We start from the raw sequence: 57,671 nt of genomic DNA on the forward strand, positions 1-57,671 counted from the left end.
AAGTGGTATCCCATAGGGGATTCGAACCCCTGTTACCGCCGTGAAAGGGCGGTGTCCTAGGCCTCTAGACGAATGGGACACAATAGGACTAATAATTTTATTTCTACTCAAAATTACTAAAAGAGCTTATTTACTATCTAATAAAAGATAGTGGTATCTGTTTCCAGATTCCCCTCTTATAATCTTACGATTATAAGAAGTGGTATCCCATAGGGGATTCGAACCCCTGTTACCGCCGTGAAAGGGCGGTGTCCTAGGCCTCTAGACGAATGGGACACAATAGGACTAATAATTTTATTTCTACTCAAAATTACTAAAAGAGCTTACTTACTATCAGATGAAAGATAGTGGTATCTGTTTCCAGATTCCCCTCTTATAATCTTACTATTATAAGAAGTGGTATCCCATAGGGGATTCGAACCCCTGTTACCGCCGTGAAAGGGCGGTGTCCTAGGCCTCTAGACGAATGGGACACAATAGGACTTATCGTTTATGCCGAAGCACTACCACCTGATAAGGGCGGTATCCTAGGCTCCACTCTCAAAAGACGCGAATGGGACACATAGGACTTACTATTTATCTTTCATGCTAGGCATTAAGACAAACATTTAAGAATTTGGTGGAGCTAGACGGGATCGAACCGTCGACCTCTTGCATGCCATGCAAGCGCTCTCCCAGCTGAGCTATAGCCCCGAAATTCTTAATTACATTTGAGTACACTGCGACTTAGGTCACCCTGTGTCTCAACTGCGAGGCGCATTCTATGCAGCGTACCCAAATGTGTCAACACGTTTTTTAGGAATTAAGCCTGTTTGCTATAAATTCAACCGCTTTCTCGATTCTTTGAATACAACGCTCTTTACCAATCAGATATATAGTCGTGTCTAAAGAAGGCGACTGCCCTGCCCCAGTCACGGCTACACGCAGTGGCATGCCTACTTTGCCCATACCTACTTCGAGTTCAGCAGCGGTATCTTGAATTGCTTGATGAATAGCTTCTGGCGTCCACTCTGCTAGAGCAGCTACTTTTTCTTGAACAAGTTTCAATGGCTCCATTGCAACACCACGAAGATGTTTTTTAGCTGCTGCTTCATCAAATGTTTCGTAGTCTTCATAAAAATAACGACTAGATGCAGCCAGTTCTTTTAGTGTCTTAGCTCGTTCTGATAAGGCAGTAACCACTTGCGACAATTCAGGGCCATTAGACATATCGATGCCTTGATCCATCATGTGCCACATCAAGTGTTCAGCCACATATTCAGCCGGCAACGATTTAATGTAGTGTTGGTTCAACCATATTAACTTTTCAGTGTTAAAGGCAGAAGCGGCTTTATTTATGGCATCTAAAGAAAATAACTCTTTCATTTCATCCATAGAAAACACTTCCTGATCGCCATGAGACCAGCCCAAGCGCACAAGGTAGTTCAACAGAGCTTCAGGTAAATAACCATCATCACGGTATTGCATCACACTCACCGCACCGTGACGTTTAGAAAGCTTGGCACCATCATCGCCTAAAATCATGGCAACATGAGCGTATTCAGGAATTGGAGCATTTAACGCTTTCAATACATTAATTTGCTTAGGCGTATTGTTGATATGATCTTCACCACGAACAACGCAAGTAATGCCCATGTCCCAATCATCTACAACAACGCAGAAGTTATAAGTTGGAGTACCGTCACTACGAGCAATAATAAAATCATCTAGCTCTTCGTTTGAGATTTCAATACGACCACGAACATGATCATCAAAGACTACGCTCCCAGTTAAAGGGGTTTTAAAACGTATAACGTATTCTTCATCGGTATCACGTGGGGCATGATCACGACAATGACCATCATAACCTTGACGTTCACCTTTCTCTGCTTGCTCTTCTCTTAACTTCTCAACACGTGCGCGAGAGCAATAACATTTATAAGCAGTGCCCTCTTCTAACATTTGTGCAATCACTTCGTTATAACGGTCAAAGCGCTTAGTTTGGTAGTGTGGTCCTTCGTCCCAGTTCAAGCCTAACCAATCCATTCCTAACAAAATGGCATCACAAGCTTCTTGGGTTGAACGCTCAATATCGGTATCTTCGATACGAAGCACAAATTCACCATTGTTCGCTTTGGCATATAACCAAGAATATAATGCAGTACGAGCACCACCTACATGAAGAAAACCAGTAGGACTTGGCGCAAAACGTGTCTTAACTGTCATAATGGACACTTACCTTGAAATCTATATTGAATAAAGTGGCGTTATTCTATACCTGAGAGAATTGAGGTGCAATTTTCATGGGGATATCAAATAGAAAAGAATCTTGGTTCTAATCCGCCCCAAACAAATCTCTGGTATAGACTTTATCTGCAACATCTCGAATATCATCAACCATACGATTAGCCACGATTACATCACATTCTTGCTTAAAAACACTTAGCTCTTTTACCACTTCTGAATTAAAAAATGATGATGTTTCCAAAACAGGTTCATATACAACAACTTCGATACCCTTGGCTTTTAATCGTTTCATAATGCCCTGAATTGAAGATGCTCGGAAGTTGTCAGAACCGCTTTTCATGATCAACCTATAAATACCTACTTTTCGAGGTTTTCTCTTGATGATGGAGTCTGAAATAAAGTCTTTACGAGTGTTGTTCGCTTCTACAATCGCTCCGATAATATTATTCGGAACATCTTTATAGTTGGCGAGTAATTGCTTGGTATCCTTTGGTAAACAGTAACCACCATAACCAAAAGAAGGGTTATTGTAATGTGAGCCTATACGAGGATCTAACCCAACACCTTCTATTATCTGCTTACTATCCAAGCCATGAGCTTCAGCATACGAATCTAACTCATTAAAATAGGCCACACGCATCGCAAGATAAGTATTCGAAAATAGCTTAACCGCCTCAGCCTCGGTTGAATTAGTAAAAAGTATCGGGATATCTTTTTTTTCAGCTCCCTCAATCAACAATTGTGCATAGCCCTTTGCCCGCTCAGAGTTCTCACCAATAATGATCCTCGATGGGTATAAATTATCATATAACGCCCTACCTTCACGCAGAAACTCAGGTGAAAAAAGAATGTTATCTGTCTCAAACTCAAGTTTGAGTCGCTGGGTATATCCAACGGGTACCGTGGACTTTATCACTATCAGAGCATTGGGATTTATTGATAATAACGACTTAATAACAGCCTCTACTGAAGCCGTATTAAAATAATTAGTCTCTGGGTCATAATCTGTAGGGGTAGCAATAATAACGATGTCAGCATCAGTATAGGCTTCTTGCTCATATACCGTTGCCTGTAGACTCAAGGGCTTGGTCGCCAAAAATGATACAATCTCAGCATCGATAATGGGTGACTCTTTCTGATTAACCTTTTCGACTTTAGCTAAATCAATATCTAAAGCAATGACTTCATTGTGCTGGGCCAATAAAACTGCATTTGAAAGCCCGACATAGCCGATACCCACAACGCAAATTTTCATAGATTCCCTTCATGTATATTGGTATAGCTTCAATTATTAACCAATTTTAAGACAAAGCTATTTCAGTTTTATATCAATTTGATTAGATTTTTTCCAATAATGTAGAAAGGCAAAAAATATCATCAATGCTTTTCATCTAAGTACCTGTCGATAAGTTCTTTGAGAATGATTACCGACATACAAAACAGTTATACTCGTGATACTTGAAGATGCAACTTTCAGGGCTTATTCAGCGTTGCATTATTCGAGGCGTGAAAGTGCAGAACTAGCGGGTTAATTCAAGCTTTCACAACAAAGAAGAATCAATGCTGAAAAGCCCACGTAGTGCGAGTTTAATTTCCATTTATACTGCGTTACTTTCCTTTGTAATAGAATAACTATTACTACAGGTAAGTGCCTTGCCTAAATGACAATTAATTCTCGCTGAAATCCTGCATCTTCAGGTATCACGAGTATATTACATTTGTGTTCATGTTTAGTACAATACAAGGCGCATAGTAAACCAAGGTGAGCGGACATCCGTTATTTGATTTAAAGAGGATTTACGGCTTAACATGCTTCCGCCATCTCTTTGCAACGACAACCATGAAATTCCTACCCGCTCAGTACTTGGTTTAATGGTCATTAAATCAAGATGAATTGCCGCAACGCAGTTAACCTTATCAATTGTTCTTCTTAATGTTTTTCCATCATATCTTCATTGAGTTCACTTCATTGAGTTCACAAAGATGCTTTACCCACTCAGTAAAGGCAGCATGGAAAGCTTTCGGGGATAAACGATTGAGAAGATCATTGAAGGTATCGTGACTGGGAATACCATTAGGCATATCTAAAAATGTTTTAACCCATTGCTTTTTCAAAAAAACCCTATTCTTCAATCGCATTAAAGTTATAGCAACCGCAAATGACAGCGCATAAAGTAATGGTAAGGATTATTTACTAAAGGATGGTGTTGAGTGCGTTTTATTCGTGGGTCTGGAAGATTCGCAAAGTGCTGGCTAATAATGATAGTTTTCATGGTGTTGAACAGGTGAAGACTATTATAAACCACGAGTAATTCTGGTTGGCAAACGAGCAAATTTAACTGCTTAATTTTGACTCGATTGCCCTACATCAAGTTACCTATAGATTTCCACGAAATTCAGCAAGTCTGCTATATTTATGGCTTTAACTAGAGTGCATATATTGTCACCTCCAATATTGCAACATTAAAAATAGCTTTTGACATTCAGCGGCTAAACAAAGATAACAACTCATCTGCATTTCCACTCCAAGCACTTTGTTTTTTACCGGATAAGACACTATCTGCGATATCTTGCTTATGCTTTTGCAGTTCTTGAATTTTCTCTTCAATGGTACCTTCTGCAATCAATTTATAAACAAAGACGGCTTTATCTTGACCTATTCTATGTGAACGGTCAGTAGCCTGTTTTTCAACGGCAGGGTTCCACCAAGGATCATAATGTATAACGGTATCGGCTGCAGTGAGGTTTAGTCCAGTCCCTCCCGCTTTTAGACTGATGAGAAAGACGGTATTTTCTCCCTCTTGAAAATTATCAATTTGAACTTGGCGTTTTCGAGTCTGCCCTGTCAATTTGCTGTATTTGATCCCAAGGCAATAAAGCTCCTCTTCGATGAGAGTGAGCATAGTAGTAAATTGACTAAAAATTAGGATCTTACGTCCTTCCTTAACCATCTCAGGAACATTTTTTTTGAGCCAATCTAATTTGCCATTATTCTTCACGTTTTGTGCTTGTTTAAGCTTTACTAAACGAGCATCACAGCAGGCTTGACGCAATTTTAATAATGCATCTAAAAATTCTATATGGCTATTGGCTACACCTTTTTGAGCAAACAATTCCCTGATCCGCTGCTCCATCGCAACTCGAATTGATTCATAAAGGTTGCGTTGATCTTTTTCTAAGATGATATCCTGCTCAATAACGGTTTTAGCAGGCAAATCAGCCATGACTTGATCTTTGGTTCGACGCAATAAAAACGGTGATACTCTTTGAACCAGCTCTTGCGCTCTTGCTACATTCCCTTCTTTCTCAATCGGTTGCCTGAAATATTTTTTAAACTGCAGATGATTTCCAAGCAAGCCAACCAAGGAAAAATCCATAAGAGATTTAAGCTCTCCCAAATGGTTTTCCAGTGGCGTCCCCGATAGGCACAATTTGAAACTCGCTTTTAACTCTTTTATTTGTTGAGTTGACTTAGCTTTTACGTTTTTTATCTGCTGAGCTTCGTCTAATACTATGTGATCAAAGGTCTCATTTTCGAAATGCTCAATGTCACGATTAATCAATGGATAGGTCGTGATCACAACATCATACTCACTTAACCGATTGAGTATGGGCTTGCGTTTAACACCATGACTCACTGCAACATTAAGTTTTGGCGTAAACTTTTGTAATTCTTTATGCCAATTACCAACCAAACTCGTTGGGCAGATGATCAAGCTCCCTTTTTGGTTTAGCCCTAATTCTTGCTGTTTGGCGATGAATGCCAAAGTTTGTAACGTTTTACCTAAGCCCATATCATCAGCAAGGATCCCGCCAAAGCCGTATTCTTTAAGGAAGCACAGCCAGTTCAAGCCTTCGTGTTGATACTCTCTGAGCGTGGCATTCATCGACTCGGGGATCGACACAGCTTCAATTCCTTTAAAATTCGCCAGCTTTTCAGCCAAAGCTTTAACCCGTTGCCCATTGATCAGACTAATTTCATGTGCCGACAGCTCATTAAGTAACATGGCGCGATTATCTGGAATTTTGAGCTTATCACCTCGGCCTGAAAACAACTCTTCGATAATATTGATGATCGGTCTAATGGATGACACCTTTATTTTGATAAATCCTCCATGTGGAGAGGGCAATAGCAATTCCTCTTCATCACTTGGCTCATGATTTTGCCCTAACCAAGCGGCAATTAATGGTAAGAGCTCGATTTGTTGACCATTAATATCAGCGGTGAGTGACATACTGAACCAGCCACTCTCTTCCTCGTCATCAATATCGACTATAACTTCAGGCTCAACAATATTTAAATCAAAATCATCCGCAAATTCAATAACAAAGCCAGCCTTCTGGCATTCATTGATACCTGTGTTAACAAATTCTACCCACTCAACAATTGCGTCAGGAAGAGATCCTTGTGTCCATAAACTCATTGCTTGCTGAGTATCTGCGATACCACTACCATTAACTTGCCATGCTGTTATCTCAGGTGAAATATCACTTAACCCTAACTCAAACAACAAACTGATAGCGTTTACCTCTGACTCATTATCCCGGTTAATTTTAATTGTTGTTCCTGAGTGCTTGATAACGCTAAATTCATCCCTAATGCCAGCTGCCGCAATGGAGTAATCTCCATAAGTAAATTCGGCTTTAACAATGGGTTGCAAACTTTGACTGATTTCGTCTTGCCACATCGTCAACGTCAGCTTTGTAACCAATGGTTCAACAATATCTTGAAAATCTAATAAGAGCGTTTTTGGAAGAGCGTTTGCCGGAAAGTGCTTGAAAAAGTAAGTACTGAATTTTTCTAACTCAGCCTCTGACATTACCGGCGCTTGCTTAAAAAGTTGGAGTTTTTCGGCAGATACGTTTGTGTCAATAATCCCTATTTGTAATGTCTTTTCATCCAAGTAATAAGCTGGTTTTGTTGGCAAGACATGCCACTGTTTTTTTCCTTCAAGTAGCAACTCAAGCTGTTGCCCCTTTTTTCCATGATCTATCCAGTGGTACTCCAGTTCTTGCTTGCTATCTAATTTGAACGGCCATCGATCATCTCCAAGGAAACAACGTCCTGTTTCCACCATTTTTTTTAACGCAAAAGCACCGGCTTCACCTTTGATTTTATATTCATAGTCATACTCTTCCTCATGAGCCAATAATTGAAACAGGCGGATTTCATCTTGACTAAACTCCCATGTCGAGACAAAACGAGGCTCATCAACCTGTTTGAACCTACCTTTACCAAACTGACCGAATTTATTTAATTTTCCTTTTCGAAATTCAACGAGCCATTCACCGTTTCGAGGGCGCAAAATATACAGTAACTCTTCTTTATTATTTGGTTTCCCAATCTCTTCAATAGAACTGTCTTGCTCTTCAAGTTGATCAAACCAACCTTGAATTGGAGTGAGGGCTTCTGTTCCATTATGCACAATATGGAGAAGCGACGCCGCTACATGCTTACAACTCTGACCAACAGGGCAGCTACAATCGCTAAAAAGAAATTTTTTTGCGTGCTTTTCAAAAAGACCAAATACCAATTTATAGGTCTGCCCCATAGAGCCTTTCACTCTTGCATTGGCTGTCAACAGATCATCACTTATCTCGATGTCGATCACTCTGCCTTCTTTGAAATATTGCAGCCCTCGGATAAAGGTCAACTGATTGAATAAGGGTTTTATTTCTGAATTGGAAATTTGATTGAGATATATGGCACGGTTAGACATTAATGTCAGCCTTTGAATGCAACTAAAATGGATTTGAAATATTGGAGTTAATTTACCTTATTGAGAAAATATAGCCAATCATCTTTGAGTTATACGATTTACAGTAATTCATCATTCATTCAGCCAAAGCCTATGCTTGTCATAAAAATCATTTTTGATAAGTTATACTCGTGATACTTGAAGATGCAACTTTCAGGGCTTATTCAAGTATCACGAGTATAGATATCGACCCGAGTAACGAAAATGTATCTCAGGTCATCCGTGGACTAGGAGAACTAGGTGTCATTGATGCTGCTAATCGATATATTGAAAAAGAAAGATGAAATTACTGGCAGCCGATTCCCATTTCATTGAGCTTATTTTTAAAGCTTACTGCTTTATTTTTGGGAATAACCAACTGTAAATCATCGAGTGGCTGACAATATTTGGCCAGTACTTTATTGTTTAAGATAAGTGCTAACACGTCCTTATCCTTACAACGGTACACCATCGCCTCAAATTCTGCAGTAGCACCATCTAGGCGTTGGTTGATTTGCTTAAAGAGCGTTTCCCAATCTTGAGGCAAAAAAGGTTGAGGATCACGTTGAAGTAAGAAGTCTTGTAGCTCATCAGTACTGCCACCAGATTGCAGGGCTTCCACTATAAGCTTTCGATCCAATACCCAACACAAATCGTCTTTCTGCTTACAATATAGACCGATAAACTGGGTTTCCCATGGCAATGGTGTACTTTCAAAGCTCAATCGTCCTTTCGGCATTAACGTCACAGGAGTGACATCAAGGTTTACCGTTTCAGATTCATAATAGTCACTTTCTCCTAAAACATAAGCACCAAGGTTAGTTAAACGGATATGCGTCAGCCCTTCATATCGATGAAAACACTCAAGATCCATCAAGCCCCAATACTGCTCATTTGAGCTATTGGTTTTATCGAGATCTTGCAACACAATATCAACTAAGCCTAAGGTGGCCGCATACTCTAATAGCAAACACTGTAAATAAGGCTCGGCAAGCACATCCCAATCCGCATTGTAAAAGCGACCATAATGTGAGTCACAAGCATACAAGTAATCCGGTGCGGTCGTCACAACAACACCTGCACCTGTGGCTTTTAGGTATCGTGAAAAATCACTAAAACTGACCCATTCCCCAACAGGACAAATCTTTAGACCTTCGACCATAGCAACACGGCGCTCTGACACGTCAGTCATATAACGACTGCCTTTGCCTGTCTGTCCTTTTACAGCATTAATTCGATTGAACTCATCTTGGATGCTCTTAAACACCCAATCATGCCAAATAGAGCGGATTGTCTCAGCATTAGATTTAGCTGGCGTGGATGACATGGTCAACATTGTGCTGCTGTTCTTGATAAAACGGCTATTGGCCAATAACCTTATCCAGCCATACGCCAAGATATGCTCTTCTCCTGATACCTCATAAAAATCAAAGCTAGAGTAATACTCCTCTAAAGATTTTGAGCAATATTTCAGCGTTGCCGCAGTTGGGCTCACCGTTTTATCGCTCACTTTGATTTTTTGGTTTTGAATGGCGGTTAATAACAAGTTGAGTTCAGTGAACACTCGTGGTTCACGATCATGAATGCGACAAGAAGCATCAAGGGGTTCGCTCAAGACGACTGATGTTATCGACTCTTTTTCAGGTGGCAATGCCCATTTTTTCAACTGTTCTTGTAAAGATAAAGGGATTGAGTGTTCTGATCGATTATTCGATTTATAAAAAAATACTGAATAACCTAACAACTTTTCAACCTGCCAGTGATTGCGCCTTTTCGATGCAGGAAAATAGCCATATTTAGCCGTAAATCGATTCCTATCAATCACACCTTGATAATTATAGATAGACTCACGTACAAGGTGCTGCTCAATTTCAGGCAGTGCCTCCCAATATGCCTTAAGCAAAACAAGATCAGATAAGCCCTTTTCTAACGCATCGACAATATCGGCTTTTCTAGTTACAGAAGGCTTTTTTCCGAAATAGGTAAAATAATGAGATTTTAATTCGTCGACAGTAAACAGCATCATGGCTTGAACAAGCGTCATAGGCCCCCCCAAAATGTTTTTAATACTTAGTTAATGGCCAAATATCTCTTCAAACAATCTTTCATCAAAGTCATCATGTTGCCATCGCCTAGGTTGCAATCGTTGCCCTAAAACCTTATTCATCACTTTGACAGTGGTATAACTCTGTGTTTGTTTTTCTAGCTCATTGATTCTTTTAACAAGATCACTAGCATGTAGCTTAAGATTAGCAATCCCTTTTTTGGTGTTGCTTTCGGAAAACCTAAACCACACCATAGTTTGTGGTGTCGAAGGGCGATCGAGATCGTGATATTCTTCCTCTAACCACTCAACTTTTTGTTTTAACGACTCAATCATGGCATCCAAAGCAGGTTTAGATAAATTCAATTCGAAATTGGGCAGCCATTGCTGCGCCATCATCAATAACTGATGGATGTCATTTTCTTTTTTCGCTTTAGAGAGTTGCTGCATTAACTCATGCTTTTGCAATTTTTGGGTGCCGTCTTTTTCTTTATCAGGATGCAACAAGGTCGCCAACTTCTTGTAGAGCTTATTTAAATCTGAATGTTTGAGTACATGATCCGCATCGACAGGACGTTTGATAGTTTCAGCTTCTTGGGTAAATTCATCATCAAAAAACATCGTTTCAACATTATCATCGATATCTGCATGCTCCTCAGAAATACCCTCTTCTTCCATTTTTTCGTCAGATGCGAGCTTTTCTTGTAACAATGCGTTCATAAAATCACTTACTAACTCTGGCTGCATCAGCACGGCTTTTAGCTCGTTATCATCATGCTCGATATCCATTTCGAATACCGATGACAACATCTGTCTAAACTCATCAATAAGTTCATCATCCACCTCTTTTAAGGCTTTAAGCTCTGTATATTGTGCTGCCATCCATGCTTGCCTTAAAGCTTGTGTGCTGGTTTTGTTAAATGGATTCGCTTCGATATTTTCAATCTCATCTTCAATCCAATTTAACAAGGCTTCTCTTTTTTGACCCTTAATGCTTTTTCGAGATGTAAAACTGAGTAATTTTTCAGTTTGCTGATAAACTGCACGACACATCGACTCTTCAGCAGATTCAATAATCGCTTTCGCTTCAAGGTAAAATTTTTCAATTTTAACGAGCTTGGATTTATTGCGTTGTTCAAGACGTTCAATTTTTTTCTGAAGTTCAATAAGTTTTGATAACCGACTATTATTTTTTTTATTTTTTGATGCAGGAGAAATGTCGCTAACGCAAAGTTGAGTCATAAGAAAGTACGTCATTGAAATTTTAAGAGAACGAAGTATAAGCTTGGTAATCATGACTTTCAATAAGTTATAGCAATTGACATCATTACTATTCAGGTTTAATAATGATTCTGTCAATTCATTATGTTTGGCACCTCACATGCCAATTCAATATCCACATTACTCAGTACTTCCAACAAGCGTTCTTTCAACTTCAATTGCGATTTAGGCTCACCATGAATGAGACGCACTTTCTTCAACCCATCAATTTTACTTACAAAATCAGTCAACTCATTTGCGTCCGCATGAGCAGAATAACCATTCAACTTGTGAATTTGAGCTTTCACCTCAACAGACTCATCATTAAACTCGACTATCGGTCGTCCCTTAAACAAGTCTCTACCTGGCGTACCTTTGGCTTGATAACCGACTAATAACACATCAGTACGTTCATCAGCTAACAACGCTTTCATATAATCGACTATTCGACCACCTGTTAGCATTCCACTTGCAGCAATTACAATCACAGGTTCTGCCGAATGTTTAATACGATTAACCAAAGCGAGATGCTTTTTATGTGAGTTAATAGTTACCAACTGTTCAAAATCTAATGGATGACGGCCATTGATAATTTTCTCTTTAGCCTCTTTACTCCAAAGCGACCTAAACTCTCGATAACTTTCAGTAAATTTATTCGCTAATGGTGAATCCAGCACCACAGGAATACGAGCAACTTCACTTTTGGGCAGCTCATATATCAATTGCTCTAAATCAAATAATAATTCTTGGGTTCGACCGATGCTAAAAGCGGGAATTAAAATAGCACCACCATCTTGCAATGACTTTTCTAAGACCTGCTTTAAGCGCACACGACGAGAAGCAATATCTTCATGCACTTTACTACCATAAGTGCTTTCAATCACTAACCAGTCAGCAAATTTGGGAGGTATAGGATCTGGAAGTAACGGTGTATTCGAAGGACCTAAATCACCACTAAACACGCCCACTTCACCATTAGGAAGAAAGCATTCAACATAAGCAGAACCTAGAATATGCCCAGCTTGTTGAAAGCGAATAGAAAAAGGAAGATCTGAATTTAAAGGAACGACTTGTTTAACATTATAATTAACAGGTACGATTTGCTTGCTAAGAAGAGGCTTAATCGCATCAAACATGCGACGAGAAGAGAAATGAACTTTTAACGCATCTTCAAGCACAATCGGCAACAATGCCGCACTAGCTTGAGTGCAATAAATAGGGCCACGAAATCCCGCAGCCAATAACCAAGGTATGCGACCAATATGATCCACATGACAATGAGTCACTACCAAGGCTTTAATATTAGAAACATCAAACTCAATCGTTAAATCACGGCTTTCATTCCCTTGAAATAAACCGCAATCAATTAACACTGAGCATGAAAAGTCGAGAACTAACTCATGACATGAGCCAGTAACGCCATCCTTAGCACCATGATGAATCACATCCATAATTCACCTCGTTTACTTAAAATGTTTAAATTCGTAAAATGATTTCACGCACATAAGCAACATATTCTACACTAAGTTCATTACCACTTAGGTTAGCTAAATAAACCGTCGCTCCTGTGAAAGCAGGAGTCTAGTGACTTTGATTCTGCATAATACAAAATCCAATGCCTTTCATGCAAAATAAAGTACTCTACTCCCAAAAAAAGCAGAGTAGCTTTTACCCCTCATACCCATTCGGATTCATTGACTGCCAACGCCAAGTATCTTCAACCATCTCATCTAAAGTATGTTTAGCTTTCCAGCCTAGAACTTCTTCAGCATGACTTGGGTCAGCCCAACACTCAGCAATATCACCAGCTCGTCTTGCCATTACTTCATAAGGCACTGGCTTGTTAGATGCTTTTTCAAACGCCGCTACCATTTCAAGTACGCTTTGCCCTTGCCCTGTACCTAAATTGAAAATGTGTAACCCTGACTTTTTGCCCACTTTATTTACCGCAGCAATATGGCCATCAGCCAGATCGACAACATGAATATAATCTCGCACCCCAGTTCCATCAGGCGTTGGGTAATCATTACCGAACACACCCAATTTCTCACGACGTCCTACAGCAACTTGGGCAACAAAAGGTAAAAGGTTATTCGGAATACCTTGCGGGTCTTCGCCCAACATTCCTGATTTATGCGCACCAACGGGATTAAAATAACGAAGTAAAGTAATACTCCATTCAGAGTTCGCCTTTTTAAAATCCGTTAAACATTCTTCCACCATCAGCTTGCTGCGCCCATAAGGGTTGGTAGCCGAAGTAGGAAAGTTCTCTCGAATCGGAACAGAATCAGGATCGCCATAAACCGTTGCAGAGGAGCTAAAGACTAACTGCTTAACACCAGCCTTATCCATCGCTTGCACGAGGTTTAACGTGCCAGATACATTGTTGTCATAATACATCAAGGGTTTTGCGACAGACTCACCCACCGCCTTGAAACCAGCAAAATGAATCACACCTTCAATATCATGTTCAGCAAAAATTTTTTCTAATATGTGGCTATCACGAATATCACCCTCATAAAATTCAGGTTTACTACCCGTCACTGCTTTTATTCTATCAAGAACTAGCTCTTTGCTGTTATATAAGTTATCCAAAATAATCGGCGTAATGCCCGCCTCGATCATTTGGATACAAGTGTGGCTACCAATATAACCAGTGCCACCTGTTACTAAAATTTTCAAGATAACCTCAGATTTCAAAAAACGCTTCATGTAATATGGCACTAACCAAAAATCAATTTAGCGAAGAAACGCCTTCTATGCGTTAGTGAATGATAAAAATTTGTAATACTACCCTCAAGGTAAATACTGTAATCATCTGATTTCGATAATAAAGTCTTCAAAATCAGACAGGTCATTTTCTATGACATTAATGACAATATCTAAATTTAATGACTGATATTCATGCACCGCAATATTTCTTAATCCGACCATACGCTGCATTTTTTCAGACAATTCAGGAGAAAGGTGTGATGACTTTTCTAAAATGGAGAAACTATCTCTACTTGACTGAGGCACTGATAACTTATGCGTTTTTATAACCACATTAGCCATATCAATTGAAGCTTCACAAGCTCGTTGTAAGTTCAAAATAACACTATCTTGGCGAGTAAAATCCAATCTAAAATTGTCGGATTCTCGGTAGACTTCATTAATCCTGCTAATGCAACGCCTAATTATTGAAGCTTTATCCATTAGTATATCATTCATTCAATTCATCCTAAATAAAAGCTATCTACAATCAATTTCCTCTCTTCTTGTAAGCGCTGATACATTGACATTGTCTTGAGATTGAACCTAAAATCATCCGGTTCAGACCCATAAAGCAACTCACCAGTTTGAGTAACTTGCATAGCAAGAACCGTAGAGCAAGATGTTAAATCGATGAGATCGACATCTCGACCAAACTGAATGGCTAAATCCTGAGCGCAATTCCACAGCATCAATTTATCAACAGGTTCATTGCACAACACAGCAATGTCTATATCGCTCGAATATCTGTCTGAGCCGTTGGACATTGAACCAAATAAATAAATTAACTTCACGTTATCTAACGTAGAAGTAAGGTGCTTCACGATGATTGGTTTGAAGTTCCGATTCATTTTAAATAATACAATTCATGTAATGAATAAAGCATACATTGATACCTTAAGCTGTGCCAGCAATCACTAAAATCTTCAATTTGATAAAACCTTAACTCCCTCATTCTCTATTTGAGCAAGAAGTTTTTCATTAGTAATTTTTTCTTTAATCACAATATCGACACGATAAGGAAACGTGCTAAGCTCAAAAATTTCCTTTAGATCAGAAACATCTTTTTCAGATAAACCTGAACCTGTAAGGGCAATATCAAGATCTGAACCGTCTTTAAATGAATTTGTAGCACGAGACCCAAAAAACCATGCAGATTCAATCCTTGAATTATCAGATAAAGAAGAAATAACAAAACTCAATTGAGAATGTGTAAGACCGAAGTCGTTCATAATGTTCTTCTAGACAAGGTTTCAACCACACTTTCAAGCACCGAAAAATACTCTTTTTTTATTATCTTCAAAGATTTTTCGGCTAGTTGCTTATCATAAGTATGGGTAAGTAAGTTTCGATTATTTAACGCACTGAGCAAGCATTCACAATCTGAAGATGTAATAAGGCCTGCTTGAAGAGCTGTACGGATGACGCTTCTTGGGCTTGCTTCAGTGTAGCCTTCATATTCCAACAAGTCTTTTAGCGTCTTCCATGTTAATTCGAACGTCATTTCAAAAGTTTTAATAACACCAGTCAACTCTAAAGCGGAATACTGCTTCATTTGACAGGCATCACTTAAATTATCAAAAGATAGCTTAAGATTACTAAATCGCAGTTTAAACCTTTCAAATTTATCAACCATGTCATTACTCTTTGAATAACCGAATTTTAATAAAGTGTATTACATTGATAAAAAACGAACAACAAGCCATAGACCACAGAAAAACTCGAATTTAAATTCAGAGATTACCGATAACTACATTCGGGAATGGCAGGTTGATGCGCATCACTCACCTTATGTCGTCATGCCCGAGTAGTCGGGCATCCAGAGTCTTTGCCCTTAACTTATCTAAACACGAGAATCTAATAACTTCTTAAGTTCTTCTTTAAACTGCTCACTCAATTTATCATCATTCAAAGCATATTCAGCAAATGCCAAAGCGTATCCTAGCTTATCACCACAATCGTGTGACTTGCCTGACATATGGAAAGCTTCAACGGTTTCTTGCTCGATTAGCATGTCAATAGCATCTGTAAGTTGAATCTCATCACCCGCACCTACAGGAGTTTTTTCGAGTAACGGCCAAATATTAGCAGACAACACATAGCGGCCAACAACTGCAAGGTTAGATGGTGCATCTTCAACAGCTGGTTTTTCAACCATGCTATTAATTTTTGCAGATTCACCATCACATAGTCCTACACCATTACAATCTGCAATGCCGTATTTATTGACTTCACTTTCAGGCACGGGAGCAACCATTATTTGACTTGCTTGAGTTTCTTTAAAGCGAGCCTTCATTGCCGCTAAGTTCATTGTGCTTTGATTAGCGGTATGTTCGTCAAGGATCACATCAGGTAAAACAACCATAAACGGGTTATCACCGATACATGGTTTTGCACACAATACTGCATGTCCAAGCCCTTTAGCTTCCCCTTGCCTAACATGCATAATAGTTACATCTCTAGGGCAAATTGAGCGAACTTCTTCTAGAAGCTGACGCTTTACGCGCTTCTCAAGCGTAGATTCAAGCTCATAAGAAGTATCAAAATGGTTTTCGATGGCATTTTTACTTGAGTGGGTTACTAAAACAATTTCTTTTATGCCGGCTGCAATACATTCATTTACAATATATTGAATTAATGGCTTATCCACCAAAGGTAACATTTCCTTTGGGATTGCTTTAGTTGCAGGCAACATTCTTGTGCCTAAACCTGCAACAGGAATAACTGCTTTCATTCTCTATCCTTTTTACTTGTAAAACCCTTTATACCATTTAACAAACTCCGCCACTCCCTCTTTAACAGAGACCTGCGGTTTATAACCTGTTGCCTCAAATAAGTCTTGTGTATCAGCATACGTTTGATATACATCCCCAGGTTGCATTTCCCTGAAGTTCTTTTTTGCCTCGATACCAAGTTCTGATTCAACCGCTTTTACAAAATCCATCAAATTAATTGGTGAACCATGGCCAATATTATACACAGCATAAGGTGCCGAGCTGCTTGCTGGTGTGCCACTTTCTACTGTCCAGTTATCATTCCGCTTTGGAATAACGTCAGCGATACGTACCACCCCTTCAACAATGTCATTTACGTGAGTGAAATCACGCCACATATCACCATTATTATTAATATCTATCACTTCACCGTTAAGGATTTTCTTTGTGAAGATAAATGGCGCCATATCTGGACGTCCCCATGAACCATAAACAGTAAAAAATCGAAGCCCTGTAGTCGGAATATCATACAAATGAGAATAACTATGTGACATCAGTTCATTTGCTTTTTTCGTCGCTGCGTACAGTGAAACGGGATGATCAACAGAATCTGTTGTAGCAAAAGGTACTTTACTGTTTAACCCATACACAGAACTTGATGACGCATAAACTAAATGCTTAACATTATTATGACGGCACCCTTCTAAAATATTAAGATGACCTGTTAAGTTGGAATCTGCATAAGCATGGGGGTTTTGAAGCGAGTAACGAACACCTGCTTGAGCCGCCAAATGAATAACAACATCAAAATTCTCCGATTTAAATAAACTCTCTACATCATTCCGATCAGAAATATCTAATTTCAAAAAGCGAAAATTTGTGTGTTCAATTCTTTCCAAACGAGCATGCTTCAAACTGACTTCATAATAGTCATTAAGGTTATCTATACCTACTACTTGATGGCCTTTTGAAATTAATCTTTCTACAACGGCACTACCGATAAAACCCGCTGCTCCTGTCACTAAATATTTCATAATCAATCTGCTCCGAACAAATCCCTTGTATAAACCTTAAATTCAACATCACTTATTTCATCGACCATACGATTGGCAACAATCACATCACAGCTAGATTTAAATTCATTGAGATCTTTGATCACTTTAGAATTAAAAAACTCAGCATCATCAAGAACTGGCTCATACACAACAACTTCAATACCTTTCGCTTTTATACGCTTCATGATCCCCTGAATTGACGACGCTCTGAAATTATCAGATCCTGATTTCATAATTAACCGATAAACACCTACTCTTTTCGGTGATTTTTTGATCACAGAATCGGCGATAAAATCTTTACGAGTAGTATTAGCATCAACGATGGCATTAATGATATTATTTGGAACATCACGATAATTAGCACGAAGCTGTTTCGTGTCTTTAGGTAAACAGTATCCACCGTAGCCAAACGAAGGATTATTGTAATGATTACCAATTCTCGGATCTAACCCAACACCTTCAATAATCTGCCTCGCATCAAGCCCATGAGATTCCGCATATGAATCCAGCTCATTAAAGTAAGCAACACGCATAGCAAGATAAGTGTTAGAAAAAAGCTTAACGGCCTCAGCTTCAGTTGAATCGGTAAATAAAACAGGAATATCTTCTTTAATAGCACCATCAGTCAGCATCGAGGCAAAAGTTTGTGCACGGTCACTTTTTTCACCAACAATAATACGAGAAGGATACAAATTATCATGCAGCGCCTTACCTTCACGTAGAAACTCAGGTGAAAAAATAATACTATCGCAGCTAAACTTTTCTTTAACTTCCTTTGTAAACCCAACAGGAACAGTAGACTTAATGACCATTACAGCGGTTGGGTTTATATCTAGAACATCTTTAATTACTGCTTCTACAGAGCTGGTATTAAAAAAGTTCGTCTCAGGATCATAATCTGTTGGTGTCGCTATGATGACGAAGTCTGCATCCTGATAGGCAAGTTGTTTATTCGTAGTTGCTTTGAAATTTAAAGTATCATTACTAAGAAATTGTTCAATTTCAGTGTCAACAATAGGAGAAACTCTGTTATTTAATAAATCGACTTTCTCTTGAATAATATCGAGTGCTACTACTTCGCTGTTTTGCGCTAATAAAAGCGCATTCGATAACCCAACGTAACCAGTGCCAGCAACTGCAATTTTCATTTTTATACCTAAATATTTAATCTGTAATTAACTGAATCAATTTTTTGTTAACTTTATGGACATCGTAATTTGCTTGAGCAAACTCAAAACTTTTTTGCCCCATTTTTGAAATAAGTTGAGGATTTTCAATAAATTGGATCATTTTTTGTGCCAAAGCATCCACATCCCAAGCAGGAACGATAAAACCGTTAGAGCCATCTAAGACGGTATCTCTACATCCTGGTACATCGGTAGTCACCACAGGCTTTCCCATTGCCATTGCTTCTTGAGTACTCCTAGGAATACCTTCTCTGTACGAAGGAAGCACAAAGACATCTGAAGTACGAACAAAATCAAGTACATTTGAAACATGTCCCGGATACGAAACAATACCTTTCTCAATGTATTCATTTAAAACTTCAGGTTTAATGCCCGAAGGGTTTTCTAGATCGAATGCACCCAATACTGTAAATTTGGAACTTGGAATAGCTGTTTTTATTTTTCTAGCCGCTTCAAGAAACTCAAATATTCCTTTCTCTTTGAGCAATCGGCCAACAAATAAAAAAGAGACTGGTGAATCTTCATTTCTAATTTTAGATGCAGCATTATATTCAATATCAACACCAATTCCACCGAGAATAAAAGCTTTATTTTTACTCAACAAAGATGATTTAGCCAAATCCCTAGGATCATCATGGTTCAAAAAAATGACTTTTTTGGTCAACGGCAAACTGATCGTATAAAGACAACCTAATGCTATTTGCAAAAAACGTTTTTTAAAGCTAAATCCATTTTTGTCTTTTGTGTGTGCATAACCAAGACCTTCAATCATAGCAAAACGTTTAGGAACGCCAGCTAGAAATGCTGCTATAGTCCCATAAATCGAAGGTTTCACAAAAAAGCTTAATACAGTATCTAACCCTAAATCACAAAATTGCTTGTACAACAAGAACGTGTCTTTAATGTCTTTTATTGGGTTCATCCCGGCACGAGATAGAGAGTATTTTACAGGTATTGCACCTAATGCTGAAATCCGTTTTAAAGAAACGTCATCATAATCAAGAGCGAAAGCATAAACCGTATGTCCCTGCTTTACTAAAGACTGAATTAGGTCTTTTCTAAAAATCAACAAACCGGGTGAAACACACTGTGAAACAAGAGCAATCTTCAATTTAAAATCCAAACGTTGAAAAAACGGAAAAACTAATTCTTATTTTGAAAATTCAAATTTCTATATAAATCAATCCACTTATCAGCTACCGCATCCAAAGAAAAATGATTAACAATATAGTTTCTGGCATTGTTTCCTAAAACTTTTCTTTCTTGCTCAGGCATATCAAGAACGGACTGAATTCCTGCAGCTAGAGCATCAGCATTTTGAATAGGTACAACAAAACCATTATCGTTAACAAACTCTCGACTACCGCCTGCATTAGTCACCACCACAGGAAGTTCACATGCCATAGCCTCTCCAATCACTAAGGGCAACCCTTCCCACTCTGACGATAAAACAAAGCAATCGGCAGCTGACATAAGACAATTAATGTCATGTCTAACGCCTAGAAAAGTGACATTTTCTGTTAAATTAAGCTCCTCAACCAGTGTATTCAGGCTATCACTGAGCTCACCTTGACCTGCGATAAAAAGCTTTAATTTGTTATTCTTCTCAATCAGAAGCTTGATAGCTCGAAGCATATTTGGATAATCTTTAGCTTCAGTTAGTCGGCCAACAGCCAGAAGCATCTGATCATCCTGAGATATCCTCAATTCATTGCGAAGAGAAGATCTGCTTTCTTTGCAGTAGTGAAATAAATCAGTATTGATACCATTGTAAAAGACTTTAATCTGATCTTTCGGAACTGCTTTTTTTTCAATAAAACTAAGGGCAGCTTGCTCACTTACATTCGTGGTCAAATCGCTAAGATTATTTGTAACTCTGTATGCTAACATCCTTAGCTTACCACCTTCATTTTGGTTGTGAGCTGACGATATTAAAACAGGAGTTTTTGTAAAAAGACGCACGATCCTTGAAAAAATGTTTGCGTGAACCATATGACTATGGACAGCGTCTGGCATAAATTGTCTAATAATTGTAGACAGCTTGAATAATGCGTTTAACAAGCTGATTGGAGACTTGTTGGCATTTAAATAACAAAGAGATTTCTGAACTTCATTACTCAAGGGGTAAGCACAATCACCTGTTATACAAGCAACTTTTACAGAATGACCTTTCTTAATTAATGCCTCAGCTAGGTCTAAAATTTGTTTTTCAGCACCACCGATGCCTAAACCGGTAGCTACAAAAAGGACTCTCATTTAATTGACTTTTCACTCCGATGAAACAATGAAATTGATAGAACCAGCCATATTCCAGGGATATAGTAGTGGTCCATCGCAAAATATAAGAAAAAAATAGATAAAATTGATGTTCTAACTAAAACAAAATTTTTATCCAATCTGAAAAAATGATAAAAAACAAATAATAAAAATGTAGTCAATCCTAACAAGCCAGATTCAATATACAACTGAAGGTATAAATTAAACAAGCCAAAATCAAAATAATTATAATAAAACGAAGGACCGTGACCAAAAAAAACAGAGTCACTTATATAATCTAAAGATTTTATAATCGCATCGTATCTTGTACTATCATGCTGCGAAACATTCACAATCTTTTGAATTAATTGTGTGTCTGACATAAAGTACAAACCGACCAAGCCAAATAGAATGATAAAAAAAGAGCTAAAAACAGCTTTCAGCTTCTTAAATTCAATGGGTTTCAATAAATTTAAAACTAAAAAAGAACTTGCAATGCCAAAAAAAGCAGCACTAGATAGAGTGCTCATAAGTACAAAAACATAGCACAATTTATGCTTAAACTTATTATAAAGAATTGGAAGTATACTTAACAAGTAAATAGCTAAATGACTAGGTTCATTGAAAGTAGAGCGCATTCTAGGAAGATGCATTGTTGTTCCAACATTTTGATCATGATTAAGAAAATTTGCATAAGCAGAATAACCATAGATAAAATAAAATGAAAGTTCGACCACACCAATCATTGCAATCAAATAAAAACCATAAACAATATATCTACAAAAATCTTTCCAGCCAATTAATAAAACTGACAAATAAATAGCAACATAATAGGTAAAAAAAGAAATAATATAATAGAGTATATGATTCAGAGACTTTTCTGGAAATTCAACGACCGTAAAATTCAACACCCCAGAAAACGAATACAAACAAAGAAATATAAGAAACAACAATATAGAAAATAAAAAATCACGTTTGACTGGAACTTTTTTAAAAAGAGAAATAACTAAAATAAACAATGCAAGATAAAAAGATAGTGCGATACCCTTAATTCCAATTCTCGGAACATCAAAAAAAGGTATGCTTAATACATACAAAGCAACGATTAGTCGAGACATTACTTATGACTCTCAATAATAGATATCCATGAATCTAGATTTTGAGAGTTTCGATACATTAGTGATGAAGATGAAACAGAGCTGTAATTCCATGAATAGTTTAAAGACTCTTGAATGAACTCTGTTAAAGAATCTTTGGAGGATACCAAAAAACCATTCTCAATGTGAATGATTTCTGAAGGCCCACTGGAACAATCAACCGAAACAACCGGAGTCCCCAATGTAATAGATTCTATTAACGCATTAGGAAATCCTTCATATAAACTGGTTAAAAGCGTCATTCTTGCTTTTAAATAATAAGGAATAATATCTGACTGAAAACCCTCAAAGTCAACACTATCAGACACTTTTAACTCAGTAGCCAACTGTTTCAATTGAGGCTCTAACGAACCTTCACCTACGATTTTTAAACGCAGATCAGGATATTTTTTAATAACTAAAGAAAACGCATCAATCGCACGATGAAACGCTTTTTGTTCTTCAAGTCTACCGACACAAAGGATATAGTTATCCTTACTAATTGAGCTAAAATCAGTGTTCTCAGCAAAGTCTTCTATTTGCTTGTTTACAGGATTGTAAATTACTGATGTTTTCCCCTCTAATGCTGGAATGTGCATTATAAGATCTTCTTGCATTGCTTTACACTGATTAACAACATGATCAGCTTTGCAATAAAACCAAGCAATCATTTTTTTCTTCCACCAACTAAAATCACGACTCTTTGTATTCTGTGAGATTGTATTGATATTCCGAGCAATAATTTTGCAATGGCCTTTCAAAGTAGCTCTTACTAAAACCGATATAACTGTTAACTCATAATTGAAAACTAATAAAAACTTCACATTATTTTCAGCTAAATACTGTCTGAGTTTAAAGAAAACGTTTCGAGCCCGATCTACACCTAATGAAACAACGTTTACACTTTCTATAACTTTATGTTTCAATTGGGCATTCTCAAGGTTCAATACCAACAGGGTAACATCGTACCCTCTATCAGAAAGCCCATTCGCTAGATTTACACATACACCTTCGGCTCCACCACCTGATAGTGAAGAGACAAATAAAGTGACTTTATTGTCTATCATTGATATCTAAACCTTTTAATAAATTTTCAATAAACCGCTATTAGAAATATCTGTTTAAAATTTGCTCATATTGATTAAAAACACTATGGCTATAGAAGCGTTCAGAAGAAGCAACGACTTGCTCTAAACTCCACTCCTTTAAAAGCGCTTTGATTAATGATTTTTCGAGCTCTTCCATATTTCGATTTTCAACAAGGAAGCCATTGATATCATCAGAAATAATTTCTGATGGCCCACTAGGACAATCATACGAAACAACTGGCGTACCTAGTGCTATAGACTCAAGCAATACATTAGGAAAGCCTTCAAATTTAGACGTTAAGAGTGTCAACTTTGCGTTCTCATAGTATGGAATGATGTCAGATTGAAAACCGTCAAAATCAATCTTATCCGATACCCCTAAAGAAAGTGCACACGCCTTTAAATCATTTTCAAGTTCACCTTCCCCAATAATTTTCAAACGCAGATTCGAAAACTGCAAAGAAATTTTTGCAAACACCTCTATAGCTACATGAAAAGCTTTTTGATCGTCCAAACGGCCTACACATAGAATATAGTCTTGTGTTCGACTCTCTATTTCTAGAGTGATTTTACTTTTAGATTCTATCGCTATACGTAAAGGGTTATATATGTAATCAGTTTTAGATTTCACCTTAGGAAACAAGCGAATAAGGTCTAACTTCATTGCTTCACATTGGTTAATGATTAAATCGCAGTTTTGATAGAAACGTTTCACCGTTTTCATTTTCCAACCTGGAAAATTAATCAAAACTTGAGAAAACGTATTCATATTACGGTTAATGACCGTGATTTTTTTAAAGAAATAATCTCGGGCAATCACCAATAACATTGCACTGATATAGTCAAAAGAAAAATAAATTTTGTTATCAGTGGATGAAATAATACGCAACAGTTTAGGTACAGCTCGAACAGTGCTATCTACATTCAAGTTGATAACATTGATTTTTGGCGAAACAAGAGACAAGTATTTTTCGTTTTTCAAACTAAAAACAACAAGATCAACTTGCCATTCCCTTTCAACTAAGTAGTTCGCGAGGCTGACACAAACAGCCTCAGCTCCACCGCCACTTAACGAGCAGATAGTTAACGTAATGCTTTTTTTACTTAACTTACTCACTAAAAACCTTAATATCTTAATGCAAAAGAAAAATTATAAATTAGACAAAGATCTTAAAGATTAATCTTTAGCTTATTACCGTAGAATTCATCAAATTTCTCAGGAATAATCATGTCAAAGCCACTACTATGCTGCATCGTGAACTCTCCAAAGAAGATTTCATCATCACATAAATATAAATCTACTCGTATATATTCAAAATCTTCTGATAGCTTCTCTGCAATAGCGATCATATCGTCAAGTCTATTTGGTTTTTCTACCTCAGGGCCTTCAAAAACTTTTTCATTTCCTAATTTAGTCCATGTAAAAGGGGCTAACGTCCAGTCTGGATAATAGATTTTTCGATAATTTAAATTTTCTCTATCTGCAGAAACATAAATAAATTCAACCTTTCCTTTAAAACAATGAAATTTTAAATCATTAGGGATATTGCCATTTCTATCTTGCAACAATTTCTCTGCTAATGATTTTTTTACAATATTCTTATATTGCCATTCTTTAGTTAGAAGATAATGGTTACATTTGAATCTTTCGCGAAGAAACAAGTTGATGTATTTATTGTTGTACTCGACTACTGAATCGAAATCATTTAATGATATCTTAGGCTCGCTGATCCCCTTTACATTACTAAGAGCCTGATGTTTATTTTTAATAATTAGGCCACCTGAGCTATCATGATTAGATTTAACAATTAAAGGGAAATCGCTATCATCAATTAATTTAATGTCAACAACATCATGACTCCCAAGAGTAAACACACTTGGTATAACAATATTAGTAAGTCCTTTATTAGCAATATACTCTTTTACAAGAGCCTTATCAGTGATCATCGTATAGACAGGGTTTCTATCGTAGAGCTTAATATATTGAAGTTTTTCATTTAATGTTTTAGGTGACCTTAAATTTAGTTTTTTCTTAGTCAATTTATAATACATAAACTTAAGGTACACTGAGTCTAAAGCCCTAATACCAGAAGTCGCTTCCAATATAGAATAAACTACTTTTTTTAAAACACGTTTAATCACAACAATCCTTTAAATCCAAAAATATAAAATTATTTAATAACATGCCTGTTATAGTTCAACAAGAAATAAACAGAATGAAATGCCAACATTAATACCCAAGACCATGCAAGCCCATAAGCTCCAAACAAATGAATCAAGGGTATCGCAAGCAAAAAGTTGACTATTACTGTCACTTTCAGTATGTGTGTGACAATCTCACTTTTTCCTGCAGCGATGAGCACATAAGTATAAAGAGGTCCCACTTGAAAAAATACTAATGAAATTGAAAGTATTTTCAGAATATTCACGACTTCCGGATTCATATCTCCTGAAAATAAGAAAATAATCTGTTTACTCAAAAAATAGAAACCAAGAGAAGATGCAACTGAAAGTAATCCGACGCCTATATTGATTTTACGTAAAAAAATAAAAAACTCTGATTTTTTTTGAGTGAAAAGTCTAGATAAGTAAGGGAATGATGCTTGATAGATAGGTGAAAATAAGGCTGAAAGCGTTTGGACAATACGATCTGCAATAGAGTAATACCCAACAATCGTATTATTTGTCATAAACCCTAACAATAAAACATTCCCATTAACATATATATTGGTGTAAATACGACTTAAAAAAATATTCCACCCTGTAACAAATTGCTCTTCTATAGTTTTATATCCTTGTAGTTTATAGCTTATTCCAAATTTAGAATGGGCAATATATAATGAGATCACAGAAGAAAGAGTCACCCCAATGGATGTTATAATCGGCACATAATGAAAATCTTCAGGCTTATTTACAAAAATAAAAATACATATAGTACTGAGCGCTCTAGATAGTACATTCAGATTTGTAACATACTTCATTTCTTCTAAGCCCTGAAACAGCCATACAGGAAATAAAACTTGAGCCAAAACTGTTCCAAAAGTAAAGAAATATATGAGACTATTTTCAGAATATTTGGGTATAAAAGCAGTAAGCAAGGAAAGTATTAAAAAGCAGATTACTAACAGTAACAATTTAACCGTCAAGACTGAACTAAATATTTCTTCTATCTTTATTTTATCGTTTCTATTTAATGAGATTTCTTTGGTTGCAGACAGGTTAAATCCATAATCAGTGATTAATAAAAAATATGAAACCGTTGCAGTAGCAAAAGCTAATAAACCAAAATCATCTACATCTAAAATACGAATTAGATAAGGTAAGGTAATTAAAGGAAACACATATCCAGCCCCTTGTAATAGGGTTAAATACAACGTATTTTTTAATACAACTTTTTTATCTTTATCCACTTTATTTAAATTACCTAAAAGGGATCAAAAAAGCTAGAGAAAACATTGCACTTTCTCTAGCTACAATAGTTACGAGAATTGCTTTATCCACGCATAGTCATAATATTCAATATCTGAATTACTGTTAGCAAAGTTTATGACTTCTTGATAATACTTTATCTCACCATTTTCATGATTATAACTAAGGTCATCAAAATATTTTATTGAGTATCCTTCTGAGAGATATCTTTTAAGATAATCGACTTTATCATTCGCCCTATCAACTAAAATTGTTTGATAATTCAATTTAAATCCAAGTACAAATCTCAACCAAAACCTGGTAACAGGCTTATAATAATATGTTCTTGCAGAAAGAAAAAGCACTTCAACACTAGAGTCCTCTTGTTTAATCAGATCATATATTTTACTTACAACATTTCTTTTAGGCTTAAGCTTTAAATAATTTAAAACAAGTGGAATTTTTCTATCAACTAATGTCGGCCAAGTTTCTGCTATTGTGTTGTCGATATCTATAATAAAAATTGATTTTTGCATAGTTAATCAAGCAATTTTTTAAAATCTGATAATGTATCTGAAATAGCCTTAACGACAAGCTTATTTTCATCTGGTCTTCGTGTGGCGACACGAATATAATTACCATCAAGACCTACTTTATCATTAGCGCCTCTGACTAAAACATTATATCTTATCAGCATAACGTAACAGAATACTTGAGGATCTATATTATCTGGTAGCTCAATTAAATAAAAGTTCGTATTTGTAGGGAGTACTTTAACATCATCAATATTATTTAGTAATATACCAAGCTCTTTTATGTCATCTATATGCTGCTTGCGACAAGCTTCATATTGCATCATATAATCATTTGCAGATAATAAATCTACAAAGTGCTCAGCAAAGCCACTCACATTCCATAACTTACCATGAGCCAAAGTACGATTGATAGTAGATTCATCTGCAAGCATATAGCCTAAACGCAAACCAGCTATGCCAAAGTCTTTGGAAAGGCTCTTGACAATAATAACATTATCGTAGTTTTCAAAGAAATAATTATGTGAAGCATCTTGATAAGAATTAAATCCATCTTTGAGATGTATAAAGCTTTCATCAATGATCACTTTAACATCCTTTCTTTTACAGGCCTGAATAATTTCTTCAAGTTTATCAAACTGAGTATATTGAGCATCGGGATTATTAGGATTAATTACAACAAGAGCTTCAGCTTCATCTAACATACCTTCTATGTCACTGAGCTCAAGCTGATAGTTATTCGACTTTTTTAAATAATTGAGTAATAATCTTTCCTTTTCCTCACAAAACTCATAGTAACTGGAAAAAGTAGGCAAATTAACAATAATTTTACCTTGAATAACCTCTTTTAGTAGTAGCTCAATGATTTCAATTGCACCATTACCAACAAATACATTTTTTTCATTAACAGAGAGAACGTTTGATAACTTTTTTGAAATGCTATGATTTTGTGATGGGTAATTTTCAATATACCCTCTACAAGCATCTGAACTCATTAACTTGTTAAGCTCACGTAAATATAAATCTGTTCCATAAGGATTAGATAAAAAGCACGCATCAACCAAAATATTTTTAGGCGATAGTATCTGGTCAATTTCTGATGGGCTTGGTGAATGTGTTCCAGATTCTTTTTTTAACTCTAATAATTTTTCTAAAGTTATTCTTTCTTGTTCATTTAAACTTTCAAAAAGTTTACTCATATCAAAATTCCAATTTTGCTAAGCTTGATAGTAAAATAATTGGTTGAGGTTCGCTAGAGACATCCACAATATGATGAAATGTAGATTTAGGCTCTAATAAATTTTTATTTACCGCATGCTGAATTACTACTTCTTTTTTTATTGGTTGTTCATTCAAGTCAGTAATAATTCTATGATTTGAATAGTTCAGTTTTATTGTTGGAATCTTTTCAAACCCTAACTTTTTTAGCGCAAAATATCGATGATGCCCATCAATGATTACATTTGTTTTATCACAAACTAATATAGATGGCACAATTACATATGGCTTTAGCGATTCTAAATAGTTAATTAATGAAGCACAGCGCTCCTCTACAACTTTTTCGTGAGTTAAAATCAGATCTGGATGTTCCCAAGAAAATCCTTTTACAAGTGGTTCATTAAAATCAAGTGAATACATACAAACTCCTTATTCTATTTAATTAAAATACCATCTACCTTCCCATACCAAATAAAACAACTTTAATTGTTTTAAATAAAATTTTAATATCTAAAAGTGTACTGTGATGTTTTATGTAATATATATCAAATTTGTGCTTCCATATTGCATCCTCAAGCGATGCACCATAAGGATAACTCACTTGTGCTAGCCCCGTAACTCCTGGTTTGACAGCATGCCTAAAGCGATAGTATGGAATTTGCTCTTCAAGGTCTTTAATGAAAACTTCACGTTCAGGGCGAGGGCCAACAATTGACATCTCGCCTTTTAGGATATTGATAATTTGAGGTAATTCATCAATCCTAGTTTTTCTTATGAAGTTTCCAACCCTCGTTACTCTTGCATCATTTTTGGTGGCCCATCGTGCGCCTGATATTTCAGCATCATTTCGCATTGAGCGAAACTTAATGACTTCGAACTCGTCATTATATTGGCCGGTTCTTTTTTGTTTATAAAAAATTGGCCCTGGACTTTCCAACTTTATGAATAAAGCTGTAATAAGGCCAATAGGTAACGCAATTAGAGCTAAAAGAGCCGCAGACAATACATCAACACAACGTTTGGCGATTTGCGTACGTTTAGTTGATAAGATTGAAAATGCTTTTTGATGTAAAAAATAACCACTATGGAGTAATTTTACCTCAGTGTACGCGAGCCTAGAGTCTAGATAACTGATTAATGGTTCAACCCAAGCCCCCTGCTCAGTTGCTCGAACAAGAAAATCACGCTGTTCCTCACTTAAAGAGCTGCTCTCATAATGGCAAATTACCTTACAACTTAAATCACTTAACTCGTAATGGTTTACCTTTATTTTAAAATTATAGTCTTCTGAAATTGTATTTATTTCAGCTTCTTTTTCTAAAGGACAAAAAACATATATTTCATTTTGTGAAAGAGCTTTTTCAGGATTTTTAAATCTTTTTAGAGGCATTATAGAATTTTAAACAAACCTTATTTTTATAAATCATTAAAAAATGTTTAATCTTTTTTATTAAAAGCATATCTAACTAACACAATAGCAACTCCAAGCATTCCACCTAGAAGTGTACCTAAAATGCAAATTAGTGCTCTTTTAGGCTTTGCTTTTTCTTCTGGTACTAGTGCAGGGTCTACTGTAGCAAATACATACTCATCTCTCACGTCCGCAAACATGATGGTTTTGGTTTGCTCTTCGATAAGTTTGAATAAAGTGCTTCTTAAGTCTGCCACTTTTGTTTGATTGATTTGTTTTTCTAAAAAGTTAATGCTTTTGGTGGCTTCTTTAACATCACGCTTTTTCATTTCTAAGTTGATGTCTGCCACTAACCACTTTACCCATTGCTGGGCGATATATGGAGATTTGTGTTCAATAGAAATAGTAACCAAATTGCTCTTTTTGTCTTGATTAACTGAAAATATTTTTTGCCACTCTTTATAAGCTTCTTGCATTGATGGTTTTGATTTAAATGGGGCACTGACTTTTCTCAGCCATTTTTTCTCGGGTTCATTATAAACTTCAGGGTCATAAGCAAGACCATTTGTTGCTCTATCCCACTTATCTACGGCCATGAGTTCAGGCAAGATTTGATGTTTTTGTATAAATTTACTGGTGAATTCACGGGATTTTAGAATTTCAATTGCAAGTTGGCTTTTGTCCCCTTTACTACCACCTAAGTTAATGCCTGCTAAGCTCGCTAGGCCACCGAATTGACCAGCTAAGGCAGATAAACCACCGCCTTTTTGATCACTTACCGGTGATAGCAAAGCTTCTGATTTATAAATATTTGGAAGCATTAAAGCAATGATTACTGCACCAATTGCAAACACTGTTGTGATGCTAGTGATCAGCCACTTCCCTTGCCAGATAACACTAAAAAGTTCTTTTAAATCAATTTCATCGTCGGATATATAATTAGTTGGCAGCTGTGGTGTTGGCGTATTTTGATTCATATGGTTTCTGTTTGTTTTAACTAAATTAGGCTGTTCGTACTAAAGTCTCTGGATACCGGCTTCGCGGGTATGACAATATAGCGATATAGCCACTGGGCACCGACATACGAAACTGTCGTTACTTCGCTTCTTGCCTTAGCAGAAGCGACTCATAAAGATTAATTATTGATTCGAGCGATAGATGCGATAGCTACAGCACTGTTGTACACCACGCTTGTTACTTGCTGCCATAATGTAAGCGTATCTTTGTACTCGGTATCTAGCGGTACGATAATTGTGTCACCAGGCATCATTCTAGTGCCAGCACTAAGGAAGCCAGTATCTGGAATAACCACTGAACCATTCGCTCTTAGGATATAGCTTCTACCCTCATCCGCACGTTTACGCGCACCGCCTGCCATACTTAGGTATTGTTCAAAGGTTTCACCTTTAATAAACCTATGCGTACTTGGGTACTGTACTTGTCCCATCACTGACACAGTTTGGTTCTTAGATGGAATGTAGAGTTCATCGTTTGCTTCTAGTTCAATATCCGCTGATTTGATATCACCTAAAATAGCTGATAAATCGATACTTAAGCGCCCAACAACTTCGATATTTTGTAATTGGTCAAGCATTTGCTGTGAGTCTTTATAGCTTATCGTTGTCCCATCTTTGGTTAACGCTTTTGCTGCGATTTCTCTTCTCAACTCATCTGCTAGGTTTCTTACCTGCTCCTGCTCTTTTTCTTTGATTGATTCACGAAGGAAAATCGAGCCATAGGTGAAGGCATTAGGTGTTAAACCGCCTGCTCTAGTGATTACGTTTTTAAGCGTTTCTCCACGTTGAATACTGTATGTACCAGGAAAACGTACTTCACCTTTAATGCTTACCCAACGTGTTTGCTGCCAATCAGGTAGTTTGCGTACTGAAATAACATCACGAGATTGAAGTTTTAGAGAGTTATGGTTTACGTGCAATACATCATTAAGATTCAATTCTTTATGTATGATCTTCGCACCTTTAATTGGATCAATTTGTTGGCGAGTAAGCTCAGCAGACAGAGTATAACTGCCTTCTTCTAAACCTCCAGCTGCTGTTAATAAATCTCTTACAGAACCATTCTCTACAAGAGGATAAACACCTGGATATCGAACCGAACCATTAACCTCAACTAGCTTAGCCATTTCACCCAAATGGGTTTGTTTTTTCAATTGCTGGATGATTGGTAGCAGTGCAATTTGACGTTCATCGTCTTTAAAGACAACAATTTTATCTCTAGGTTCTAACAGTAAGTTATCTTTTGAATCATTAAACTTGATTGCATTGTTTAACGAAAATTGAAGAACCTCAACTTCATCTTGCTCATTGATGGCTCTAAGCACTACAGCATAAGTTAAATCAGCCCCTTTGCTCAAATCCGAACGAACAGAATGGAAGATATCTGAAACTCGCATCCCTTTCGTCCACTGGTATTGACCAGGACGAGTTGCAGCACCAGCAACTTCAACTGAATTCTCAAGGCGATCCGAAGAAGAACTTACTGTGATGTAGTCCCCATCTTTCACATTTTGACGTCGGCCTTGAGTGGTTGTGTAATCTACTGAAATAACGGTTTTGAGATGATTTTTATTAAATCTTTCTACTGATATTGCTTTTGCAAATGCTTTTGCTTTAAGTCCACTTGCCATGTTAATGACATCGGCAAAGTTTTCATCTTTTTTTAGCTCATAAATCGCAGGGCGACGAACATCACCATCGACACTTACATAAGCTTTAGCTGCAGGAATAAAAACAACATCGCCAGATTGCAAACGTAGGTCAGAAGATGAATCACCACGCATCAATAAGTCGTATAAATCAAGCTTTCCAACGAGTTTACCCGCTCTTTTTAACTCGATATTACGCAAGGAACCGATATTGCTAATACCACCAGATACATAAAGCGCCTGTGTGATTGTAGATAGACTCGATACTGTATAACTGCCTGGCTTATAGGCTTCGCCAGCAATAAAAATACGAATAGAACGCAGTTGACCTAGTGTAACACTCGACTCTACGCCAATCGTTGAAGACTTAATTTTATCTTTGATGAGCTTTTTAGCTTCTGCAAAGCTTAGGCCTACGATTGAGATCGGCCCTACCTGCGGTAATTGAACCGTACCATTGCGCTGTACAACAAGCTCAAAGTTATCGCTTTCTTTACCATAAGTTTGAACATTGATGGTATCTCCTGGGCCAACCATATATTCAGATGGAACGGGTACATCTGAAATAGGAGCAAAAGTGGTTGGCTCACCTGCAAACATATCTAGACCGAAGATTTGAAGCGGTTTCTTTGTTTTTTGTTGCTTATCGTTAACTTTGGCTAGAGTTAATGTCCCAAAGTTATTTAAAGTGTATTTCTTACCAAGATTATCAATAAAGTACTGATTCCCAGCAATTGTTGTTTTACAAATAATATTTGGTTGATTTTCAGGCCTAGGCTGTAAATTTGTGTTCTGCTGCCCGCTATTATTTAAACTATTTAAGCCTCGACTTTGACCACTCAGATTCCCATTCTGGCTATTCAAACCATCCATTTGAACGTGCCGGCTAAATTGACCGTTATTAGCCTTAAAATTTTGATAATCACTTTGGCTACTTCTTATTGTGTTCTTTTTATGTTTTGTTGATACAAATGAGCTAGAGCCGATGGCGCTACAATCTTCAATTAAATCTGCATCAAAGTAAGCTGTTCTTGGTTTTACAATTGGCTCTTCAAAATCATTGTTATCATTACGGTTTAATTTAGAACCACCAGTAAGACTCGAAATATCTATGCCGTATTGTTTGGCTAACTTCAACTGTTCTGATTTTGGCAATTGTTTGAATTGCTCGATCATTTGTGGGGTTGGAGTTAATGCAATTGATGAAAAACTCGCTGTTGCGACAATTGCTATTCCTACAGCAATGAGAGATTTCGCTTTTGGAAACACGTGCTTTCTCCGTATTTGAGAATGTTGAGTAATTCCAGCAGTCCTGCTGGGTAAATTTTTTGTTGAAAGAGTTAACAGATGAGAGCTTTGTTACTTGTTAGTATATAAATGCTGAAAATGACAAGGTGCCTTTCAGTGTCGCACAGTACCGACCCGCATATCGCACGCTACCGATCCGCGTGGCCCGCCAGAGGTGCTTCGGCGGTAGCTAAAAGAGTGAAACTGTTCACTTATTTGCCCTTCGAAAACATCTAAGAAGACACTTTTCAAGTGTCACACACTACCGACCCGCGTGGCGCGCCAGAGGCGCTTCGGCGGTAGCTAAATAAGTGAAACTTTTCACTTATTTGCCCTTCGAAAACCTCCAAGAAGACACTTTTCAAGTGTCACACACTACCGATCCGCGTGGCGTGCCAGAGGCACTTCGGCGGTAGCTAAATAAGTGAAACTTTTCACTTATTTGCCCTTCGGGCACGCTACCGCCCATAGGTTTCGGCTCCTAAAGACCATCTGTTTTTGATTTTTTTCAGTGTAATTAGCAAGTTACTTCTCTTCTCACACCTAAACCTTTAGGCTCAGAATTATGAGATTAAAAACAAGCAATGCTTATGAATATCTTACTACTGATACTCATAAGCATTGTCAGTTGTGCAAGCGCGATATTTTATCAAAAAACAATTTACTCGTCTTGTCTTTTTACTACAGAGTTCCTTTATTTTAAAGGTTAATTTTCAAAATGAAAATAATAGTCTTTTTAAATAAAACGCAATGCTCACCAATTAAACAACATGTCTATTTTTTAACAAGGAGACTCATATTTTTTAGTCTAAATTTAAAAAGCCTAAAGCATAACTCATTAAATTAGTTACGAAGCCGACCTAAGCTGAAAGCTTGTCTATTGCCTCTAGTGGAACTTCCACTCGCTTCATAGAACCCAGTAGCTTAAGAAGTACGAAACACCGCTTTTCACCAGACGTTTCTTCAAATACACCTTCTATTTCAGAAAATGCACCATGGTTGACTTTAATTTTGTCACCTTTTTGGGGTAGCTGTTCTTCTAACTCGATAGGTTGGTTCATCATCTTAGCAACTTGAACTTTGATTGCCGTAATGAGTGAAGGATCAATCGCAGTCATCACTTCTTTGCAACCCACGATTTGGCTTACGCCGCGGGTAGAATGGATACGACTTACCGAAGTGACTTTGGGGTCAAAATAAATAAATAGGTAATTTGGAAATAAAGGCACATTACTTACGGTCTTCTTTCCCGACCTTTGCTTTTTGGCCTCGAGATACATGGGTAAGTATGTCTCGATACTTTGCATTTGGAGGTTTTGCTGTGCCCGTATTTCACTTTTGGGTTTGCAGTAGACTAAGTACCAAGCTTTCATTGTTGTTCCTGATTCATTATATGTAGCAGGTGACATCCTCTATCACGGCGATTGATACTACAAACATTTAGATCTGATTAAAAGTGGTTTTGCTACTTTTTTTGATCTCAACAGGCTTAACTGATTAAAAATTATCTAGCAATGAATTTTCTTTATCACTAGAAACTATTACATCTCTATTGACCGAGTAAAAACTATATTGATATTAATTACTCACGTTACAGCCTAGTTCTTTATTAAACTGCTCAAATTACGAAGCACATCTTTTATTCTAAAAAAACCGATTGGTTAATCGAATTTAATGCGTAATTGCTTGCTTATTTTGTGATATGTACAGCTATGAATAAGTAGCCATTCTGGGGCTTTCAGTTTGACTTTTCCTCTCTATAAAAGGTATATATAGCCTGATAATTCATAAAAATTAATATTGGTTAATCTTTGTTTTTAAGTAAACCAAAAAATTTTAAATTAGGTGGGAAACAATAATGAGTGTTACTAAACCTCAGGGAACAATTATGGGGCACCCGAAAGGGCTGTTTCTATTGTTCACCACTGAGCTGTGGGAACGGTTCAGCTATTACGCAATGCGCGCTATTTTGGTACTTTATCTTGTTGATAAAGTAAAATCAGAGGGTGGTCACGGTCTAGGTTGGACTCAAGCAGACGCTATCTCTTTATATGGTACTTTCACAGGTCTTGTTTATCTGACTCCACTTATAGGTGGTTGGATTGCTGATAACTTCCTTGGTCAACGTAAAACCATCATGATTGGTGGTGCGTTAATGGCGCTAGGTCAATTTACTCTCGCATTACCTCACGCATGGCTTCCAGGTATGGAAACTGAAGTTTTCTATCTTGGTCTATTTACCTTGATCATTGGTAACGGTCTGTTTAAGCCAAATATCTCGACCATGGTTGGTGACTTATATGAAGAGGGTGATCACCGCCGTGATGGTGCGTTTACTATCTTTTATATGGGTATTAACGTTGGTGCTTTCCTATCTGGTATCGTTGTAGGACTAGTTGTTGCTGCATTTGACGGAAACTACCAAGCAGGTTTCTTTGCTGCAGGTGTTGGTATGGTTCTTTCTCTAATTATTCAGATGGTTTTTGCACAAAAGCTATTAGGCAACATTGGTACTGTACCAGCCGCCAAACTTGAAAGAGAACGTAATGCAGCGAAAGGTCAAGTTCGTAAAGAGCCACTAACAAAGATTGAACGTGACCGCATTAAAGTTATCATGGTGATGGGTCTGTTCACTATCGTATTCTGGGCTGGTTTTGAACAAGCCGGTGGCTTGATGAACTTATTCACCAACGACTTTACTGACCGTATGATTGGCAGCTGGGAAGTTCCGACTACTTGGTTCCAATCTTTGAATGCTATGTTTATCGTTATTTTTGCTCCAGTAATTGCCTCGATTTGGGTGCGCATGGGTAAAAATGAGCCAAACTCTCCAGTTAAATTTGCAATGGGCCTATTCTTCCTAGCAGTTGGTTTCCTATTTATGATGGGCGCTGTTGTTGAGATGGGTGGAGATGCTACAGCCAAATCTTCTATGTGGTGGCTTGTTGGTGCATATTTCTTCCACACTATTGGTGAGCTTTGTCTTTCTCCTATCGGTCTTTCAATGGTAACTAAACTTGCTCCTCTGCGTTTAGCTTCTCTAATGATGGGCGCTTGGTTCCTATTTATCGCTATGGCGAATAAGATTGGTGGCGTTGTGGGTTCTCTCATTGGACATGGTGGTGCAGTTGAAGATCAATTAGCAAACGCGATGTCTATCTTCGCAGGGATTGCGATTACTGCTGTTGCATCAGCTATTCTGCTTTACTTTATGGCTGATAAGCTCGTTGATTGGATGCATGGTGCTGAAGTTGCACACGATCATACTTTAGAAGAAGCTGTTGATGAAGAAATTGCAGTAACTGCTGAGCATGAAGCGCTGAAGCACTAGTGGGGTAATTCGTTATAATTAAAAAGCAATCCAAATGGATTGCTTTTTTTGTAGCAAAAAAAGTTAAACTCTCTTATCTCAATAAAGCCTTATCTAATTTTTTGGCCTCAGCATTTCTAAATTCTGACTTTTCTTTTACACACTCAATCACGTCTTTGATAAAAGCATTTTTAGAACCATCAACAGTAATTTGAGATGCAGGAAGGTTAGCTAATCGTTTGCGTGCGTCACTGGTTTTAAAGCTAAATAAGGCAAGTTTTTTTCCAGATGTAGTATCTAAATAACATTTGTAATCTACATAGCCTGTTGCACTAACTATTGGGCTTAACATGAACAAAGTTAGCATTGTGCTTATCCTTAATCGTTTCATTTCCAGCACTCCTCTGGCGCTCTGCTTCCTGTTGAACTTAACGTTATTTCTTTACAATCAGGATCTCTTGTAGCCTGAGTTCCTACAGCTGTTGCTTTTAAGCTATAGGTTTTGTCGACAACTTTAGCATCAATTTTGTAGTGTTTATTTTCGACTTCAAAGGGATCTGCGGCTAAGCCTAATTTTGTCATATCTTCTGTAAATTTACGATGATCAAGGTAATATTGCTCTTGCAGGTTAGCAACATGAACTAATCCCGCTATTGCATCGGCTCTAGCCGCGTGAGCTACGTATTTGGTATATGATGGATAGCCTATTGAAGCAAGGATGCCAATAATTGCAACCGTAATCATCAGTTCAATTAATGTAAATCCATTTTCTGTAATCTTAAACATTTTCCTATTCCACCACATGGTAGTAGACTCGGTTTGCTTGTGGCCCAGATCCGAGGCAGCGGTTATCACCATCAGCGCATTTGGATTTATCATCTCCCACTTTTACCATTTTATCACCCGCTGAACCAATACCAATGAGATACATGTAACTTGGGTCATCACCATTAGGTGGGACAACCAGCTGTGGAGTATCAGGTACCCTTTGACTCATTTCATAAAATTCAGAAGTGTATGCTCTAGCACCTCTATGTAAGTCGAAACCATAAAGGCGACCTACACCTCCAACTAAACATTGGTTTTCAGAGCTATTGCCAGGGACAAATGAAGTAAAAAATACTTTTCCATTAATAATGGTTGCGGCAGATAAACTTTTCTCTCCTGAAGCCTTAAAATCGTAGTACCAACCTTTTTTGGCACTGAACAATAAGTTTTGCGACTCATTTGCAGGCGAAGCCGTTGTAACATCAAACAAATCGCTTATTGTTAACGAGTCTGGTACGCTATTGCCATCAGTTCCATCAAATGATTTCGAATTAATATTCCTATCTTGCAACGTAAAGAAAATATCACTTCTGGATTTATCGAGTGGGCTTGGTCGGCTGCCACTTCCAACAACTACGGCATCATAGGGGATATCTTGTTTAATGATTCTAGTCGTTGTGGTCCCTCCTGTATCTGTTGTGACTTGTTTCACATTAGTGATAATAGTCTGGGCAACAGTAGGTGCAGAAAAAAAGCGTCTATCAGTCGTTTGCGTATTTCCACCTAAATCGGCAAATTTGAATGCTGTCCATTTAGAGCTATCCCAAGTAGCTAAATCCATTCGCCATACATTTCCGCCAGTATCAGTGGCATAAATCCTATCCGTGAAACCATCCGCATCGCTATCCAATACAGCTACAGAGTTAGGAATACTATCAGTAATTCCTGGAAGTAGGGTTTGTTTACTGCCAGAAGCACCGTGACCGAAATAGTGTACTAAACTCCCTGTTTCGGCATCTACGATGAACACACCACGGCCTTTGGAGTCATCTTGTCCTACTCCTGTTCCATCTTTTGTTATTGGAGCATATCCTGCACCGAAGATAAGTACAGGCTTACCTTCCCCATGAGTACCATGACCGGGAACCCTTGTTACTACGGGTTCAGACCATGTTTGGCCGAGTTCATTTATACCCAGTGTACCTGAGTCTATTTTCCATAAAAACTTCGGTGAGTCAGGGCTTGTTATATCAAGTGCATAATAAGCCCCACCGCCACGGCGCATACCAACAAACACCCATGCTTTTTGAATGCCTGTTGTTGAACGTTCAATGTAAGCCACTGGAGGGCTATCAATCCCATATACAGAATGAACACCTGTAGGAACGTTTGCTCTTAATTCTGGCAGGTTCGGCAGTAATTCATAAGGAAGAAATGCCCATGACTCTTCCACATTAGCACCAGAGTCTTTGAACATATGTAAGAAGCCGTGATTGGTTCCCATTAAAATACGTATGTTTTCAGAACCAGTGCTTGAACCAAAATCAATGGCTAAAGGCTTTGAATGTAATGGATCACCTAAAATATCGACTCGGTTTTCTGAAGAGTTTCCGTCTCCATCTTCATCATCAATATCTTTTCCTTTTGCCCATTCTAATATATTTGAAACTTGAGTGGGATCGACACCGATATGTGTTGCAAGTTGATCTCCCCCTCCTGCACGAGCTTCTGCATTGGTTTTAGTTAGTGCTTTTAAACCGGCTTCCAAATTACTATAAATAGTACGTTCGGATACTCCCTGAAGCATTCCAAGCACACCACCTGAAGAAACTTCATTACCATCGGAACCGCCATTGCAGTTGGTCCAATAAGAACAGGCTCCCGAATCAATATTACCATCAGCACCTATGACATTATTACCCTTACTGTCTTTAATTACACCATTACCACTCACTTTAAATTTTTTAAGATTTCCTAACCAACGCGCCCCTTTTTTGGGGGAAAACATGGCGTAGTAGACAGAATCATGAGTCTGTGTTCTATCAAAGTTATTACTGGCAATGGATGGAGATGTGAAACTTGAACTATTTGTAAGAATTTCATTTACTGTTTGCCTTAGTGCATTTTGTAACTGCACACTATCCAAAGCAGAAAAATACTGGCCCTTCCCACTTTGTGCAGCAGCATTTAGCACAGGAGCTGCGTCAGTGGCACCTGCGCTGAAACCAATAGTAAATGTTCGTACTGTTTGTGTACCTTGTAGGGTAGGGTTTACATCATTAGAACTTAACCAACCAGCTAATGATGGTAGATAACTTTCTTGTACACGATCTGCGGGTGTTGCTCCAGTAAGGGCAACCACATCAGCATCCGAGTCGTTATCATATGTTGGCTCTCCATCTGTGATATAAATGATCGCTGATGAGGCTCCACATACATTATCGTCAAAGGGTGAAATATATTTCCCCTCTCTCTCAGCAGTTGAATCTTTTCCAGGACTCAGCCCTCTGAGGTTTTGGTTACCAAAAACGACATCTTTTCCTGAGAAATATCGATATGCTTCATACATAGTTTCACATAAAGGCGTACCACCTCTGGCATTGAGGTCGGGGATTAGAGACAGCAATATATCCCTTCCAGAATCATTATTTTTCTCAATTTTTTTAACAATTCGCCCACCATTTTCGTCGCCTACTGCATAATTAAATGCCATCAACCCAAAATCTACCGCAGGTGTTGTCACAACCGTATCTTCGATAACCCGTTTAGCTATATCCATTCTCGAATAATCTTGCGTATCTGAATTGGTGTGATACCAATTTATATAATTTTCAGTATACAAAGTAACAGGCTTACCGATGCCAAATTCAGTTAATTTTGCTTTTGATATTGCATTTGCTATTTCAGCTTCTGTCGGTGTGTCGCTAAGTAATTCATAACGCTTTGGACTATCTCTTGTTCCTTCACCATCCACAGGAAAACCATTTGGTAGCGCTCCATTCCCCGAATATTTATTTTCAATATCACCATAGCAGTCAATAACCTGAATAGAGTCCCCACTTCCATATGGTAATTCCTCCCAACTGCCATTGTCAGAGGTAAACCTGTACTCCCTTAAATACCCTGTATACATCCCATAATGTTGTAGATACTCTTTGGACGTTTCACATGCATTAATCCCATTACTGATAAATGATAAACTCGTTTGAGTTGGGACAGTATCGGTTTTTGAAAAAAATAGTTTTGTCGAGTTATCTAATGAATCTGTTCTGGGGTAGAATTTTTTAGCATTAAGTGACGTCCTCATACTCCCAGAGGTATCAAAAATAATTAATACCTTTGGTCGCACGCCTGAACGCGCACTCGATTCGGCAATATACAGTTCTGTGTCATCTGCAAAACTAAAGGAAGCAGCACATGACGCAACCACTGATACAGCGGCAACAAACTTTTTAATAACGTTTTCTTTGGAAATCATAATCAACTCCCTGTAAGTACTTCTTGTTGGATGCCGGTGACCACACTCATTCTTCCAAGATCTTCACGGCCGTATACACCATCAGACGTCACTTCGATTCTTCTGCAACGAATATTGTTTCCTGAAGTAGCCTTGGCACTGCGGCCACATTCAACATCAACATTCTCCAGTGGAACGACAACATGATTTACTTTCATTTCGTTGTCAGTCATTCTAGCTTCAGCATCTAAATCTGTGAGCATAGGTGTTCCCTCATACTCCATAATGAATTTTTCTTGGGCACCCTGTGCATGTGCAACAGCTTCTAAACGCTCTACACCAGAGCCAGCCATTCTTAAAGATTGCGTTGAGTTCATGGCTAATGACACTCCAATGATCGTCATTAATAACAAAACAATCAATGCGAAAAAAAGAACCACACCTTGTTGTTTTTTCATCATCGAATCCTCTAGTTCCGATTAACCATAAGGTTATCGAGTGAAATTGTGGTCATAACGACTTTTCTTCGATAATTGTCATCAAAAGCAGCTATGTCTTTATCACCTAATTTATAGGTGTTTTTGTTGGTATAACTTTTATCTTTATTAATAGAGCGAACAAGTAAACTCACTTGAATCGCAATAATTCTGTCATCTCCAGCGCCACTCCACATTAAATCTGTCACATCTTCTGCTGGTAAAAAAATATCTGCACTATTATCAAAATCTTGATCGATACCATAGAGGATACGCATATTTTCAATGCCCTCTACCAGCTGCTGATCGCCACCACCATCACCATTCATATTTACGCCAACTAAGCGACGTCGACGTAAACTCGGAATATCATCACTTTCACGAATGTAATAGATATGATGAGCATATTGCCAAAATCGTAAGCGTGGCTTATTGGGAGTAGGTTGATCACCTTTGAAAAAAATGGCTTCATTTTGAGTAGTGCCAACATAATACTGATTTTCTTGATCAGTGGTATTTGTCACAGGCCCAATAACGCGTTTGATTTGCAGTACATCGGTATTTTTTGTCACTGAATTTAGACAGCGAAAACTATAGGCACTCACATCATTTTCATATCCCCAAATGACTCTGAATGGTGACGGGCTAATTACTGGAATACTGGCATTATTCATACCAGCACCAATACAATCCTCAGCAGCATTTAGAGGAATTGCATCAACTCTTGTATTGGCACCCGCAATAAGGTTTATGCCTGTTATATCGCCAAAAAAACCCGTCTGACTTACATCACGCTCCATTAACGATAGAGCAATTCGACCATTCTCTTGTAACTCATTAAAGTGAGTCGTTGTCGTAACGTTAGTGGATGACATACGAAACATGGTAAACAAACCTAGAGTTAAGAATAAGCTGATCACCATAGCAATCATTAGCTCGACTAATGAGAACCCTGATATTTTTTTTCTGAAATAGGTAAGCTTATAATTCATCTACCCTAACTCTCTCTTATGATACTTTTAACAACGTAAAGACGACGTTGAGAGCTTGCTGTGCCACAAGTTTTTCCACTGTAATGATCCGTCGCGCCATCAGACGTTTTTCTTATCCCTCTCCAGCTGATCATAACTTCTACTCTTGAGTTGTTTACAACGATACAAGCTGTAGGGGAATCTAGTCCGCCTACAGCCGTAGTGCCTTCAAGCTCACTTTTACCCATCAAAGCTTGTTCCCACAAATACAAATTTGCACGCCTCATTTGGCTAGGAGTGCAAACTGCGGCACGGTCTTGACATAAGTTATCGGGTTTGGGCAAGTTGCCTGTATATGTTCCGGGATAGCGAGGAAGTTCTGAAGCGTTAATTTTAATGCGATTTAAAATATCGTGAGCGAGATACGCGGCTTGTGTTTGCTGAAAGGATTCGAAACTGCCCTGTTTAGAGATAAGATGCAGATTAAAAACGCCAATAAGTCCTATCACCAATATTACAAGCGATACTAGAACCTCGATCAGTGAAAGTCCTTTTTCATAGCGTTGCATTATCGTCAAAGCTCCTTTATCCGTCACCTTTTTGACAGTCACTAATAGGCTTTTTCTATTAAAAACGGCCAGTTAATAACCCAGCGGGGTTCGATTCTAGGACATGTAAAACATAATTGCTACAAATTATAATTATCAAAACCAAAATAATAAATATGATAATTAGGGCAAACAGAGCTCAGAATGAGTTCCTTTCAAATTGAGACATTCATCTTGTTTTAATCAAAGCTTATCAGCTATAACCATCAAAAATAGTTAGTTGGAGTCAGCTATGGCGAGTTCGACACAATCTGCTTTGGTATCAGATTTAAACCTCTTTATTACTCTATTAGAAACCAATACTCATAAAGCCATATCTGATGAATCAGTAACACGAGAACTCAATGCAATGCTCTCTGCCTCACTGGGTGGAAATGATTTTGAAGTACGGTTCACATTTGAAAGCATGGAGTTTAAGGGACACACTAAATTAGAGAAAACGACTCGAAAAAATACTTCTAGTAGGCAAAAACATCGAGTTAATAGCGTTAATGGCTTCAAAGAAGTTGCAGCTCACTTTACTGGATTTCTCTGTGTTGATGAGCAAATTAAGCATGAGCAGCTTGTCGCAGGAGTCGAAAAAAATGGCTATGTGACCCTCAAAGACTTAAGAGATCTACATAGCATTATTAAAACGTTTCACAAACCAAAAACAGTTTAAACTATCCAGTGGTCAATACTAATTTTGTAATGACCAATCAACTAGGACTATTTAACGTAATTCAGCTGGAACAGCAAAAACCGTGTCTTCTTCACGTCCTACGATTTCTGAAATCGTATTAGGCGCAAAGTAGCTTATTGCATCAACTACTTGCTGAACCAAAACTTCAGGAGCTGACGCACCAGCTGTAACAGCCACTTTGTTAATACCATTAAACCATTCAGCCTTAACGTCTTTTGGGTCATCAACCAAATAGGCTTCGGTTCCAGTTTTTTCAGCTAACTCTCTTAAACGATTAGAGTTAGAGCTATTCTTGGAACCAACTACTACCATAAGATCCGCATTAGGTGATAAATGTCTTACTGCATCTTGACGGTTTTGAGTTGCATAACAAATGTCATCTTTGCGAGGGCCTTCTATTGAAGGGAATTTAGCTTTTAACGCTTCAATAATATCAATGGTTTCGTCTACTGAAAGCGTTGTTTGAGTAACAAAGCATAATTCATCAGGGCGTTTAACTTGCATGTTCGCTACATCTTCCACCGACTCAACAAGGTAAACTCCACCTTCATCATTGCTGTATTGCCCCATAGTCCCTTCAACTTCTGGGTGACCAGCATGACCAATAAGAATACATTCAATGCCTTTACGGCTTGCTCTTGTTACTTGTAAATGGACTTTAGTTACCAACGGACAAGTGGCGTCAAAGACTTTTAAACTACGACGTTTTGCTTCAGCTCTAACAGCCTGTGATACTCCGTGAGCACTGAAAATGACGATACAATCATCAGGCACTTGATCAAGCTCTTCAACAAATATGGCGCCACGACTTTTTAGGTCTTGCACAACATATCGATTGTGCACAACCTCATGACGAACATAGATTGGCGGTTCGAATAGCTCTAATGCACGTTCAACAATACTAATGGCTCTATCTACACCAGCACAAAAACCACGAGGGTTTGCCAACATAATTTGCACGTCGTTTGAATCTTCAATGTGTTGGATATCTATTTTTTTTGCCTGTTCACTTGCTGTTGGCATATTTGTTACCTGAATAAAATTCTAAAAATATCTAGATCAATGATGGATATTCTATACAAATTATTACCATTTGTTAGGTAATTTTTAATTAACCTTCAAACAAGAGTTCGTAAAAGGAAAGTATGGAGAAAGAGTAAGACACAACTCCTACTCTTTAGATTTGATTACAGAACTTCTACAACTTCAATATCAAACGTGACTTTATGCCCTGCTAACGGATGGTTCAAATCGACAGTAACAGAATCACCTGCCACCTCACGAACCATTCCAGGGATTTCACTTCCACCAGGACCAGCAAAGCTAACGATGACTCCCTCTTCAAGGGTCATATCTGCAGGAAAGCGAGTCTTATCCATGTAGTGGATGGCGTCAGGGTTTGACTCACCAAACGCATCTTTAGCCTCAAGAGTGAACTTATGTTTATCACCCTGAGCCAATCCTGATAGCTCTGCTTCAAATGCTGGACTAAGGCTGTTATCACCTAGATTTAAACGAGCAGGTTTGCCAGAAGCTCTGGTACTATCCGCAGTTGAGCCGTCTTCTAATAAGATTTCCATATGACAAATGTATGATGCTTGTGTCACTGGTATTCCCTCTAATTATGATTTTTTCTCTGAATCGTTATTAACAAACGAGTCTAAAATAAGTAAGCCGGCTCCAATACAAATCGCAGAGTCAGCAATGTTAAATGCAGGGAAATGACTGGTTCCCCAATAAAAGTCTAAAAAGTCGACGACAAAACCGTGTATCAAGCGATCAATTAGATTACCAATCGCGCCACCAATCACTAAAGTAAAGGCTAAGTTAAGACGCCATTGAGTCACCGATTCTTTTCTGAGCCAGAATGTCAGAAGAACACTGATCCCAATCGCAATGGCGGAAAAGAACCAAACTTGCCAGCCACTGGCATCATGTAGAAAACTGAACGCAGCTCCATAATTTCGAACATAAGTGAAATTGAATATAGGTAGCAGTTCAATGGATTCATACAGTTTAAAGTTAGCAAGAACCCACTGCTTTGATAGTTGGTCGAGCAGAATTACTAAAGGTACAATCCAATACCATTTCAGCCCACTTTGTTTCCAATCTGTTGGCATAAAATATTCCTTTCTGTAGATTAAAGAAAAAGCAAAAGCATTAATGCCTTTGCTTTTTACGATCTAAAGATTCTTTATGTTTGAGTTAAGCAAACTTACGATGCTCACCCTCGCCTTCAATGTTGGTCACACAACGTTGACACAAACTTGGGTGCTGCTCAGTTTGTCCTATATCATCACTGAAGTGCCAGCAACGCTCACACTTAGAAGCATCACTTTTAGCAATCGATAACTTCAATGATTCAAGTTCAGTTACCGTAGCATCTGCAGGTGCTTGAGCCAATGGAGAAACGGTTACTTTTGATGTCAGCAATACAAAGCGTAATTCATCATCAATTTGTTTTAGTTGCTCAATTAATTCATCGCTAGCAAATAACGTCACTTCCGCTTCTAGTGAGCCACCAATGGTTTTATCACGGCGAGCTTGCTCAAGTACACGGTTCACTTCGTTACGAACCGTTAATAGTTGCTGCCAGTATTCGTCACTCAAATCGCTCTCAGTCACTACTGACTCTAAACCATCATACCAGTGTTGAGTAAATACATACTTATCACGCTCACCCGGTAATAACTGCCATATTTCATCAGCAGTGAAGCTCAGGATTGGCGCAATCCAACGAACTAGCGCTTCTGAAATCAAGTACAATGCAGATTGACAACTACGACGAGCATGACCTTCGGTTTTCGCTGTGTACTGACGATCTTTAATGATATCAAGGTAGAAGCTACCTAATTCAACTGAGCAGAACTGCATCAGCTTTTGAGTCACTACGTGGAAGTGATACTCGTCATACGCCGCTAAAATTTCTTCTTGAAGAGCGTGAGCACGACGTACAACCCAACGATCTAGCGCCACCATGTCTTTAACGTCAACCATATCGGTTTCAGGATTAAAGCCACTCAGGTTAGCCAATAAGAAACGACCTGTATTACGAATACGGCGATAAGCATCAGCACTACGCTTTAAGATTTCATCCGAAACCGTCATTTCACCACTGTAATCAGTCGCCGCAACCCAAAGACGTAGAATATCTGCGCCTAGCTTGCCAGTCACATGCTGAGGAGAAATCACGTTACCAATTGACTTAGACATCTTGCGGCCTTGTCCATCTACCGTGAAACCATGTGTTAGTACTTGCTTATACGGAGCTTTACCATTCATCGCGGTTGAGATCATCAACGACGACATAAACCAACCACGGTGTTGATCACTACCTTCTAAATAAAGGTCAATATCTGCACCATTGAATTCTGGGCGATTCGCTACAACAGAAGAGAAAGTTGAACCAGAGTCATACCAAACATCTAGAGTATCTGTGATCTTACGGTATTGTTCGGCTTCATCACCTAAAAGCTCTGAGGCTTCTAAATCAAACCAAGCTTGAATACCTTGTTGCTCAACTTTATTAGCCACACGTTGCATCAAAGAAACACTATCTGGGTGAAGCTCTTCGGTTTCTTTATGAACGAATAACGCAATCGGAACACCCCAAGTACGTTGACGAGAGATACACCAGTCAGGACGGTTCTCAACCATCTTTTCGATACGGCTTTGTCCCCAATCTGGGATCCACTGTGTTTTTTCGATTTCATTTAAAGAAGTCGAACGCAAGCCATTGTTGTCCATGGATACAAACCACTGTGGCGTCGCGCGGAAAATGATTGGCGTTTTGTGACGCCAGCAATGTGGATAGCTGTGGCGAATGTTTTCATGGTTAAGAAGCACTTGCTTCTCTTCCAATAATTCAACAATTGCCTTGTTCGCTTTGAATACGTGCTGACCAGCAAAAATTTCAGTGTCCGCTTTATAAACACCGTTATCGCCAACAGGGTTCGCAACTTCTAAACCATATTGTTGACCAACTACAAAGTCTTCTTGACCATGACCCGGAGCGGTATGAACCACACCTGTACCCGCATCAGTGGTTACGTGATCGCCTAAAATTGCAGGTACATCGTAATCGTAAAATGGATGTGCGAAACGAGCGTGTTCTAATTCAGCGCCTTTCACTGTGCCAAGTACTTTGTGGCTTTCAGCACCAAAACGGCTCATACAGTCTTCAACTAACACACCACCAAGCACTAATGCTTGAGTCACGCTATCTTTAGTAAACTCAACAAGTGCGTATTCCAAATCAGCACTTAATGCTACAGCGCGGTTTGCAGGAAGAGTCCAAGGCGTTGTTGTCCAAATAACGGTTGACACTGGGTGAGAGTAACCGCTTACACCAAACTTGGTAGTAACCGCTTCAACATCAACTGCTTTAAAGGCAACATCAATGGCTGGAGAAGTTTTATCTTCGTATTCAACTTCAGCTTCTGCCAGTGCAGAACCACAGTCAGTACACCAATGAACCGGCTTCACACCTTTGTGTAGATGACCATTTTCAATTACTTTTGATAATGAGCGAATGATATTGGCTTCAGTGTCAAAGTTCATGGTCAAGTAAGGGTTTTGCCAATCACCAAATACACCTAAGCGAATAAAGTCATCACGCTGACCATCTACTTGCTTAGCGGCATATTTACGACATTCTTCACGGAATTCGGCAACAGAAACTTTATGGCCTGGCTTACCCACTTTTTGCTCAACTTTAAGCTCAATAGGTAGACCATGACAATCCCAGCCCGGAATATATGGCGCGTCAAAACCTGATAAGGTTTTAGACTTGATAATAATATCTTTTAGGATTTTGTTTACTGAGTGACCAATGTGAATATTGCCATTCGCATAAGGAGGGCCATCATGCAAAATGAATGGCTTACAGCCTTGGCGGCTTTCACGAATTGCTTGATAAAGTTTATCTTCATCCCAACGCTTTAACATTTCTGGCTCACGATTAGCCAAGTTTCCTCGCATTGGAAACGCCGTTTCAGGCAAATTCAATGTAGATTTATAGTCGCTCATTGATCCCATACCATTAATAATATATACGTCACTCCTGCGCAGGCAGGAGTCTAGTGTCTTCAGTCACTCTATGACCGACATGAAAGTCTGTCGTTACTCCGTTTCCTGCCTTCGCAGGTATGACGGTATTTGAGGTAAAATAGTAATTTACCCTGCATCATTTTCAAACAAAGCTTTTGCTTCATTCGCATCTATTTCAATTTGTTGCTTGAGTGCTTCTAATGATTCAAATGGTTTCTCATCACGAATCTTAGCCACAAGCTCGACTTCAATATATTGACCATAAAGATCACCATTGAAGTCAAAAATGTTTACTTCTAGTTGGCACACTTGCCCATTTACTGTCGGGCGGAAACCGATATTAGCCACCCCTTCATAAACCTCACTGTCTTGCCAAAAACAGCGAACGGCAAACACACCCCGCACAGGTACAACATTACGCTTTAGAGCAATGTTTGCTGTAGGAAACCCAATAGTTCTGCCCAATTTTTTACCATGAGCAACACGACCACTGAGCAAATAGGGATGCCCAAGCATGCGTCTTGCCGCTTCAAAATTTCCTTGAGATAAGGTTTCGCGAATTGCGGTCGAACTTACTCGAGTACTACCCAACATAAAGCTTTCGGTACTGACCACTGCAAAGCCATATTTTTCACCAGCTTCGCACAGCATTTTGAAGTTACCTTGGCGCTTGGCACCAAAACAAAAGTCATCGCCCACAACTAGGTATTTAATGCCTAACTTTTTTACCAACAATTCTTTGATAAAATCTTCAGCTGGCATCTGTGCAAATTGCTTGTTGAAGTTAACGCACAATACACGGTCAACACCAAGTTCATCAAGAAGAATGATCTTATCTCTCAACAAACTTAATCTTGCTGGAGCATTTTCACCTTGAAATAACTCTTGAGGTTGAGGTTCAAAGGTCATTACCGTCGCTGGTAAAGAAAAATGCTCAGCTTTTTCCAATAAACTAGCAATGACCTTGGCATGACCTCGGTGAACACCATCAAAGTTCCCAATGGTGAGTACACAACCATGGTGAGATGGCAAAATATTGTGGATCCCGCGTATTAATTCCATTATTCAGCTGTTATTGCACGCTAATTCGCAAAAGTATAAACGAAGTGAGGATCAGAGTCAGCTATCTAATTCAGGTTTCAAGCGCCATGGTTTAACACCAAGACACAATAAGCTTATTAAATAACTTATTGCCCCTATGCCTATAAGTAAAGCTAAGTAACCTGAACGTTCAGAAAAGGTTTGATTTAACCAAGCTTCTGTAACCAAATCGAAATGATATAAAACAGTCCCCATAACAGCAGTAGCGACAACAACTTTCACAAAATAGATTAATGTTGAACGGCTAAATTGATATACCTCAGCTTTATGCAAACCATAGTAAAGTAGGCTTGCGTTTAAAAGAGCTGAAAAAGACGTAGCCACAGCTAATCCCACATAACCAAAAGGAACGGCAAAAATGACGTTCAAGACCATATTACTTACCATAGCTATAATACCGAAACGAACAGGGGTTTTGGTATCTTGTCGAGAATAATATCCCGGTGCTAACACCTTAACCATCATAAAACTTAAAAGGCCTGTTCCATATGCAATAAGAGAGTATGAGGCTTGAGTTACATCAAAATAATCAAACTCCCCTCGCATAAATAACACCATAAGCATTGGCTTGGCTAACAGGATCAACCCCACCATTGCTGGAACCCCCAACATTAAGATGAACTTGACGCCAAAATCCATAGTATGGCTAAAACCAGCGCCTTCATTATTAACATGTTTTTTAGACAAAGCTGGTAAAATAACGGTTGCGATAGCGATCCCGAACAAACCTAATGGAAATTCAAGTAATCGGTCAGAATAATACAGCCAACTGATGGAACCTGTGATCAAAAAGCTAGCTATAAAAGTGTCAAACAATAGGTTTATCTGACTTACTGACACACCAAATAATGCTGGAATCATTAAAGTTCGAATTTTAACCACCCCAGGATGTTTCCATCCCCAAGATGGCTTAACTAATACTCTTTCTCTGTATAAAAATGGGATTTGAAACAAAAATTGAATCAAACCACCTAAAAACACACCTATTGCTAAACCAACCTCTGGTTGTTCCATTTTAGGAGAAATCCAAATTGCCGCAGCAATCATGGCTATATTAAGGAATACAGGCGTAAACGCAGAAACGGCGAATCGTCCTTTAGTGTTTAATATTGAACCTGCCAAGGCAGTAAAAGTAATAAACCAAAGATAAGGAAAAGTAATTTTCAGCATTAACGATGCAAGTTCATATTTACCTGCATTAGGACCATCATTCACCCAATCCCAAAACCAGCCTGCTCCAAATAACGCTGCAACGACTGGAGAACCTATCATGGCTAAAAAAGTAACAATGGTAATGATTAACCCTAAAGTACCAGCCACTTTAGAAATCAACTCTCTTGTTTCTTGCTGTGATTTTGTTTCTTGGTATTCCGTCAGTACCGGCACAAATGCTTGATTAAATGCTCCTTCAGCAAATAAACGGCGTAAAAAGTTTGGAATTCTATTAGCAAAAAAGAATACATCTGCGCTGGTTCCAGCCCCAACAAGGTTTGCGATAACCACGTCACGAACTAATCCCAATACACGAGAAATTAAGGTCATAACACTGACAATAATGCCGGATTTTAATAATTTTTTACTCAAGATATCTCCAAAAAAGCTTGGGAGTTAATAGATATGTCACCACAGAAACGATCAATATTAATCGTAAATTACAGCTAGTTATAGTCTAGATTTGGCAGAACTATATTTTTACTCCCGATTTATCAAAAAAACTATCGCTCAGACTGTAATTAGCTGGTAGAATTGCGCCACATTTTACACGAGTTAGGTTGATGATCGCCAAATCCTTCGGATTTGATCGTTTTTGTGTGTCTTTTAGATTGACATTTCAACGATGATCAGGCATATTCCTCGGCCTTAATAAAGTATCAAATCCAGTTTTTAGGAGTTGCACCTTGGCTAATAGCAAGTCTGCAAAAAAACGCGCGATTCAATCTGAAAAGCGTCGTCAACACAACGCAAGCCGTCGCTCTATGCTACGCACTTATCTTAAAAAAGTTATCGCTGCTATCAAGGCTGGCGATCACGCTGCTGCAACTGAAGCTTTCAATGCAGCACAACCTATCGTTGACCGTATGGCAACTAAAGGTTTAATCCACAAGAACAAAGCAGCTCGTCATAAGGCTCGCTTGAATGCAAAAATCAAAGCACTTGCTGCTTAATTTTCGTTAGTTCTCTAAAAAAACCGGCTTCAGCCGGTTTTTTTATGTCCAATAATGAGATGCAACTTTTAGCCCCCTTACGGTGTATTTACTATGCTGCTATTTCATTATCTTTTGGGGGAGTTCAGGCTCTCCAACATCTTGGGTATTTGTAAGATAAGTAGACCACGATTTTCCCATATCAGTCCGTTGTAATAATTTTTCAAACTTAACCTTAGATTGTGTAGATTTAAGAGTATTTAATTTCATGTCTGGATGCTTTTTAAACCAATCCCTCAACAGAAGCTGACAGGCATTATCAGTTCTATTTTCAGCTGCAGCCATAAGCTCCTTACTAGGAAATGGTTCATTTGGCAGTTCAGTTTGCTCTATTCCTTTATCGATAAAAATCTGCAGTGCATTGCAATAGCCACACCTAGCAGCAAATTCGAATGCTCTTTTAAAAGGTTCACTGTTAATTTGCTGACCTTGAATGTCGCAATGAGTAAAAACAAGATTAAGGTACTGAACGCGCTGTTTACTTTTCACCATTGCTGATAATGCATTATGCCCATTCTTATCGCATATACCTAAACTGGCTCCATTTTGTAAAGCAAAAATGATTCCTTTTTCATTCCCTGCTATGATCATGTTGAGTAGTGCAGTACGTTGTTTACTGTCTTGCTCGTCCAATTTTGCACCATTGGCAAGCAATGATTTGGCCACATCAGTTGAATAAGGGTAAGATAAATTACCCGCAACTAAAGCCTTTTGCATTAAAGTTCGACCTTGCGTAACAGCGCCCTCTTTCATTAAGGCTTGGGATTCTGCAGTCCTTCCAGATTTAACAGCCAACTCGAGTGGTGTCTCCTTTGAATTATTCACCTGCTCAAGATCCGCACCTCCTGCAACAAGTGCATGAATAAGCACAGACCGTTTCCCTAGAACGGCAAGATGCAGTACCGATTGACCGTCATAGATATCATCAGAACAATAATCTAACCTAACATTTGCTTCATGAAGAACATCTGGCCCCAAATTAGAGTAATGGGTTTTAACCGCTAGGTTTATTGGTAAACGTAATTGATCATCAACATCGCTTTTCTTTCCATTAATCACCGCGACAAATAAATGTAATGGCTTTCTAGACATTAAACTATGTTTTACCGAAGAAGCGACTTTGGGGTTAGCGTCTCTTGTACAGAAACAATAGGCTTCTCTCTCTAGGTTTGTGCATTTCCATCTGGGGTGAGCACCATTAACCCACCCTTTTTGTCTTTCACATAACAACGTGACCACACGCTGATCAGATAATTTAACTTCGAGTTGAAACTTATCTCTTTGCCCCCATCCAGAAATTGTTTTTGAATCAGTTTGTAATCTTGGTTCACCACCGACTTCAAATGTTGAAACTTGTTCAGGATGAGTAACGAGCGTTGCCATTAGCCATGTTTTTTCATTATTTATTGCTGTGCCGTAAGCCATAAAAACCTCTTAATATTGTAAGTTGTTATTTATAGCTGACATACCCTTGTAGGCTAAGTTTCAAATGTTAATTCAAATTAATTTAATACATAGCTACTTGAAAGTTGCATCTTCAAGTATCACGAGTATATGAAATAGAATCAAAGGAGCAGTTAAGAGTTGCTTTGTATAAAACACCAACAGCCGTTGCAGCTGTTGGTGCCAATAATATTTATTGTTCTTCCCTTAAAAAGACAGGTTTAGCATAAGTGGATTGTTCTTTACTGTAGTAATAACCAGCCACATCAAAAGTTTCTAGTTGATCGCGGGTCTTAATATCATTTTCAATAATAAAACGTGCCATCATACCTCTTGCTTTTTTAGCGTAAAAGCTAATCACCTTATATTTACCTGATTTAAAATCCTTAAATTCAGGAGTAATTAGCTCACCTTTTAACAATTTAGGTTTAACCGCTTTAAAATATTCATTAGAAGCAAGGTTCACAACCAAGTCATCATCAGTTAGCTCTTGGTTTAGCTTCTCCGTAATAATGTCACCCCAAAATTGATATAAATTGCTTCCACGAGCATTAGAGAGTTTTGTTCCCATTTCTAAGCGATACGCTTGCATTAAATCTAACGGTTTAAGGACGCCATATAACCCTGAAAGCATACGCAGGCAAGATTGCGCTTTTTGCAATGAATCAGCAGACAAAGAATCCGCGTCTAACCCTGTATACACATCACCTCTAAACGCAAACAAAGCTTGCTTAGCATTCTTGAGGTTGAACTCTGGTTGCCACTCAGCAAATCTTGCAGCATTTAATCCAGCAATTTTATCACTTACTTTCATTAAACTGGCTATATCAGCTGGAGTCAGTTCTTTACATACCTTAATAAGCTCAGCACTTTGCTCAAGCAATACAGGCTGCGTGAATTCAGTAGTTGTAGCAGAGTTTTCCATATCCAGCGTTTTGGCTGGAGATACTAATATCAACATATCTACTCCTTGATAGATTTATTCTCAGCAGGCTGCCAAATATCGTCATTAAGTTCTTTAGCAAGCTCAGGAAATTTATTAGGATCAAATTCCGGCTCTACGCCCTCTTTCACTTGCTGGCGATAATCTTTGATCACTTTAAAGGCAATACCTGATAACAATAGCAATGCTGACAAGTTGACTAATGCCATCAGCCCCATTGCAACATCAGCTAAATTCCACACTAGACTGATTTTAGCTAGAGAACCAAACATGACCATACCTAAAACAGCTACCTTTAAAAGGTTAACCCAAAGTTTACCGTGCTTAGCGATAAACAGAATATTAGTCTCAGCGTAAGAATAATTCGCAATAATAGAAGTAAAACAAAACAACAAAATCGCAAAGGCGAAGAATAAACTACCAAAGCTTCCAATGTGATTATTCAAGGCTTCAATAGTTACTGCAATACCATCTTTACCGGCAGGAATATCACCAGCAAGAAGAATAATTGCCGCGGTTGCCGTACAAATCACGATAGTGTCAATAAATACCCCAATCATCTGCACATAACCTTGTGACGCAGGATGATTTGGATTTGGTGTTGCACTCGCTGCGATATTAGCTGCACTCCCCATACCGGCTTCATTAGAAAACAGACCACGTGCGATACCCGCTTGCATTGCCTGCGCAACTGCATAAGCAACACCACCAGCAGCCACTTCTTGCCAACCAAACGCACTTTTAACTACAAGCATAAAGATACGTGGTAGCTCAGTCACATTCATAAAGACAATCACAAAGGCTACAGCCACATAAGCAACAGCCATAATAGGTACAAGTAATTCAGATACTCTGGCTACTTTACGCATACCGCCCATAATCACAAAAGCGGTTGCAACAACAATAATAATACCGGTCCATAAATCATCAACATGATAAATGCTGCTAATAGCAGAGCTAATGGTGTTAGCTTGTACTGCGCTAAACACCAGACCAAATGCAATAATCAATAAGATGGAAAATAAAATACCCATCCAACGTTGCCCTAACCCTCTTTCCATATAATAAGCAGGACCACCACGGAATTCACCGTCATCATCGCGTACTTTATATACTTGTGCTAATGTGCCTTCGATCATGGCTGTAGCCATACCTAATACAGCAATCAACCACATCCAGAAGACAGCCCCAGGGCCACCAGCACCAATTGCAACTGCAACGCCGGCCATATTACCTGCGCCAACACGAGCGGCCATAGAAGTACAAAATACTTGGAAAGAAGAAAGGCCACCCTTCGCTTTATCGCGGCTGATCTTCATTAAGTGAATAGAGTGCTTAAACTCTGTCAATTGAATTAATTTAAGACCTAAGGTGAAATAAACACCAGCTCCGACAAGTGCGTAAACTAATAGTTTGCCCCACAATAATCCGTTCAAGAAATCAATAATGGTTTCTAGCATCCAATCTCTACCTTGTATTACATCAAAGCCTCATAGCTTACTAAAAAAAGAGCCATACTCAAAATGACCACAGTTCAACCTAACACTTTCAATTTGGCTCACTGTGACTTTTTTAAGCTTTCCTACTGACACTAGGTCGTTCAGTAGGTACCTTCAGCCTGTTATGTTTAATTCCTAAAACTCTCAACAAATGAAGCCGTGATCCACCTCACATTTGTTGCTTTATACAACGATTTCATCTCGAATCTGGATATTGAATAAGCTAAAGTCGGCTTTCACACTAGGGATAGCTCTCGGCATTACTCCATCCTCACAGCCTGCCAAAACCAAAACTTTCAAATGTGAGAGATAAGTAAAAAGTTTTTAATTATTTTCAACGTAATAATTAAAAATTGGATGTAAAGCACATTTTTGTAACTAAATTACAAATATTATAGCCACAGGTATTTAGTTGTATTCATCTCGTTTGCTCCAGTGAGGCTAACATGACCCAAGCAAGAGAAATTACTGCTCTAAAAAAATTAGTAAGAGCATCAAACTTTCTAGCAACATCTCAAATTTATCTTAAAAAGAACGTCTTACACAAAAGACCTCTTGAACATGGCGACATCAAACCGCGACTTTTAGGTCACTGGGGAACATGTCCCGGCATTAACTTCGTTTATGCACATGTAAATCGTCTTATTGTAAAAAACCAACGTCCTTTCTTATACTTAGTTGGACCAGGCCACGGTTTCCCAGCTGTTCAAGCTAACTTATTCATTGAAGGCTCACTAAGCCACTACTACCCAGACATCATTCCTTACAACGAAGACGGCATCGTCGATATTTGTAAGAAATTTTCAGCAGCATACGGTTATCCTTCACACGCTAACCCAGAAGCTCCTGGTCAAATTCTTGAAGGTGGTGAGCTAGGTTACTCTTTATCTGTTGGTTTTGGTGCGGTTCTAGATAACCCTAACCTAATCGCAACAGTGCTTGTTGGTGATGGTGAAGCCGAAACAGGTCCTCTAGCGGCATCTTGGTATGCAAACCGTCTTATCAACCCAGCGACTGATGGTGCAGTACTTCCTATCGTTCACATCAATGGTTATAAGATTTCTGGCCCTACTCGTATGGGTCGTATGAGCCACGAAGAGTTAGATCTTGAATTCCGTGGTCTTGGTTATCACCCAATCATTGTGGACGATCAAGAAGAAGGTGACGTGTATGTAACTATGGC

General features: G+C 38.2%; 49 protein-coding genes and 4 tRNA genes (1 of these 53 running past the window's edge). 4 read left to right on the forward strand and 49 right to left on the reverse strand.

The window, feature by feature from the left end; genetic code table 11:
• Positions 1-3 precede the first annotated feature (3 nt).
• The 34 genes from D5018_RS01480 to rfaH form a co-directional block, all read right to left on the reverse strand.
• Positions 4-79, reverse strand: a tRNA-Glu gene (locus D5018_RS01480).
• Between the two features lie 121 nt (positions 80-200).
• Positions 201-276: transfer RNA gene (locus tag D5018_RS01485), tRNA-Glu, on the reverse strand.
• A 121-nt stretch (positions 277-397) separates the two neighbouring features.
• Positions 398-473 (reverse strand) — tRNA-Glu (locus tag D5018_RS01490).
• Positions 474-617: 144 nt separating this feature from the next.
• Positions 618-693: transfer RNA gene (locus tag D5018_RS01495), tRNA-Ala, on the reverse strand.
• Positions 694-795: 102 nt separating this feature from the next.
• Entirely contained in the window at positions 796-2,205 is a 1,410-nt protein-coding gene (gene gltX, locus D5018_RS01500; RefSeq protein WP_121837213.1) for a glutamate--tRNA ligase, read from the reverse strand.
• A gap of 109 nt (positions 2,206-2,314) precedes the next feature.
• Positions 2,315-3,481 carry a nucleotide sugar dehydrogenase gene (locus tag D5018_RS01505; protein WP_121837214.1) on the reverse strand — a complete coding sequence of 389 codons (1,167 nt, stop codon included), beginning with the start codon at positions 3,479-3,481 and terminating at the stop codon, positions 2,315-2,317.
• A 475-nt stretch (positions 3,482-3,956) separates the two neighbouring features.
• Entirely contained in the window at positions 3,957-4,148 is a 192-nt protein-coding gene (locus D5018_RS22355) for a YjbH domain-containing protein (RefSeq protein WP_416351522.1), read from the reverse strand.
• A gap of 22 nt (positions 4,149-4,170) precedes the next feature.
• On the reverse strand, positions 4,171-4,341 hold the full coding sequence (locus D5018_RS01515; protein ID WP_165904976.1) for a transposase family protein: 171 nt from the start codon (positions 4,339-4,341) through the stop codon (positions 4,171-4,173).
• Positions 4,342-4,709: 368 nt separating this feature from the next.
• Complete coding sequence (locus tag D5018_RS01520; protein ID WP_121837217.1) at positions 4,710-7,946, reverse strand: DEAD/DEAH box helicase; 3,237 nt, start codon at positions 7,944-7,946, stop codon at positions 4,710-4,712.
• Between the two features lie 325 nt (positions 7,947-8,271).
• Entirely contained in the window at positions 8,272-10,008 is a 1,737-nt protein-coding gene (locus tag D5018_RS01525; RefSeq protein ID WP_121837218.1) for a hypothetical protein, read from the reverse strand.
• Between the two features lie 30 nt (positions 10,009-10,038).
• A complete protein-coding gene (locus D5018_RS01530; protein ID WP_133309215.1) occupies positions 10,039-11,250 on the reverse strand; it encodes a hypothetical protein in 1,212 nt (403 codons plus the stop codon).
• A 113-nt stretch (positions 11,251-11,363) separates the two neighbouring features.
• Positions 11,364-12,719 carry an MBL fold metallo-hydrolase RNA specificity domain-containing protein gene (locus D5018_RS01535; protein ID WP_121837220.1) on the reverse strand — a complete coding sequence of 452 codons (1,356 nt, stop codon included), beginning with the start codon at positions 12,717-12,719 and terminating at the stop codon, positions 11,364-11,366.
• A gap of 217 nt (positions 12,720-12,936) precedes the next feature.
• Positions 12,937-13,950, reverse strand: coding sequence for a UDP-glucose 4-epimerase GalE (gene galE / locus D5018_RS01540; RefSeq protein WP_121837313.1), 1,014 nt, complete (start codon positions 13,948-13,950; stop codon positions 12,937-12,939).
• 132 nt (positions 13,951-14,082) lie between these two features.
• Positions 14,083-14,478, reverse strand: coding sequence for a type VII toxin-antitoxin system HepT family RNase toxin (hepT, locus tag D5018_RS01545; RefSeq protein WP_121837221.1), 396 nt, complete (start codon positions 14,476-14,478; stop codon positions 14,083-14,085).
• Positions 14,479-14,483: 5 nt separating this feature from the next.
• Positions 14,484-14,870, reverse strand: coding sequence for a type VII toxin-antitoxin system MntA family adenylyltransferase antitoxin (mntA, locus tag D5018_RS01550; protein ID WP_121837222.1), 387 nt, complete (start codon positions 14,868-14,870; stop codon positions 14,484-14,486).
• A 75-nt stretch (positions 14,871-14,945) separates the two neighbouring features.
• Positions 14,946-15,251 (reverse strand): nucleotidyltransferase family protein, encoded by a 306-nt coding sequence (locus D5018_RS01555; protein WP_121837223.1) that lies wholly within the window; start codon positions 15,249-15,251, stop codon positions 14,946-14,948.
• Positions 15,248-15,655, reverse strand: coding sequence for an HI0074 family nucleotidyltransferase substrate-binding subunit (locus D5018_RS01560; RefSeq protein WP_121837224.1), 408 nt, complete (start codon positions 15,653-15,655; stop codon positions 15,248-15,250). The genes D5018_RS01555 and D5018_RS01560 overlap by 4 nt, the downstream gene beginning before the upstream one ends.
• 207 nt (positions 15,656-15,862) lie before the next feature.
• Entirely contained in the window at positions 15,863-16,753 is an 891-nt protein-coding gene (gene galU, locus D5018_RS01565) for a UTP--glucose-1-phosphate uridylyltransferase GalU (RefSeq protein ID WP_121837225.1), read from the reverse strand.
• A gap of 12 nt (positions 16,754-16,765) precedes the next feature.
• Positions 16,766-17,767 carry an NAD-dependent epimerase gene (locus D5018_RS01570; RefSeq protein ID WP_121837226.1) on the reverse strand — a complete coding sequence of 334 codons (1,002 nt, stop codon included), beginning with the start codon at positions 17,765-17,767 and terminating at the stop codon, positions 16,766-16,768.
• Positions 17,768-17,769: 2 nt separating this feature from the next.
• Positions 17,770-18,936 (reverse strand): nucleotide sugar dehydrogenase, encoded by a 1,167-nt coding sequence (locus tag D5018_RS01575; RefSeq protein ID WP_121837227.1) that lies wholly within the window; start codon positions 18,934-18,936, stop codon positions 17,770-17,772.
• 16 nt (positions 18,937-18,952) lie between these two features.
• A complete protein-coding gene (locus tag D5018_RS01580) occupies positions 18,953-20,086 on the reverse strand; it encodes a glycosyltransferase family 4 protein (RefSeq protein ID WP_121837228.1) in 1,134 nt (377 codons plus the stop codon).
• A gap of 32 nt (positions 20,087-20,118) precedes the next feature.
• Positions 20,119-21,231 carry a glycosyltransferase gene (locus tag D5018_RS01585; protein ID WP_121837229.1) on the reverse strand — a complete coding sequence of 371 codons (1,113 nt, stop codon included), beginning with the start codon at positions 21,229-21,231 and terminating at the stop codon, positions 20,119-20,121.
• Positions 21,228-22,349: an O-antigen ligase family protein gene (locus D5018_RS01590; protein WP_121837230.1), complete on the reverse strand. Its 1,122-nt coding sequence runs from the start codon at positions 22,347-22,349 to the stop codon at positions 21,228-21,230. The genes D5018_RS01585 and D5018_RS01590 overlap by 4 nt, the downstream gene beginning before the upstream one ends.
• Entirely contained in the window at positions 22,349-23,434 is a 1,086-nt protein-coding gene (locus D5018_RS01595) for a glycosyltransferase (protein ID WP_121837231.1), read from the reverse strand. Before D5018_RS01595 ends, D5018_RS01590 begins: the two co-directional genes overlap by 1 nt.
• Positions 23,435-23,474: 40 nt before the next feature.
• On the reverse strand, positions 23,475-24,572 hold the full coding sequence (locus D5018_RS01600) for a glycosyltransferase (RefSeq protein ID WP_121837232.1): 1,098 nt from the start codon (positions 24,570-24,572) through the stop codon (positions 23,475-23,477).
• A gap of 53 nt (positions 24,573-24,625) precedes the next feature.
• Positions 24,626-25,597, reverse strand: coding sequence for an ATP-grasp fold amidoligase family protein (locus D5018_RS01605; protein WP_121837233.1), 972 nt, complete (start codon positions 25,595-25,597; stop codon positions 24,626-24,628).
• Between the two features lie 29 nt (positions 25,598-25,626).
• Positions 25,627-26,865 (reverse strand): flippase, encoded by a 1,239-nt coding sequence (locus tag D5018_RS01610; protein WP_121837234.1) that lies wholly within the window; start codon positions 26,863-26,865, stop codon positions 25,627-25,629.
• A 69-nt stretch (positions 26,866-26,934) separates the two neighbouring features.
• Positions 26,935-27,399, reverse strand: coding sequence for a hypothetical protein (locus tag D5018_RS01615; RefSeq protein WP_121837235.1), 465 nt, complete (start codon positions 27,397-27,399; stop codon positions 26,935-26,937).
• A 2-nt stretch (positions 27,400-27,401) separates the two neighbouring features.
• Entirely contained in the window at positions 27,402-28,595 is a 1,194-nt protein-coding gene (locus tag D5018_RS01620) for an aminotransferase class I/II-fold pyridoxal phosphate-dependent enzyme (protein WP_121837236.1), read from the reverse strand.
• A gap of 1 nt (position 28,596) precedes the next feature.
• A complete protein-coding gene (locus D5018_RS01625) occupies positions 28,597-29,034 on the reverse strand; it encodes a ParB N-terminal domain-containing protein (protein ID WP_121837237.1) in 438 nt (145 codons plus the stop codon).
• Positions 29,035-29,068: 34 nt separating this feature from the next.
• A complete protein-coding gene (locus D5018_RS01630) occupies positions 29,069-30,004 on the reverse strand; it encodes an exopolysaccharide biosynthesis polyprenyl glycosylphosphotransferase (protein ID WP_121837238.1) in 936 nt (311 codons plus the stop codon).
• 47 nt (positions 30,005-30,051) lie between these two features.
• Positions 30,052-31,002: a Wzz/FepE/Etk N-terminal domain-containing protein gene (locus tag D5018_RS01635; RefSeq protein ID WP_121837239.1), complete on the reverse strand. Its 951-nt coding sequence runs from the start codon at positions 31,000-31,002 to the stop codon at positions 30,052-30,054.
• A gap of 158 nt (positions 31,003-31,160) precedes the next feature.
• Positions 31,161-33,935 (reverse strand): SLBB domain-containing protein, encoded by a 2,775-nt coding sequence (locus D5018_RS01640; protein ID WP_416351523.1) that lies wholly within the window; start codon positions 33,933-33,935, stop codon positions 31,161-31,163.
• A 902-nt stretch (positions 33,936-34,837) separates the two neighbouring features.
• Complete coding sequence (rfaH, locus tag D5018_RS01645) at positions 34,838-35,350, reverse strand: transcription/translation regulatory transformer protein RfaH (RefSeq protein WP_121837241.1); 513 nt, start codon at positions 35,348-35,350, stop codon at positions 34,838-34,840.
• 485 nt (positions 35,351-35,835) lie between these two features.
• On the opposite strand from rfaH, the gene D5018_RS01650 reads away from it, so the two are divergent.
• Complete coding sequence (locus D5018_RS01650; protein WP_121837242.1) at positions 35,836-37,308, forward strand: peptide MFS transporter; 1,473 nt, start codon at positions 35,836-35,838, stop codon at positions 37,306-37,308.
• Positions 37,309-37,381: 73 nt separating this feature from the next.
• Here D5018_RS01650 and D5018_RS01655 read toward each other — a convergent pair whose 3' ends face one another.
• From D5018_RS01655 to pilV, 6 genes are read right to left on the reverse strand one after another with little or no spacing between them, the layout of a single operon-like run.
• Complete coding sequence (locus tag D5018_RS01655; RefSeq protein WP_133309216.1) at positions 37,382-37,678, reverse strand: TapY2 family type IVa secretion system protein; 297 nt, start codon at positions 37,676-37,678, stop codon at positions 37,382-37,384.
• Positions 37,675-38,073 carry a type IV pilin protein gene (locus tag D5018_RS01660; protein ID WP_121837244.1) on the reverse strand — a complete coding sequence of 133 codons (399 nt, stop codon included), beginning with the start codon at positions 38,071-38,073 and terminating at the stop codon, positions 37,675-37,677. Before D5018_RS01660 ends, D5018_RS01655 begins: the two co-directional genes overlap by 4 nt.
• Positions 38,074-38,077: 4 nt before the next feature.
• On the reverse strand, positions 38,078-41,533 hold the full coding sequence (locus D5018_RS01665; RefSeq protein ID WP_121837245.1) for a pilus assembly protein: 3,456 nt from the start codon (positions 41,531-41,533) through the stop codon (positions 38,078-38,080).
• 2 nt (positions 41,534-41,535) lie between these two features.
• Positions 41,536-41,973 (reverse strand): pilus assembly PilX family protein, encoded by a 438-nt coding sequence (locus D5018_RS01670; RefSeq protein ID WP_341538256.1) that lies wholly within the window; start codon positions 41,971-41,973, stop codon positions 41,536-41,538.
• Between the two features lie 8 nt (positions 41,974-41,981).
• A complete protein-coding gene (locus D5018_RS01675; protein WP_121837247.1) occupies positions 41,982-42,980 on the reverse strand; it encodes a PilW family protein in 999 nt (332 codons plus the stop codon).
• A gap of 5 nt (positions 42,981-42,985) precedes the next feature.
• Positions 42,986-43,528 (reverse strand): type IV pilus modification protein PilV, encoded by a 543-nt coding sequence (gene pilV / locus D5018_RS01680; RefSeq protein ID WP_121837248.1) that lies wholly within the window; start codon positions 43,526-43,528, stop codon positions 42,986-42,988.
• Between the two features lie 271 nt (positions 43,529-43,799).
• On the opposite strand from pilV, the gene D5018_RS01685 reads away from it, so the two are divergent.
• The gene (locus D5018_RS01685; RefSeq protein WP_121837249.1) at positions 43,800-44,228 is read left to right on the forward strand and encodes a hypothetical protein; all 429 of its coding nucleotides are present in this window, start codon (positions 43,800-43,802) and stop codon (positions 44,226-44,228) included.
• A gap of 51 nt (positions 44,229-44,279) precedes the next feature.
• Here D5018_RS01685 and ispH read toward each other — a convergent pair whose 3' ends face one another.
• From ispH to murJ, 6 genes are all read right to left on the reverse strand, one after another.
• A complete protein-coding gene (gene ispH, locus D5018_RS01690) occupies positions 44,280-45,209 on the reverse strand; it encodes a 4-hydroxy-3-methylbut-2-enyl diphosphate reductase (protein WP_207819191.1) in 930 nt (309 codons plus the stop codon).
• A 227-nt stretch (positions 45,210-45,436) separates the two neighbouring features.
• Positions 45,437-45,862 (reverse strand): FKBP-type peptidyl-prolyl cis-trans isomerase, encoded by a 426-nt coding sequence (gene fkpB / locus D5018_RS01695; protein WP_121837251.1) that lies wholly within the window; start codon positions 45,860-45,862, stop codon positions 45,437-45,439.
• Positions 45,863-45,871: 9 nt separating this feature from the next.
• Positions 45,872-46,369: a signal peptidase II gene (gene lspA, locus D5018_RS01700; RefSeq protein ID WP_121837252.1), complete on the reverse strand. Its 498-nt coding sequence runs from the start codon at positions 46,367-46,369 to the stop codon at positions 45,872-45,874.
• Positions 46,370-46,454: 85 nt separating this feature from the next.
• A complete protein-coding gene (gene ileS / locus D5018_RS01705; protein ID WP_121837253.1) occupies positions 46,455-49,277 on the reverse strand; it encodes an isoleucine--tRNA ligase in 2,823 nt (940 codons plus the stop codon).
• 147 nt (positions 49,278-49,424) lie between these two features.
• Positions 49,425-50,360 (reverse strand): bifunctional riboflavin kinase/FAD synthetase, encoded by a 936-nt coding sequence (gene ribF / locus D5018_RS01710; protein WP_121837254.1) that lies wholly within the window; start codon positions 50,358-50,360, stop codon positions 49,425-49,427.
• 57 nt (positions 50,361-50,417) lie between these two features.
• The gene (gene murJ, locus D5018_RS01715; protein WP_121837255.1) at positions 50,418-51,983 is read right to left on the reverse strand and encodes a murein biosynthesis integral membrane protein MurJ; all 1,566 of its coding nucleotides are present in this window, start codon (positions 51,981-51,983) and stop codon (positions 50,418-50,420) included.
• Between the two features lie 314 nt (positions 51,984-52,297).
• Between murJ and rpsT the strand changes: the two genes are divergently transcribed.
• Positions 52,298-52,564: a 30S ribosomal protein S20 gene (rpsT, locus tag D5018_RS01720; protein ID WP_121837256.1), complete on the forward strand. Its 267-nt coding sequence runs from the start codon at positions 52,298-52,300 to the stop codon at positions 52,562-52,564.
• A gap of 99 nt (positions 52,565-52,663) precedes the next feature.
• Here rpsT and D5018_RS01725 read toward each other — a convergent pair whose 3' ends face one another.
• The 3 genes from D5018_RS01725 to D5018_RS01735 all read right to left on the reverse strand — a co-directional run bounded on the left by D5018_RS01725 (position 52,664) and on the right by D5018_RS01735 (position 56,449).
• Positions 52,664-54,028 carry an ankyrin repeat domain-containing protein gene (locus D5018_RS01725; protein ID WP_121837257.1) on the reverse strand — a complete coding sequence of 455 codons (1,365 nt, stop codon included), beginning with the start codon at positions 54,026-54,028 and terminating at the stop codon, positions 52,664-52,666.
• Between the two features lie 211 nt (positions 54,029-54,239).
• The gene (yaaA, locus tag D5018_RS01730; protein WP_121837258.1) at positions 54,240-55,007 is read right to left on the reverse strand and encodes a peroxide stress protein YaaA; all 768 of its coding nucleotides are present in this window, start codon (positions 55,005-55,007) and stop codon (positions 54,240-54,242) included.
• A 2-nt stretch (positions 55,008-55,009) separates the two neighbouring features.
• The gene (locus tag D5018_RS01735) at positions 55,010-56,449 is read right to left on the reverse strand and encodes an alanine/glycine:cation symporter family protein (protein WP_121837259.1); all 1,440 of its coding nucleotides are present in this window, start codon (positions 56,447-56,449) and stop codon (positions 55,010-55,012) included.
• Positions 56,450-56,934: 485 nt separating this feature from the next.
• Between D5018_RS01735 and D5018_RS01740 the strand changes: the two genes are divergently transcribed.
• A protein-coding gene (locus tag D5018_RS01740; RefSeq protein WP_121837260.1) for a phosphoketolase family protein crosses the window boundary here: on the forward strand, positions 56,935-57,671 show its beginning. It continues 1,630 nt past the right edge of the window; only the first 737 of its 2,367 coding nucleotides appear in the window; its start codon is at positions 56,935-56,937; its stop codon lies off the right edge, out of view.

It is taken from the genome of Parashewanella curva, from assembly GCF_003675895.1.
In the GTDB taxonomy this organism is placed as follows: domain Bacteria; phylum Pseudomonadota; class Gammaproteobacteria; order Enterobacterales; family Shewanellaceae; genus Parashewanella; species Parashewanella curva.

Excerpts from the sequence above, each read along its gene's own strand:
- gltX (WP_121837213.1), bottom strand. The coding sequence starts at position 2,205 with ATGACAGTTAAGACACGTTTTGCGCCAAGTCCTACTGGTTTTCTTCAT.
- D5018_RS01505 (WP_121837214.1), bottom strand. The coding sequence starts at position 3,481 with ATGAAAATTTGCGTTGTGGGTATCGGCTATGTCGGGCTTTCAAATGCA.
- D5018_RS01520 (WP_121837217.1), bottom strand. The coding sequence starts at position 7,946 with ATGTCTAACCGTGCCATATATCTCAATCAAATTTCCAATTCAGAAATA.
- D5018_RS01525 (WP_121837218.1), bottom strand. The coding sequence starts at position 10,008 with ATGACGCTTGTTCAAGCCATGATGCTGTTTACTGTCGACGAATTAAAA.
- D5018_RS01530 (WP_133309215.1), bottom strand. The coding sequence starts at position 11,250 with ATGACTCAACTTTGCGTTAGCGACATTTCTCCTGCATCAAAAAATAAA.
- D5018_RS01535 (WP_121837220.1), bottom strand. The coding sequence starts at position 12,719 with ATGGATGTGATTCATCATGGTGCTAAGGATGGCGTTACTGGCTCATGT.
- hepT (WP_121837221.1), bottom strand. The coding sequence starts at position 14,478 with ATGAATGATATACTAATGGATAAAGCTTCAATAATTAGGCGTTGCATT.
- mntA (WP_121837222.1), bottom strand. The coding sequence starts at position 14,870 with ATGAATCGGAACTTCAAACCAATCATCGTGAAGCACCTTACTTCTACG.
- D5018_RS01555 (WP_121837223.1), bottom strand. The coding sequence starts at position 15,251 with ATGAACGACTTCGGTCTTACACATTCTCAATTGAGTTTTGTTATTTCT.
- D5018_RS01560 (WP_121837224.1), bottom strand. The coding sequence starts at position 15,655 with ATGGTTGATAAATTTGAAAGGTTTAAACTGCGATTTAGTAATCTTAAG.
- galU (WP_121837225.1), bottom strand. The coding sequence starts at position 16,753 with ATGAAAGCAGTTATTCCTGTTGCAGGTTTAGGCACAAGAATGTTGCCT.
- D5018_RS01570 (WP_121837226.1), bottom strand. The coding sequence starts at position 17,767 with ATGAAATATTTAGTGACAGGAGCAGCGGGTTTTATCGGTAGTGCCGTT.
- D5018_RS01575 (WP_121837227.1), bottom strand. The coding sequence starts at position 18,936 with ATGAAAATTGCAGTTGCTGGCACTGGTTACGTTGGGTTATCGAATGCG.
- D5018_RS01585 (WP_121837229.1), bottom strand. The coding sequence starts at position 21,231 with ATGAGAGTCCTTTTTGTAGCTACCGGTTTAGGCATCGGTGGTGCTGAA.
- D5018_RS01590 (WP_121837230.1), bottom strand. The coding sequence starts at position 22,349 with ATGTCTCGACTAATCGTTGCTTTGTATGTATTAAGCATACCTTTTTTT.
- D5018_RS01595 (WP_121837231.1), bottom strand. The coding sequence starts at position 23,434 with ATGATAGACAATAAAGTCACTTTATTTGTCTCTTCACTATCAGGTGGT.
- D5018_RS01615 (WP_121837235.1), bottom strand. The coding sequence starts at position 27,399 with ATGCAAAAATCAATTTTTATTATAGATATCGACAACACAATAGCAGAA.
- D5018_RS01620 (WP_121837236.1), bottom strand. The coding sequence starts at position 28,595 with ATGAGTAAACTTTTTGAAAGTTTAAATGAACAAGAAAGAATAACTTTA.
- D5018_RS01625 (WP_121837237.1), bottom strand. The coding sequence starts at position 29,034 with ATGTATTCACTTGATTTTAATGAACCACTTGTAAAAGGATTTTCTTGG.
- D5018_RS01630 (WP_121837238.1), bottom strand. The coding sequence starts at position 30,004 with ATGCCTCTAAAAAGATTTAAAAATCCTGAAAAAGCTCTTTCACAAAAT.
- D5018_RS01635 (WP_121837239.1), bottom strand. The coding sequence starts at position 31,002 with ATGAATCAAAATACGCCAACACCACAGCTGCCAACTAATTATATATCC.
- rfaH (WP_121837241.1), bottom strand. The coding sequence starts at position 35,350 with ATGAAAGCTTGGTACTTAGTCTACTGCAAACCCAAAAGTGAAATACGG.
- D5018_RS01650 (WP_121837242.1), top strand. The coding sequence starts at position 35,836 with ATGAGTGTTACTAAACCTCAGGGAACAATTATGGGGCACCCGAAAGGG.
- D5018_RS01655 (WP_133309216.1), bottom strand. The coding sequence starts at position 37,678 with ATGAAACGATTAAGGATAAGCACAATGCTAACTTTGTTCATGTTAAGC.
- D5018_RS01660 (WP_121837244.1), bottom strand. The coding sequence starts at position 38,073 with ATGTTTAAGATTACAGAAAATGGATTTACATTAATTGAACTGATGATT.
- D5018_RS01665 (WP_121837245.1), bottom strand. The coding sequence starts at position 41,533 with ATGATTTCCAAAGAAAACGTTATTAAAAAGTTTGTTGCCGCTGTATCA.
- D5018_RS01670 (WP_341538256.1), bottom strand. The coding sequence starts at position 41,973 with ATGATGAAAAAACAACAAGGTGTGGTTCTTTTTTTCGCATTGATTGTT.
- D5018_RS01675 (WP_121837247.1), bottom strand. The coding sequence starts at position 42,980 with ATGAATTATAAGCTTACCTATTTCAGAAAAAAAATATCAGGGTTCTCA.
- pilV (WP_121837248.1), bottom strand. The coding sequence starts at position 43,528 with ATGCAACGCTATGAAAAAGGACTTTCACTGATCGAGGTTCTAGTATCG.
- D5018_RS01685 (WP_121837249.1), top strand. The coding sequence starts at position 43,800 with ATGGCGAGTTCGACACAATCTGCTTTGGTATCAGATTTAAACCTCTTT.
- lspA (WP_121837252.1), bottom strand. The coding sequence starts at position 46,369 with ATGCCAACAGATTGGAAACAAAGTGGGCTGAAATGGTATTGGATTGTA.
- ileS (WP_121837253.1), bottom strand. The coding sequence starts at position 49,277 with ATGAGCGACTATAAATCTACATTGAATTTGCCTGAAACGGCGTTTCCA.
- ribF (WP_121837254.1), bottom strand. The coding sequence starts at position 50,360 with ATGGAATTAATACGCGGGATCCACAATATTTTGCCATCTCACCATGGT.
- D5018_RS01725 (WP_121837257.1), bottom strand. The coding sequence starts at position 54,028 with ATGGCTTACGGCACAGCAATAAATAATGAAAAAACATGGCTAATGGCA.
- yaaA (WP_121837258.1), bottom strand. The coding sequence starts at position 55,007 with ATGTTGATATTAGTATCTCCAGCCAAAACGCTGGATATGGAAAACTCT.
- D5018_RS01735 (WP_121837259.1), bottom strand. The coding sequence starts at position 56,449 with ATGCTAGAAACCATTATTGATTTCTTGAACGGATTATTGTGGGGCAAA.